This is a genomic window from Sphingomonas eleionomae, from assembly GCF_049889035.1.
Taxonomy (GTDB): domain Bacteria; phylum Pseudomonadota; class Alphaproteobacteria; order Sphingomonadales; family Sphingomonadaceae; genus Sphingomonas.
Genome location: NZ_JBLTWP010000003.1, coordinates 55,198 through 110,550 on the forward strand (window position 1 = coordinate 55,198; position 55,353 = coordinate 110,550).

General features: G+C 66.1%; 56 protein-coding genes and 1 tRNA gene (2 of these 57 cut by a window edge). 25 read left to right on the forward strand and 32 right to left on the reverse strand.

The window, feature by feature from the left end:
- From ACNI3Q_RS08420 to ACNI3Q_RS08460, 9 genes are all read left to right on the forward strand, one after another.
- Positions 1 to 83: the final stretch of an ABC transporter permease gene (locus tag ACNI3Q_RS08420; RefSeq protein ID WP_426275749.1), read on the forward strand. 757 nt of this gene lie to the left of the window's left edge; 83 of the gene's 840 nt are visible here — the last part of the coding sequence; the start codon falls outside the window, past its left edge; the stop codon is at positions 81 to 83.
- 126 nt (positions 84 to 209) lie between these two features.
- Complete coding sequence (locus tag ACNI3Q_RS08425) at positions 210 to 1,406, forward strand: aspartate aminotransferase family protein (RefSeq protein WP_426275751.1); 1,197 nt, start codon at positions 210 to 212, stop codon at positions 1,404 to 1,406.
- 91 nt (positions 1,407 to 1,497) lie between these two features.
- Positions 1,498 to 2,421: an ornithine carbamoyltransferase gene (gene argF / locus ACNI3Q_RS08430; protein ID WP_426275753.1), complete on the forward strand. Its 924-nt coding sequence runs from the start codon at positions 1,498 to 1,500 to the stop codon at positions 2,419 to 2,421.
- Positions 2,422 to 2,503: 82 nt separating this feature from the next.
- Complete coding sequence (gene hslO / locus ACNI3Q_RS08435) at positions 2,504 to 3,412, forward strand: Hsp33 family molecular chaperone HslO (RefSeq protein WP_426275755.1); 909 nt, start codon at positions 2,504 to 2,506, stop codon at positions 3,410 to 3,412.
- A gap of 73 nt (positions 3,413 to 3,485) precedes the next feature.
- On the forward strand, positions 3,486 to 3,917 hold the full coding sequence (locus tag ACNI3Q_RS08440) for a DUF3617 domain-containing protein (protein WP_426275757.1): 432 nt from the start codon (positions 3,486 to 3,488) through the stop codon (positions 3,915 to 3,917).
- Positions 3,918 to 4,065: 148 nt separating this feature from the next.
- Entirely contained in the window at positions 4,066 to 4,758 is a 693-nt protein-coding gene (gene queC, locus ACNI3Q_RS08445) for a 7-cyano-7-deazaguanine synthase QueC (RefSeq protein ID WP_426275759.1), read from the forward strand.
- Between the two features lie 3 nt (positions 4,759 to 4,761).
- A complete protein-coding gene (gene queE, locus ACNI3Q_RS08450; protein ID WP_426275761.1) occupies positions 4,762 to 5,394 on the forward strand; it encodes a 7-carboxy-7-deazaguanine synthase in 633 nt (210 codons plus the stop codon).
- A 24-nt stretch (positions 5,395 to 5,418) separates the two neighbouring features.
- Positions 5,419 to 6,054: an SOS response-associated peptidase family protein gene (locus tag ACNI3Q_RS08455; RefSeq protein WP_426275763.1), complete on the forward strand. Its 636-nt coding sequence runs from the start codon at positions 5,419 to 5,421 to the stop codon at positions 6,052 to 6,054.
- Positions 6,055 to 6,073: 19 nt separating this feature from the next.
- Positions 6,074 to 6,607: a thermonuclease family protein gene (locus ACNI3Q_RS08460; RefSeq protein WP_426275765.1), complete on the forward strand. Its 534-nt coding sequence runs from the start codon at positions 6,074 to 6,076 to the stop codon at positions 6,605 to 6,607.
- 207 nt (positions 6,608 to 6,814) lie between these two features.
- Here the strand turns inward: ACNI3Q_RS08460 and ACNI3Q_RS08465 are convergent, their stop codons facing one another.
- From ACNI3Q_RS08465 to ACNI3Q_RS08495, 7 genes are all read right to left on the reverse strand, one after another.
- Complete coding sequence (locus ACNI3Q_RS08465; RefSeq protein WP_426275767.1) at positions 6,815 to 7,786, reverse strand: 3-keto-disaccharide hydrolase; 972 nt, start codon at positions 7,784 to 7,786, stop codon at positions 6,815 to 6,817.
- A 290-nt stretch (positions 7,787 to 8,076) separates the two neighbouring features.
- The gene (locus ACNI3Q_RS08470; RefSeq protein ID WP_260021747.1) at positions 8,077 to 9,129 is read right to left on the reverse strand and encodes a ribonucleotide-diphosphate reductase subunit beta; all 1,053 of its coding nucleotides are present in this window, start codon (positions 9,127 to 9,129) and stop codon (positions 8,077 to 8,079) included.
- Positions 9,130 to 9,145: 16 nt separating this feature from the next.
- Entirely contained in the window at positions 9,146 to 9,349 is a 204-nt protein-coding gene (locus ACNI3Q_RS08475; RefSeq protein WP_426275769.1) for a hypothetical protein, read from the reverse strand.
- Positions 9,346 to 9,534, reverse strand: coding sequence for a hypothetical protein (locus tag ACNI3Q_RS08480; RefSeq protein WP_260021749.1), 189 nt, complete (start codon positions 9,532 to 9,534; stop codon positions 9,346 to 9,348). The genes ACNI3Q_RS08475 and ACNI3Q_RS08480 overlap by 4 nt, the downstream gene beginning before the upstream one ends.
- Positions 9,531 to 9,866 (reverse strand): hypothetical protein, encoded by a 336-nt coding sequence (locus ACNI3Q_RS08485; RefSeq protein ID WP_260021751.1) that lies wholly within the window; start codon positions 9,864 to 9,866, stop codon positions 9,531 to 9,533. Before ACNI3Q_RS08485 ends, ACNI3Q_RS08480 begins: the two co-directional genes overlap by 4 nt.
- 192 nt (positions 9,867 to 10,058) lie before the next feature.
- A complete protein-coding gene (locus ACNI3Q_RS08490) occupies positions 10,059 to 11,945 on the reverse strand; it encodes a ribonucleoside-diphosphate reductase subunit alpha (protein WP_426275772.1) in 1,887 nt (628 codons plus the stop codon).
- A 652-nt stretch (positions 11,946 to 12,597) separates the two neighbouring features.
- Complete coding sequence (locus ACNI3Q_RS08495; protein WP_426275774.1) at positions 12,598 to 14,937, reverse strand: TonB-dependent receptor; 2,340 nt, start codon at positions 14,935 to 14,937, stop codon at positions 12,598 to 12,600.
- A gap of 162 nt (positions 14,938 to 15,099) precedes the next feature.
- On the opposite strand from ACNI3Q_RS08495, the gene ACNI3Q_RS08500 reads away from it, so the two are divergent.
- Positions 15,100 to 16,713, forward strand: coding sequence for an amidase (locus ACNI3Q_RS08500; protein WP_426275776.1), 1,614 nt, complete (start codon positions 15,100 to 15,102; stop codon positions 16,711 to 16,713).
- 29 nt (positions 16,714 to 16,742) lie between these two features.
- Here the strand turns inward: ACNI3Q_RS08500 and ACNI3Q_RS08505 are convergent, their stop codons facing one another.
- Positions 16,743 to 17,432 carry a hypothetical protein gene (locus ACNI3Q_RS08505; RefSeq protein WP_426275778.1) on the reverse strand — a complete coding sequence of 230 codons (690 nt, stop codon included), beginning with the start codon at positions 17,430 to 17,432 and terminating at the stop codon, positions 16,743 to 16,745.
- A 123-nt stretch (positions 17,433 to 17,555) separates the two neighbouring features.
- Between ACNI3Q_RS08505 and ACNI3Q_RS08510 the strand changes: the two genes are divergently transcribed.
- The gene (locus ACNI3Q_RS08510; RefSeq protein WP_426275780.1) at positions 17,556 to 18,194 is read left to right on the forward strand and encodes a phosphatase PAP2 family protein; all 639 of its coding nucleotides are present in this window, start codon (positions 17,556 to 17,558) and stop codon (positions 18,192 to 18,194) included.
- Here the strand turns inward: ACNI3Q_RS08510 and ACNI3Q_RS08515 are convergent.
- Both ACNI3Q_RS08515 and ACNI3Q_RS08520 read right to left on the reverse strand, forming a co-directional pair.
- The gene (locus ACNI3Q_RS08515; RefSeq protein ID WP_426276646.1) at positions 18,191 to 19,432 is read right to left on the reverse strand and encodes a threonine synthase; all 1,242 of its coding nucleotides are present in this window, start codon (positions 19,430 to 19,432) and stop codon (positions 18,191 to 18,193) included. The genes ACNI3Q_RS08510 and ACNI3Q_RS08515 overlap by 4 nt on opposite strands.
- Positions 19,433 to 19,440: 8 nt before the next feature.
- Entirely contained in the window at positions 19,441 to 19,905 is a 465-nt protein-coding gene (locus tag ACNI3Q_RS08520; protein WP_426276648.1) for a DUF2721 domain-containing protein, read from the reverse strand.
- 84 nt (positions 19,906 to 19,989) lie between these two features.
- On the opposite strand from ACNI3Q_RS08520, the gene ACNI3Q_RS08525 reads away from it, so the two are divergent.
- Entirely contained in the window at positions 19,990 to 21,099 is a 1,110-nt protein-coding gene (locus ACNI3Q_RS08525; RefSeq protein WP_426275782.1) for a GNAT family N-acetyltransferase, read from the forward strand.
- 127 nt (positions 21,100 to 21,226) lie between these two features.
- Here the strand turns inward: ACNI3Q_RS08525 and ACNI3Q_RS08530 are convergent, their stop codons facing one another.
- The 14 genes from ACNI3Q_RS08530 to ACNI3Q_RS08595 all read right to left on the reverse strand — a co-directional run bounded on the left by ACNI3Q_RS08530 (position 21,227) and on the right by ACNI3Q_RS08595 (position 32,863).
- Positions 21,227 to 22,600 carry a PQQ-dependent sugar dehydrogenase gene (locus ACNI3Q_RS08530; protein WP_426275784.1) on the reverse strand — a complete coding sequence of 458 codons (1,374 nt, stop codon included), beginning with the start codon at positions 22,598 to 22,600 and terminating at the stop codon, positions 21,227 to 21,229.
- 61 nt (positions 22,601 to 22,661) lie between these two features.
- A complete protein-coding gene (locus ACNI3Q_RS08535) occupies positions 22,662 to 23,588 on the reverse strand; it encodes a hemolysin family protein (RefSeq protein WP_260021763.1) in 927 nt (308 codons plus the stop codon).
- 8 nt (positions 23,589 to 23,596) lie between these two features.
- Positions 23,597 to 24,106 (reverse strand): rRNA maturation RNase YbeY, encoded by a 510-nt coding sequence (gene ybeY / locus ACNI3Q_RS08540; protein WP_426275786.1) that lies wholly within the window; start codon positions 24,104 to 24,106, stop codon positions 23,597 to 23,599.
- A complete protein-coding gene (locus ACNI3Q_RS08545; protein ID WP_426275788.1) occupies positions 24,096 to 25,097 on the reverse strand; it encodes a PhoH family protein in 1,002 nt (333 codons plus the stop codon). Before ACNI3Q_RS08545 ends, ybeY begins: the two co-directional genes overlap by 11 nt.
- A 207-nt stretch (positions 25,098 to 25,304) precedes the next feature.
- On the reverse strand, positions 25,305 to 26,372 hold the full coding sequence (locus tag ACNI3Q_RS08550; protein WP_426275790.1) for an NAD(P)-dependent alcohol dehydrogenase: 1,068 nt from the start codon (positions 26,370 to 26,372) through the stop codon (positions 25,305 to 25,307).
- 104 nt (positions 26,373 to 26,476) lie between these two features.
- Positions 26,477 to 27,094 carry a retropepsin-like aspartic protease family protein gene (locus tag ACNI3Q_RS08555; RefSeq protein WP_426275792.1) on the reverse strand — a complete coding sequence of 206 codons (618 nt, stop codon included), beginning with the start codon at positions 27,092 to 27,094 and terminating at the stop codon, positions 26,477 to 26,479.
- Between the two features lie 83 nt (positions 27,095 to 27,177).
- Positions 27,178 to 28,506, reverse strand: coding sequence for a tRNA (N6-isopentenyl adenosine(37)-C2)-methylthiotransferase MiaB (gene miaB, locus ACNI3Q_RS08560; protein ID WP_426276650.1), 1,329 nt, complete (start codon positions 28,504 to 28,506; stop codon positions 27,178 to 27,180).
- A 75-nt stretch (positions 28,507 to 28,581) separates the two neighbouring features.
- Positions 28,582 to 29,445 carry a lysophospholipid acyltransferase family protein gene (locus tag ACNI3Q_RS08565; protein ID WP_426276652.1) on the reverse strand — a complete coding sequence of 288 codons (864 nt, stop codon included), beginning with the start codon at positions 29,443 to 29,445 and terminating at the stop codon, positions 28,582 to 28,584.
- An 11-nt stretch (positions 29,446 to 29,456) separates the two neighbouring features.
- Positions 29,457 to 29,879, reverse strand: a complete 423-nt coding sequence (locus ACNI3Q_RS08570) for a Fur family transcriptional regulator (protein WP_260021770.1) — start codon at positions 29,877 to 29,879, stop codon at positions 29,457 to 29,459.
- Between the two features lie 124 nt (positions 29,880 to 30,003).
- Positions 30,004 to 30,420, reverse strand: coding sequence for a Ros/MucR family transcriptional regulator (locus ACNI3Q_RS08575; RefSeq protein ID WP_260021771.1), 417 nt, complete (start codon positions 30,418 to 30,420; stop codon positions 30,004 to 30,006).
- A gap of 67 nt (positions 30,421 to 30,487) precedes the next feature.
- Positions 30,488 to 30,982: a ribosomal protein S18-alanine N-acetyltransferase gene (gene rimI, locus ACNI3Q_RS08580; RefSeq protein ID WP_426275795.1), complete on the reverse strand. Its 495-nt coding sequence runs from the start codon at positions 30,980 to 30,982 to the stop codon at positions 30,488 to 30,490.
- Positions 30,979 to 31,626: a tRNA (adenosine(37)-N6)-threonylcarbamoyltransferase complex dimerization subunit type 1 TsaB gene (tsaB, locus tag ACNI3Q_RS08585; protein WP_426275797.1), complete on the reverse strand. Its 648-nt coding sequence runs from the start codon at positions 31,624 to 31,626 to the stop codon at positions 30,979 to 30,981. Before tsaB ends, rimI begins: the two co-directional genes overlap by 4 nt.
- A gap of 10 nt (positions 31,627 to 31,636) precedes the next feature.
- Positions 31,637 to 32,236 carry a malonic semialdehyde reductase gene (locus tag ACNI3Q_RS08590; RefSeq protein WP_426275799.1) on the reverse strand — a complete coding sequence of 200 codons (600 nt, stop codon included), beginning with the start codon at positions 32,234 to 32,236 and terminating at the stop codon, positions 31,637 to 31,639.
- 51 nt (positions 32,237 to 32,287) lie between these two features.
- Positions 32,288 to 32,863, reverse strand: a complete 576-nt coding sequence (locus ACNI3Q_RS08595) for a NifU family protein (protein WP_426276654.1) — start codon at positions 32,861 to 32,863, stop codon at positions 32,288 to 32,290.
- Between the two features lie 106 nt (positions 32,864 to 32,969).
- Between ACNI3Q_RS08595 and ACNI3Q_RS08600 the strand changes: the two genes are divergently transcribed.
- Positions 32,970 to 35,906: a M16 family metallopeptidase gene (locus ACNI3Q_RS08600; protein ID WP_426275801.1), complete on the forward strand. Its 2,937-nt coding sequence runs from the start codon at positions 32,970 to 32,972 to the stop codon at positions 35,904 to 35,906.
- Positions 35,907 to 36,063: 157 nt separating this feature from the next.
- On the opposite strand, the gene ACNI3Q_RS08605 is transcribed toward ACNI3Q_RS08600, so the two are convergent.
- The gene (locus ACNI3Q_RS08605; RefSeq protein WP_426275803.1) at positions 36,064 to 37,206 is read right to left on the reverse strand and encodes a PQQ-dependent sugar dehydrogenase; all 1,143 of its coding nucleotides are present in this window, start codon (positions 37,204 to 37,206) and stop codon (positions 36,064 to 36,066) included.
- A 130-nt stretch (positions 37,207 to 37,336) separates the two neighbouring features.
- Here ACNI3Q_RS08605 and ACNI3Q_RS08610 point away from each other — a divergent pair, with 130 nt between their 5' ends.
- The 5 genes from ACNI3Q_RS08610 (at position 37,337) to infB (ending at position 45,137) form a co-directional block, all read left to right on the forward strand.
- Positions 37,337 to 39,313, forward strand: coding sequence for an alpha/beta hydrolase family protein (locus ACNI3Q_RS08610; RefSeq protein WP_426275805.1), 1,977 nt, complete (start codon positions 37,337 to 37,339; stop codon positions 39,311 to 39,313).
- A gap of 154 nt (positions 39,314 to 39,467) precedes the next feature.
- Positions 39,468 to 40,016, forward strand: coding sequence for a ribosome maturation protein RimP (gene rimP / locus ACNI3Q_RS08615; protein ID WP_426276656.1), 549 nt, complete (start codon positions 39,468 to 39,470; stop codon positions 40,014 to 40,016).
- 5 nt (positions 40,017 to 40,021) lie between these two features.
- Positions 40,022 to 41,644: a transcription termination factor NusA gene (gene nusA, locus ACNI3Q_RS08620; protein WP_426275807.1), complete on the forward strand. Its 1,623-nt coding sequence runs from the start codon at positions 40,022 to 40,024 to the stop codon at positions 41,642 to 41,644.
- A 102-nt stretch (positions 41,645 to 41,746) separates the two neighbouring features.
- Entirely contained in the window at positions 41,747 to 42,412 is a 666-nt protein-coding gene (locus ACNI3Q_RS08625; RefSeq protein WP_426275809.1) for a DUF448 domain-containing protein, read from the forward strand.
- A gap of 61 nt (positions 42,413 to 42,473) precedes the next feature.
- Positions 42,474 to 45,137 (forward strand): translation initiation factor IF-2, encoded by a 2,664-nt coding sequence (gene infB, locus ACNI3Q_RS08630; RefSeq protein WP_426275811.1) that lies wholly within the window; start codon positions 42,474 to 42,476, stop codon positions 45,135 to 45,137.
- A 360-nt stretch (positions 45,138 to 45,497) separates the two neighbouring features.
- On the opposite strand, the gene ACNI3Q_RS08635 is transcribed toward infB, so the two are convergent.
- From ACNI3Q_RS08635 to ypfJ, 3 genes are all read right to left on the reverse strand, one after another.
- A tRNA-Ala gene (locus tag ACNI3Q_RS08635) sits at positions 45,498 to 45,573 on the reverse strand.
- A gap of 80 nt (positions 45,574 to 45,653) precedes the next feature.
- Complete coding sequence (locus ACNI3Q_RS08640) at positions 45,654 to 46,124, reverse strand: GreA/GreB family elongation factor (protein WP_426275813.1); 471 nt, start codon at positions 46,122 to 46,124, stop codon at positions 45,654 to 45,656.
- Entirely contained in the window at positions 46,121 to 47,029 is a 909-nt protein-coding gene (ypfJ, locus tag ACNI3Q_RS08645) for a KPN_02809 family neutral zinc metallopeptidase (protein WP_426275815.1), read from the reverse strand. The genes ACNI3Q_RS08640 and ypfJ overlap by 4 nt, the downstream gene beginning before the upstream one ends.
- 143 nt (positions 47,030 to 47,172) lie before the next feature.
- On the opposite strand from ypfJ, the gene ACNI3Q_RS08650 reads away from it, so the two are divergent.
- The 4 genes from ACNI3Q_RS08650 (at position 47,173) to ACNI3Q_RS08665 (ending at position 51,217) form a co-directional block, all read left to right on the forward strand.
- Entirely contained in the window at positions 47,173 to 48,312 is a 1,140-nt protein-coding gene (locus tag ACNI3Q_RS08650) for a patatin-like phospholipase family protein (protein WP_426275817.1), read from the forward strand.
- 20 nt (positions 48,313 to 48,332) lie between these two features.
- Complete coding sequence (locus tag ACNI3Q_RS08655; protein WP_426275819.1) at positions 48,333 to 49,118, forward strand: 3-hydroxybutyrate dehydrogenase; 786 nt, start codon at positions 48,333 to 48,335, stop codon at positions 49,116 to 49,118.
- Positions 49,119 to 49,203: 85 nt separating this feature from the next.
- The gene (locus tag ACNI3Q_RS08660; protein ID WP_426275821.1) at positions 49,204 to 49,854 is read left to right on the forward strand and encodes a DUF4893 domain-containing protein; all 651 of its coding nucleotides are present in this window, start codon (positions 49,204 to 49,206) and stop codon (positions 49,852 to 49,854) included.
- A 52-nt stretch (positions 49,855 to 49,906) separates the two neighbouring features.
- Positions 49,907 to 51,217: an amidohydrolase gene (locus ACNI3Q_RS08665; RefSeq protein ID WP_426275823.1), complete on the forward strand. Its 1,311-nt coding sequence runs from the start codon at positions 49,907 to 49,909 to the stop codon at positions 51,215 to 51,217.
- Positions 51,218 to 51,260: 43 nt separating this feature from the next.
- Here ACNI3Q_RS08665 and ACNI3Q_RS08670 read toward each other — a convergent pair whose 3' ends face one another.
- Both ACNI3Q_RS08670 and ACNI3Q_RS08675 read right to left on the reverse strand, forming a co-directional pair.
- The gene (locus ACNI3Q_RS08670) at positions 51,261 to 51,890 is read right to left on the reverse strand and encodes a hypothetical protein (protein WP_426275825.1); all 630 of its coding nucleotides are present in this window, start codon (positions 51,888 to 51,890) and stop codon (positions 51,261 to 51,263) included.
- Positions 51,891 to 51,997: 107 nt separating this feature from the next.
- Positions 51,998 to 52,741, reverse strand: a complete 744-nt coding sequence (locus tag ACNI3Q_RS08675) for a Bax inhibitor-1/YccA family protein (RefSeq protein ID WP_260021796.1) — start codon at positions 52,739 to 52,741, stop codon at positions 51,998 to 52,000.
- A 119-nt stretch (positions 52,742 to 52,860) separates the two neighbouring features.
- On the opposite strand from ACNI3Q_RS08675, the gene thpR reads away from it, so the two are divergent.
- Positions 52,861 to 53,397, forward strand: coding sequence for an RNA 2',3'-cyclic phosphodiesterase (thpR, locus tag ACNI3Q_RS08680; protein ID WP_426275827.1), 537 nt, complete (start codon positions 52,861 to 52,863; stop codon positions 53,395 to 53,397).
- Positions 53,398 to 53,406: 9 nt separating this feature from the next.
- Here the strand turns inward: thpR and ACNI3Q_RS08685 are convergent, their stop codons facing one another.
- Both ACNI3Q_RS08685 and ACNI3Q_RS08690 read right to left on the reverse strand, forming a co-directional pair.
- Positions 53,407 to 53,787, reverse strand: coding sequence for a PaaI family thioesterase (locus ACNI3Q_RS08685; RefSeq protein ID WP_426275829.1), 381 nt, complete (start codon positions 53,785 to 53,787; stop codon positions 53,407 to 53,409).
- A complete protein-coding gene (locus ACNI3Q_RS08690; RefSeq protein ID WP_426275831.1) occupies positions 53,784 to 54,224 on the reverse strand; it encodes a PaaI family thioesterase in 441 nt (146 codons plus the stop codon). The genes ACNI3Q_RS08685 and ACNI3Q_RS08690 overlap by 4 nt, the downstream gene beginning before the upstream one ends.
- Before the next feature lie 121 nt (positions 54,225 to 54,345).
- Between ACNI3Q_RS08690 and ACNI3Q_RS08695 the strand changes: the two genes are divergently transcribed.
- Positions 54,346 to 54,516 carry a hypothetical protein gene (locus ACNI3Q_RS08695; RefSeq protein WP_426275833.1) on the forward strand — a complete coding sequence of 57 codons (171 nt, stop codon included), beginning with the start codon at positions 54,346 to 54,348 and terminating at the stop codon, positions 54,514 to 54,516.
- Between the two features lie 7 nt (positions 54,517 to 54,523).
- Positions 54,524 to 55,353, forward strand: partial view of a hypothetical protein gene (locus ACNI3Q_RS08700; protein ID WP_426275835.1) — the 5' portion only. The gene runs 85 nt beyond the window's last position; 830 of the gene's 915 nt are visible here — the first part of the coding sequence; the start codon lies at positions 54,524 to 54,526; its stop codon lies beyond the right edge, outside the window.

Sequence of the window (55,353 nt, forward strand, 5' to 3'; positions counted from 1 at the left end):
CGGCGCTTCTGCTGGCGATCAATATCGCCATGGCGGTCGCGGCCTATGCCCTGTTGCGCAGCGGGTGGAAGACGAAGAACTGACGCGGTGTTGACGCGCCATGGCCGATCCCTGTAAATCCCCGCTCCGGGCGGCCGGAATGGGCCGCCTTTTTTCGTTCTGACCGGAGTCCCGTTCGACCCGTTTCGTTTGAAGGAGGAGCAGTTCCCATGACTATCACCCCGCTCATGCCCGTTTACCCGCGGTGCGATGTGCGTCCGGTGCGAGGCGAGGGCTGCTACCTGATCGGCGAACGTGGCGAGCGGTATCTGGATTTCGCCAGCGGCATCGCGGTCAACGCGCTGGGCCACAGCCATCCGCACCTGATCAAGGCGATCCAGGAACAGGCGGCCACGCTGATGCACGTCAGCAACCTGTATGGATCGCCGCAGGGCGAGGCGCTGGCCAAGCGGATCGTCGACAACTGCTTTGCCGACACGGTGTTCTTCACCAATTCGGGTGCAGAGGCGGTGGAATGCGCGATCAAGACCGCGCGCCGTTATCACTACGCCAATGGCAATCCGCAGCGGCACACGCTGATCACGTTCAACAACGCCTTTCACGGGCGGACGCTGGGCACGATCAGCGCGACCAATCAGGCCAAGATGCGCGACGGGTTCGAGCCGCTGCTGCCCGGTTTCGCCTATGCCCCGTTCAACGACCTGGATGCCGCGCTGGCGCTGATCGACGATCATACCGCCGGGTTCCTGGTCGAAACGGTGCAGGGCGAAGGCGGCGTTGCCGCCGGCACGGAAGCGTTCATCCAGGGGCTGCGCAAGGCGGCGGACGAGCATGGTCTGCTGCTGGTGCTGGACGAGGTGCAGTGCGGATATGGCCGCACGGGCAAGTTCTGGGCGCATGAGCATTATGGCGTGAAGCCCGACATTCTGGCGTCGGCAAAGGGCATTGGCGGCGGGTTTCCGCTGGGCGCGTGCCTGGCCACGGAGGAAGCGGCCAAGGGCATGGTCGCCGGCACGCATGGTTCCACCTATGGCGGCAATCCGCTGGCCATGGCGGCGGGCAACGCGATCCTCGACGTGATGCTGGAGCCGGGGTTCCTCGAGCATGTCAGCGCGATGAGCGACCGGCTGCGCGCATCGCTGTCGCAGATGATCCCCAACCATGATCACCTGTTCGGCGAACTGCGCGGGCTGGGCCTGATGGCGGGCGTCAAGCTGAAGGAACCGGCGGTTGCGCGCGATTTCGTGGCCCATATGCGCGACCATCACGGCCTGTTGACCGTGGCGGCGGGCGAGAATGTCGTCCGTATCCTGCCCCCGCTGGTGATCGAGGAAAGCCATATCGCCGAGGCGGTGGAAAAGATGAGCGCCGCCGCCCGCAGCTACGCGCTGCCTGTCGCTGCCTGAACCCCATGGCGTTCCTGCCAGCGCAGGGACCCAGAGCCCAGCGGCGCACCCTTGCTACGCTGGGCTCCTGCTTTCGCAGGAGCATTCTTTCATGACCGTTCGTCACTTTACCGACCTGTCCGATGCCGGACCCGATGCCATTGCCGCGATGCTGGCCGACGCGCTGGACCGCAAGCGGGCGCGGGCCGGCTTGCCCAAGAGCGCGCCCGATCCCGATGCGCCGCTGGCCGGGCGCACTTTGGCCATGGTGTTCGAAAAGAATTCGACGCGCACCCGCGTGTCGTTCGACATCGCGATCCGCCAGCTGGGCGGGACGCCGGTGATCCTGGATGCGGGCACCAGCCAGCTTGGCCGCGGCGAGACGGTGGCGGATACCGCCCGGGTCCTGTCCGGTTACTGCGACGCGATCATGGTGCGCACTGACGATCATGCCAAGTTGATGGAGATGGCCGAATACGCCTCGGTCCCGGTCATCAATGGCCTGACCGACCAGTCGCATCCGTGCCAGATCATGGCGGACCTTTTGACCATCATCGAGGCGGGAAAGACGCTGCCCGGCCTGAAGGTCGCGTGGCTGGGCGACGGCAACAACGTCCTTCATTCGATCGTCGAGGCGGGCGGCCTTATGCAGTTCGACGTCGTCGCTGCCTGTCCGGCGGGATATGATCCCGACCCGGCCGTGCTGGCCGCCGCGAATGGCCGCGCCCGCGTGACCTGCGATCCGGCGGAGGCCGCCAGCGGCGCCGACGTCATCGTGACCGACACCTGGATTTCCATGGGACAGGCCCATGCCGAGGCCAAGCTGGCGGCGATGATGCCGTATCAGGTGACCGAGGCGCTGATGGCAAAGGCAAAGGGCGATGCGATCTTTCTGCACTGCCTGCCCGCGCATCGCGGCGAGGAAGTGACCGATGCCGTGATCGACGGGCCGCAATCGCGCATCTGGCCGGAGGCGGAGAACCGCCTGCACGCCCAGAAGTCCGTCCTTCGCTGGTGCTTCGGCCAGTTGGGGTGAGTTGAAGCAATAATCTTGCTTCACTATATCGCGCCCAACAGTCCTTAACCCGTTCGCCCGACGCGAATGGCGGAGAACCCCCGTGACCGACACCCAGTCCCCCGATCTCGATCGCGCGATCGGTTTCACCCTGCCGGATCGCCATGCCCGCGGCCGTATCGCGCGGCTTGGCCCGGTGATGGACGAGATCCTGGCCGCCCATGCCTATCCGCCGGCGATCGAAAAGCTGCTGGCGGAGGCGCTGGTGCTGACCGCGCTGCTTGGCTCCACGCTTAAGGATGCGGGCGGGCAGCTGACCCTGCAGGCGCAGACGGAAAGCGGTATCGTGTCGTTGCTGGTCTGCGATTACCAGGGCGGGGCCGTGCGCGGCTATGTGCAATATGACGCCGACCGGCTGGCCGAGGCGCCGGGCGATCCGACGCTGATGGCGCTATTCGGCACCGGCTATCTGGCGATCACGTTCGACCAGGCGGCGACGGGCGAGCGGTATCAGGGCATCGTGCCGCTGGACGGTGCGACGCTGGCCGATGCGGCGCAAAGCTATTTCCTGCAATCGGAACAGATCCCCAGCCTGATCCGGCTGGCGGTGGCGCGCGGTGCGGATGGCGGCATGATCGGTGGCGGCCTGTTCCTGCAGCATCTGCCGGAGGGCGAGGAAGGGCGCGAGCGCCTGCACGTGCGCGACGATCACCCTGAATGGCAGCATGTCGAGACGCTGGCCGCGACCATGGGCGCGGACGAGCTGACCGACCTGTCGGCATCGTTCGAAACGCTGATCTGGCGCCTGTTCAACGAGGAGCGGGAAGTGCGCACGCTGGCGGCGGTCGACCTGTCCAGGGGGTGCCGCTGCAATGCCGACTATATCGGTCAGGTGATCGCGAAGTTCCCGGTCGAGGATCGTGCACACATGGCCGATGAGCAGGGCGTGATTACCGTCGATTGCGCCTTTTGCGCACGCAAGTTTCCGGTGCCGGCCGATCTGGCGGTGTGACCTCCGGATTTTTGCCGCGCCGGACGGGGCAGTATCGGGTATAGTCGCAACGACTGGCAGGATGGGCAGGAGCATGGCGATGATGCAGCGCCGGCGATGGATGGCGGCTCCGGGCGGCTTCATGCTGGGTGCCACTGGCGTGATGGCGGCCGTTCCCGCCGCTGCGCCGGGGGTTTTGGCATCGCTTGAAGCGGGCCAATGGGAACTGGTCGAGCGGGGAGATACGCCCAGCCGCCGGCTGGTGTGCATCGGCGATCGCACTCAGCTGATCCAGATCCGTCATGCCGGCGTGGCGTGTCGGCAGCAGTTGATGACCGACGACATGCAGGAAACGACGGTGCATTACCTGTGCCCCGGCACCGGAGAGGGGCATACCACCATTCGGGCGGTGACGCCGCGTTCCGCGGTGATCGAGACGCAGGGGTTGGTGAACGGCGTTCCGTTTCAGCTGAACGTGGAGGCGCGGCGGATCGGCGCATGCCCGGCGCCCAAGCGCGGCCGTTAATCCGGCGTTTAGGCGAAGGGCATAGGATGGTCGGCGTGCGAGGGATCGCACGTTCATCCCCTTTGACGTTCCCAAGCAAATGGGCCGCTTCGGCGGCCCTTTTTTGCGTGGTTGCGGTCGGCGCGCCTTGGGCGTAGCGACGGGCGTCATGACCGAACAGCCGATTGCCGTTGCCCTGTTGTCCGGGGGCCTGGATTCCATGGTGTCTGCCGCGCGGGCGCGGGCGGACGGGTATCGCCTGCTGGCGCTGTCCATCGATTACAACCAGCGGCATCAGGTGGAGCTGGCTGCGGCCCGGCGGATCGCGGCGGCACTGGGGGCGGAGCGGCACATCATCCTGCCGCTCGACCTTCGCCAGTTCGGCGGATCCGCGCTGACTAGCGACATCGACGTGCCAAAGGATGGCGTCGGCCCCGGAATCCCGGTGACTTATGTGCCCGCCCGAAACACCATTTTCCTGAGCCTGGCGCTGGGCTGGGCCGAGGCAGCGGGCGCGCGCGACCTGTTCATCGGCGTCAATGCACTGGATTATTCGGGCTATCCCGATTGCCGGCCGGAGTTCATTGCCGGGTTCGAGGGGCTGGCCGAACTGGCGACCAAGGCGGGCGTGGACGGGCATCCGTTCCGCATCCATGCCCCGCTGCAGCATATGACCAAGGCCGATATCGTGCGCGAGGCGGCCGCGCTGGGCGTGGACGCGGGCATGAGCTGGTCGTGTTACGACCCCGCACCGGGCGGCCTGCATTGCGGCCTGTGCGACAGTTGCCGGCTGCGGATGAAGGGGTTCGAGGAGGCGGGCCTGCCCGATCCCACCCGCTATGCGACGCGGCCCGGGGGCTGAACGATGGGATATGCCGTCAAGGAAATGTTCCTGACGCTGCAGGGCGAGGGGGTGCAGGCGGGCAGGCGGGCGGTGTTCGTCCGCTTTGCCGGGTGCAACCTGTGGTCGGGGCGCGAACAGGACCGGGCCAGTGCGGTCTGCCGCTTTTGTGACACCGAGTTTGTCGGCACCGATGGCGATGGCGGCGGCAAGTTTGCCGATGCGGCGGCGCTGGCCGATGCGGTGGCGGCGAAATGGGGCGGCGAGCCGGAGCGCCGGTTCGTCGTGCTGACCGGCGGCGAGCCGATGCTTCAGGTGGATGCGGCGCTGGTTGCGGCATTGCATGACCGGGGGTTCATGATTGCAATCGAAACCAACGGGACGTTGCCGGTCGAGCCAGGCATCGATTGGGTATGCGTCAGCCCCAAGGCGGGCAGCACGGTGGTGCAGCGGTCGGGCAACGAGCTGAAGCTGGTCTGGCCGCAGCCGGGATCCGATGTCGATGCGATGGAGACATGGGCGTTCGACCATTTGCTGGTCCAGCCGATGGACGATGCGCGCGGGGCAGCGAATGTCGAGGCGGCGGTGGCGATGGCGATGGCGCGCCCGCGCTGGCGGCTGACGCTGCAGAACCACAAGGCGCTGGGCCTGCGCTGAACGGCCGGAGGAGGCGGCGCGGCGATGTGCAATCATTACCAGAAGCATCCCGAGGCGATCCAGAGCTGGGCCGAATATATCGGGTGGAGCCTGCCCGACCCCGACGGTCACCGGATCACCGATGATCTGGCCGAGGCGATGGACGCAACCGATGTGTGGCCAAAGGGCACGGGCCTGGTGGCGCGGATCGAGGACGGCGTGCGCCGGATCGATGCGATGCGATGGGGCGTACCGTTGACCCTGCCCGGCAAGCGGCCCGGCACCACTGTCACCAAGCATGTGACCAATGTCCGCAACCTGGCCAGTCCGTTCTGGCGCGGGATGATCGCCGCGCCGGAGCGTCGGTGCCTGGTGCCGTTCAGCCGCTTTGCCGAGCCGCGCCCCGGCAAGGATGCGGCGACGGGCCGTCCGGCGGAATGGTGGTTTACCGTCACCGGCCGCCCCGCTGCAGCCTTTGCCGGGGTGTGGCGACCCAGCGAGGCGGGGCGGGTGTTCGCGTTCCTGACGTGCGAACCCAATCCGCTGGTTGCGCCGCTGCACCCCAAGGCGATGCCCGTGATCCTGGCCGAAGATGCCTATGACATGTGGCTGACCGGCGATGCGGCCGCCGCCATCGCGCTGGCTGTGCCATTCCCCAGCCAGTGGATGGCGGTGGCGTGAGCAAGGCGGCAGGGCGTTGATGAAGCGGCGGAGCCGGTACGATGCGCGTTTTCCCGATATCGGTCAGCACCGGGCGGGGCGGCGGCGGCGGGCGACGCTGTGGGCGCGGCTGGGCGTGCTGGCGGTGCTGCTGCTGATCCTGATCGCGCTGCGCTTTCCCCTGGGCTGGTATGCCGAGAACTGGCGCGAGGTGGCGAGCGGGCAGCGCGCCTATTTCGCGCTGTGCACCGATGGCGGTGGCACCAATTGCGTTGTCGATGGCGATACGATCTGGATGGGGGGCATGAAGATCCGGCTGGCGGATATCGACGCGCCGGAGACGCATCCGCCACGATGCGCGCGGGAGGCGGCGCTGGGCGAGCGGGCGACGTTGCGGTTGCAGGCGCTGCTCAACGCAGGGCCGGTGACGGTGCAGGCGGGCAAGCGCGATGCGGACCGCAATGGGCGCAAGCTGCGGCGGCTGGTGGTCGGCGGCCAGTCGGTGGGCGACGTGCTGGTCCGCGAGGGGCTGGCCCGGCCGAACAATGGCGAGGCGCGGCGCCCCTGGTGCTGAGCGGAAGTTGTCAGGTCGTTTGACAGTTTTGACACAAATGGGGTGGTTTGTGCGGGGGGTGACAGGTGTCAACCCGGCCAGCCGCCATAGCTGACAGCCCGCAGGACGGGGTCGTTCGGACGATGAGCGTGGACGAAGCGCCATGCGCCCGTCCTGCCATTGTCCGGCCGCTGTAGGACAGCGCGGATCGAGGGCGTCTGCCCGCTCCTAAGGCGCGGAGACGATGCGCGGCAGTGATCGGATCGGGGTCACCGTGATGTTGCGCAGATACGTTTCGGCACCTTCGGACTGGAACTGGATGCGGCCCCGGTTGAGCGGTCGGCGATTGCCGTCCGCATCCACCGTCGCCAGATCGCGCACCGCCATCACCGGCACCCCGTTCACGACATGGACGGCACGGTCGCCCAGCACATAGAGGTCGAGCACATTCCACTGGCCGACCGGCCTTTCCCGGTCGCTATGCCCCTCGACATTCCAGGCGGCGGTGTTGCCGATCACGTCGATGTCGCGGCCGCCCGGCATGAAGCGCCGGTGCGGGTAGAGGATCGAAGGATCGTAACCGACGGTGGTGCGCGCCTTTACGCCAGCGCCGACCGGCACGATCATGCCGGTCGAGCCCTTCATGATCTCGAATTCCGCCGATCGTGCCCATGTGCCCCATACGGCACCCTGCGGACCGTAGCTGTGATAGAGCAGGCCGTTATTCTGCGGCTCGGTGAGGCGCGGGGCATAGGTCTTGTCGCCCCATTTGAACTCCATCCGCAAATGATAGTCGGCGAAATCGGCCGAATGAAGCAGGCTTCCCCATGTTTCGCCCTTGATCCAGATCGCTGGCGCGCCATCGACCATGCGGACGCCGAAATGCTGCCCGGCATTCTGCGGCGCGCCGATCGGCCTGTCCTGCGCACCCGGGTTGTAGGTGACGGACGGATCGGGATAGCCGAGCCATGGCGACCAGCCGGACAGATCGCGGCCGTTGAACAGGTTGATCGCCGCGCCGGCGGGGGCGGGGATGTCGGCAAGGGTCAGCTTCGCCGCCCGGAAGGCAGGATCGCCGGCAATCGCTGCGCGCTGATCGGCGGTCATGGCGGGCGGCGCATCCGTCGATGTGCAGGCGGGCAGGGCGAGCGGCAGAACCGCCGCGATGACGCCGCGCATCGCGGCCTGATTGAACGGCATCCTGTCCCCCTTCATCCTATCGGATGCTCTCATTGGCCGGAATTGACAGCGTTGACAAGGCGGGGGTCGGGCGGGTTGCGCATGGTCTGGCGAGTGGTGCGTTGGAGATAGCCAGTCTGTTCCGGGCAGCCGACAGGATATTGCACAGTGGCACCGGGCCGGATCGATGCAGCCCCGACCTCGTCTGGCGAGAAATGACAGATTGCGAGCCGGCCGGGCAGCAGTCCGAATGCTCAGGCTTTGCAGGGTGCCGATGGGCGGGGTGGTGCCCCGCCCAAGCGGCGTTCAGCTTACTCCGCCGCGACGCCCGCTGCTGCGAACATGTCGCCGCTTTCGCCCGGATCTTCGTTGGCGACGGGCGGCTTGACCTTCTGGCGCTTGTCGAAGCTGGACCAGACGTCGTTCCAGTTGCCGCGGGTCGCGCCCTTGGAATATTCGGTCGCGCGCTGTTCGAAGAAATTGGCGTGCTCGACGCCGTTCAAGAGCGGGGCGAGCCAGGGCAGGGGATGCTCGTCGATCAGGTAAATCGGCTTCATGCCCAGCTGGCCCAGGCGCCAGTCGGCGATGTAGCGGATATACTTCTTGATCTCCTTTGGCGTCATGCCGTTGACCGGGCCCTGTTCAAAGGCGAGGTCGATGAACGCATCCTCCAGCCGCACCGTCGTCTGGCACATGTCCATGATGTCGTCCTTGACCGACTTGGTCAGGCAGTCGCGCTCCTTCACGAAAGCGTGGAAGAGGTGGACGATCCCCTCGCAATGCAGGCTTTCGTCGCGGACCGACCAGCTGACGATCTGGCCCATGCCCTTCATCTTGTTGAAGCGCGGGAAGTTCATCAGCATGGCGAAGGAGGCGAAAAGCTGAAGCCCCTCGGTAAAGCCGCCGAACATGGCCAGCGTCTTGGCAATATCCTCGTCATTGTCGACGCCGAACTTCTGCAGATAGTCGTGCTTGTCCTTCATTTCGGCATATTCGAGGAACATGCCATATTCGCTTTCGGGCATCCCGATCGTGTCAAGCAGGTGCGAATAGGCGGCGATGTGCACCGTTTCCATGTTGGAAAAGGCGGCGAGCATCATCTTGATCTCGGTCGGCTTGAACACGCGGCCATACTTGTCGTGGTAGCAATCCTGCACCTCGACATCGGCCTGTGTGAAGAAGCGGAAGATCTGCGTCAGCAGGTTGCGCTCATGATCGGTCAGCTTTTGCGCCCAGTCGCGGCAATCCTCGCCCAGCGGCACTTCCTCCGGCATCCAGTGGATCTGCTGCTGACGCTTCCAGAACTCATAGGCCCAGGGATATTCGAACGGCTTGTAGGTCTTGCGGGCTTCGAGAAGGGACATGGAATTGCTCCGGAACTTATGAATTCAGATAACCAACGGCGACCAGGATAAGGCCCACCACGATTTCGGTCACGCCGATCGCCCTGAAGAAGGCGATCGGCAGAGGTTGTCGGCCGGCCACCGCCGGGCGGGCGGCAAGCTTTGGCCCAAGCAGAAAGGCAAATACTGCGCCGAAGACAGCCAGAACCGCGCCGACCAGAATGAGCGGATGGATGGTCATGCGACGGCCACCATCACGGCAAAGCCGGTGAGCGCGATGCCGAGCATCAACGCCATGGTGCCGGCGATGAACTGACCATAGCGCGCGGGTGCGCCGGCGGCACGGCGGGCGCGGACCAGCAGGGCGATACCGGCGATCCCCGACAGCCCGGCCACACCGGCCTGAATGGCGAGCGCGCGGGTCATCGCGGATCATTCTCGATCACGGTGCCGCGCCGGGCAGGGACGGTGCGGGTGCGATAGATCACCTTGGTCCCGCCGCGCGCACCGACGCCGAACACGCAGATGCCCAGGAAATAGCCGAAATCATACCAGCCGCCATTGTTCGGCACGGCATAAATGGCGACATCGGGCAGGAACAGCGAGGCGACCCAGGCGACCGGGAAGATGAAGCCGTGCCACACGCCGAGCAGGATGCCGGGGGCATCCGGCTGAACCGCCGTATCCACCTGCCGCGCGCAGGCGGCGAGGGTGAGGAGCAGCGCAAGGGTGGCAAGGTTGCGGGCGTTACGCTTCACATCCCCTCTCCCACCGAAAGAGGGGCAAGCCGCGCAGCGGCGCGGGGTGAGGGGGAGGGCCGCGATAGAGAGGGCGCGGGCGTCGATAGCGCCCACCCCTCATCCTTCCCACGCGGCTGCGCCGCGCGGGCCCCTTCTTCTCCCACAAGGGGAGAGGAGGAAGAAGGATCGAGGCGCGCCGTTTGGATCACCTTACTGACACGCCAGGCATTCGTCGTAGTCGGTGGTTTCGCCCAAGTCGAAGGTCGGCTTTTCGATCGTGTTGTCCGCCTCTACGCCGCCGGCGAAACCGGCGCGCTGCACCGATTTGGAGCGGAGATAGTAGAGCGACTTGATGCCCAGTTCCCACGCGCGGAAGTGGAGCATGAGCAGATCCCATTTTTCCACGTCCGCCGGGATGAACAGGTTCAGCGACTGTGCCTGATCGATGAACGGCGCGCGGTCGCCCGCCAGTTCGAGGATCCAGCGCTGGTCGATCTCGAAGCTGGTCTTGAACACGTCCTTTTCCTCTGGCGAGAGGAAGTCGAGATGCTGGACCGAGCCGCCGCGCTCCAGGATCGAGGACCAGACGCCTTCGCTGTTCTTCGATTTCTCGATCAGCAGCTTTTCCAGATAGGGATTGCGGACCGAAAAGCTGCCCGACAGCGTCTTGTGCGTGTAGATATTGGCCGGAATGGGTTCGATACAGGCCGAGGTGCCGCCGCAGATGATGCTGATCGACGCGGTGGGCGCAATCGCCATCTTGCAGGAAAACCGCTCCATCACGCCCATGTCGGCCGCGTCGGGGCAGGGGCCGCGCTCGACCGCCAGGTTCATCGATGCTTCGTTCACCTGAGCATTGACGTGCTTGAAGATGCGCAGGTTCCACATCTTGGCCATCGCCCCTTCCATCGGCAGGCCGCGGGCCTGAAGGAAGGAGTGGAAACCCATGACGCCAAGGCCGACCGAGCGTTCGCGGCTGGCCGAATAGCGGGCGCGGGCCATTTCGTCGGGCGCGCGCTCGATATAGTCGGTCAGGACGTTGTCGAGGAAGCGCATCACGTCCTCGATGAACCGCTTGTCGCCTTCCCACTCGTCCCAGGTTTCGAGGTTGAGCGAGGAGAGGCAGCAGACGGCCGTGCGGTCGTTGCCAAGGTGATCGCGGCCCGTGGGCAGCGTGATTTCGGCGCACAGGTTCGAGGTCGTGACCTTCAGACCCAGATCGCGGTGATGCTTGGGCATCGTGCGGTTCACATGGTCGCTGAACACGATGTACGGCTCACCCGTGGCGAGGCGGGTTTCGACGAGCTTCTGGAACAGGCCGCGCGCATCGACCTTGCCGCGCACGCTGCCGTCCTTGGGCGACTTCAGTTCCCATTCGGCGCCATCACGCACCGCTTCCATGAAGGCGTCGGGGATCAGCACGCCATGGTGCAGGTTCAGCGCCTTGCGGTTGAAATCGCCCGAGGGTTTGCGGATTTCGAGGAACTCCTCGATCTCCGGATGGCTGATGTCGAGATAGCAGGCGGCCGAGCCGCGGCGCAGCGACCCCTGGCTGATGGCGAGCGTCAGGCTGTCCATCACGCGGACGAACGGGATGATGCCGCTGGTCTTGCCATTGAGGCCGACGGGTTCGCCGATGCCGCGCACCGTGCCCCAATAGGTGCCGATGCCGCCGCCGCGCGAGGCGAGCCACACATTCTCGTTCCAGGTGGCGACGATCCCTTCCAGGCTGTCGGGCACGGAATTGAGATAGCAGCTGATCGGCAGGCCGCGGCCGGTGCCGCCATTGGACAGCACGGGGGTGGCGGGCATGAACCACAGGCGCGAGATATAGTCGTAGAGCCGCTGGGCGTGCGCGGCATCGTCGGCATAGGCGGAGGCGACGCGGACGAACAGGTCCTGATAGCTTTCGCCCGGCAGCAGATAGCGGTCCTTCAGCGTTTCCTTGCCGAAATCGGTCAGCAGCGCATCGCGCGAATGATCGACCTCCAGCGCATAGGGGCGCGGGTCGACGCGCGTCGATTCAGTGGCGGCCGCAGCCGGTTCCAGGGTGGCGGTTTCTGTCATTTCGGTTTCCTGAGTATCCCTGAAATCCATTGCCTGCCCCATCATAATCCAGCGGTTCGTCCGACTCGGGCAGCGAAGGCCGATGCTATCACCGATCGCCGCGCGCGAGAACAAAAAGTGATCAACCTGACCCGTCACTGCGCGAGCATGGCCGGTCCGCAAGATAACCCTGCGGTTCCGAAAATACCAGTGCTTGGGCTTGCCCCCACAAGCGACCACAACAGATTGTGGCTAATCGCGCTTCGAAGCAAGTCGGTAAATGACCTTTTAGGGACTCAATTCGTCGCTAAAAAGACTCGGGTCGTGGACCGGCCCGACAACGCGTGTGCCGCGACGCGCGGACCTTCCTTGGCTTTTGGACGGGGCAAGGGAACGGGCAGGGAACGAAAAATATTTTGATGTGGACGGGGCAGTGGAGGGATCGGGGCGGAGCGCGCCCACACCGCAGGCTCGTCCCCCAACTCGCTCGTCCTGAGCCTGTCGAAGAACGTATCCCACTGGTCAAGGCGTAGGGCAGCATCCTTCGACGGGCTCAGGACGAACGAGGGGGGTAAGGAGCGGAGCGATCCTGCACCCGGATGCCGTTGGATTGACCCGTGCCGTCATGGCGCGCCCTTTGACTGCCTTGCCTGTGGCAGTCGGAGGGCGCGCAATGACGGTTCAGACTGAAATCATGCGATCCTTAGAACCGGCCGGTCAGCTGCACGCCGTAGAAGCGGGGCTCGGCGGGGATGAAGGTGGGGATGCCGAACGCGCCGCCGGTATTGCCGGCATCGAGCAGATAATCCTCGTCGCTGAGGTTGCGGCCGAACACCGCGACCTCGTACCGGTCGTCGGCAAAGCTGATCCCGGCGCGGGCGTTGAACAGGGTGACGCCCGGCTGGCTGATCAGCGGGTTGTTCGGCACTTCGAAAAAGATCTGCGAGCGATAGGTGACGGTGGGCGTGGCAAAGACGCGGACATCGCCGATGCGCGCGTCGATGGTGAACCCGCCCGCCGCCTGAACCTCTGGCTGAAGGCGGAAGCGCGCGCCCGAAAAGGCGGGGGTCAGCGCCGAGCTTTCCTCGATCTTGGCATCGATATAGGCGCCGTTGCCGAACACCGTCAGCCAGTCGGTGGCGCGCAGCTGCACCTCTGCCTCCACCCCGAAATTGCTGGCATTGCCCGCGCTGCGGGTGCGGGTGATGCCGTCGGGATCGACGACGCTGACCTGAAAGCCCTTATACTGCTGATAATAGACGCCAAGGGTGCCGGACAACGGGCCGAACGCGCCCTTGATCCCGCCTTCGTAATTCCAGACGGTTTCCTCATCGATGATCGACAGGGCGCGTTCCGGGCCGAGGGCGCCGTTGCGGGCGCCGACCTGAACCACCGGGGACCGGCGGCCCTGCGAGATGGTGGCGTACAGGTTCACATCGTCGCTGGCGCGCAGCAGCACGTTGAAGCGCGGCAGCACGGCGGCGAAATTGCCCTCTGCCTCGAATGTCTGGCCGCGGGTATCGACCTGTCCGGGGACGAGCGAGACGCGGAAGCTGGGCACGGCGGCGAGCAGCGGCGGGATCTGCGTCAGCAGTTGCGGGCGCGGGGCCGATGCGAAGAAGCCGGACTGCCGTTCCTCGATCAGGAAGCGGACCCCGGCGGTCAGCTCGATCCAGGAAGCGGGGATCAGCGTGCCATCGAAGAACATCGAATAGCTGGCATTGCGGCCCTGATTTTCAAAGACCGAACGATAGGGCACGGCGGTCAGCGCGCCGCCGGTGACGAGCGCGGTAACGCCCGTCGATACCGGATTGCCGGCCGCATCGACACAGCCAAGGCCCGGCACCAGCGCGCGCGTCAGACACTGGGCAAACACCCCTTCCTCGCCCGAAAAGGGCACGTTCTGAATGCTGTCCTCAAGGAAATAGTTGAAGCCGAACGAGCCGCGGAACAGATCGCTTTGATAGGCGAAGCGGGTTTCCTGATTGACCTGCCACCCCTTGGCCAGTTCCGCAAACTCCAGGAACGGCGCGGCGGAACCGTCGGCATCGAAGATTTCGAGGCTGTCGAACTTGCGATAGCCATTGACCAGGGTCAGCGTCCAGTCGTCGGCGATGTCCCAGGCAAGCGTCAGGTTCGCGTCATAGACTTCGCGGTTGAGGCCGAGCTTTTCCGCACCCAGATCCGCGAGCGAGCGGGGCGATCCGCCCAGCCAGGCCGCGCCGAACGGATTGCCGGGCGCCAGCGCGCGCGAGATGAAGGGCGTGCCGGAATTGCGCTGCTGATCATAGGTGAGGATCAGATCGGCGGTGAAGGCATCGGTCGGCGTGAAGCGCAGCGAGCCGCGCACGCCAAGCTGATCCTGCGCGTACAGATCATCCTGGTTCGGGGCGAGATTTTCGACATAGCCGTCCCGCTGCTTCACCTCGAACGCGACGCGGCCGGCGATCACGTCATTGCCGGCATTGACGAAGCCGGCCACGCGCCAGGCGTTGAAATTGCCGTAGCTGCCCGACAGTTCGCCGGAAAAGCCGGGACGCGGCCGGGCGGAAATCATGCTGATCGCGCCGATGGTGGACGCGGTGCCGAACAGGGTCGCCTGCGGTCCCTTCACCACCTCGATCCGCTCAAGGTCATAGACTGCCTGATAGGAACCGCGCGAGCGGGAGATGTCGACGCCATTGTAATAGAGCGAGACGCGCGGCCCCTGTTGCGCGGAGCCGCTGTCCGAGGTGATGCCCCGGATGACGATGCCGGGATTGTTCGCGCTCTGCTCCTGCACATTGAGGCCGGGGACATAGTTGGACAGCTCGTCCAGATCCTGCACGCCAAGCTCGCGCATCCGCTCGCCCGAATTGGCCGAAATGGTGATCGGCACATCGACCAGCCGCTGATCGGTCTTTTGCGCCGACACGATGATATCGGTGTCGTTCGTTGCGGTGTCATCGGCCGGTTGCGGATCGACCATCGGCTGGGCGAGCGCGGCGGAGGCAGTGGTGACGAGCAGCGTCGCAAGCGCGACGCGGGCAAGGCGATGACCCATTGATTGATTCCCCGTTTATTGTGTTGGCTTGTTGTCGGTCGCCCCTGCGCGACCAACATTGCGCCGCAGCGAAGGGGCGATGACGAAATCATTGCAGCAGGGCGATTGCGGGGGGCGTCCAGCGACCCTAGCCTGTCACAAATCATCGATTCGGGGGTTTTCATGCGTGTTTCAATCGTCGCTGCCGCCTTGTCCCTTGCCGCCATGCCGATCGCTGCACATGCGCAATCGGCGGACATCGTGCTGAAGGAACTGCCCCCGACCGCGCTGAAAGTGGGCGAGAAGAGCATCGATGAATTGCAGGCGATGCTGGCCAGGGGCGAGCTGACCAGCGAACAGCTGGTTCAGGGGTATCTGGAGCGCATCCGCATGATGGACCGCGCCGGGCCAAGCCTGCGCAGCGTGATCGCCATCAATCCGAAGGCGCTGGAACAGGCGAAAAAGGCAGATCGCGACCGGCGGCTGCGCATCGCGCGCGGGCCGTTGTTCGGCATCCCCGTGCTGATCAAGGACAATATCGAGACGGCGGAGAATGCGACGACGGCGGGCAGCCTGGCGCTGAAGGACAATGTCACCGGGCGCGACGCGCCGCTGGTCGCCCGGCTGCGCGCGGCGGGCGCGATCATCCTGGGCAAGACCAACCTGTCCGAATGGGCGAACATCCGCGACAATGATTCGATGAGCGGGTGGAGCGCGGTCGGCGGGCTGGTGCGCAATCCATACGCGCTGGACCGCACCGCCTGTGGTTCGTCGAGCGGCACCGGATCGGCCATCGCCGCCAGCCTGGGCGCGGTGGGCGTGGGCACCGAAACCGACGGGTCGGTGGTATGCCCCAGCAGCATCAACGGCCTGGTCGGCCTGAAACCCACGCTGGGCGCGATCAGCCGCACCCATGTCGTGCCGATCAGCCATAGCCAGGATACGCCCGGGCCGATGGCGCGCAGCGTCAAGGATGCCGCCGCGCTGTTTTCCGGCATGATCGGCACCGATCCGGCCGATGCCGCGACGAAAGAGGCGGATGCGAAGCGCGACGCGCTGACCCCCGACTGGACCAAGGCCAGCCTGAAGGGCGTGAAGCTGGCCGTGCTGCGCCCGCAAATGGGCGCGGCGCTGGCGGCGCAGTTCGACGCGCAACTCGCGATCCTGAAGGCGCAGGGCGCGGAGCTGATCCCCGTCGAGCGGCCGGCGACCGAGGGACTGGGCGAGGCGGAGTTCAACGTCCTGTTGATGGAGCTGAAAAGCGACCTTGCCGCCTATCTGGCAACGACGCCGGACAGCGTGAAGATCCGCACGCTGGCGGACGCGATTGCGTTCAACAAGGCCAATGCCGACACCGAACTGCGCTATTTCGCGCAATCCACGTTCGAGGCGGCGGAAGCGACCGGCGGGACAGCCGACCCCAAATATGCCGAGGCACGGGCCAAGTCGCTGAAACTGGCCAGCGAGGCGATCGACACCATGCTGGCCAAGGCGGGCGCGGCGGCGATCGTGACGCCAAGCTATGGCATGGCCTGGCTGTCCGACCCGGTTTACGGCGACCAGTTCAACGGCCCCAGCGCCAGCCAGCTGCCCGCCGTGTCGGGCTATCCCCATCTGACCGTGCCGATGGGGCTGGTAAAGGGCCTGCCCGCCGGCCTGTCGTTCATCGGCGCAAAGTGGACCGACGGCCGGCTGCTGGAACTGGGCCATGCCTATGAACAGGCGTCGAAGGCGCGGGTTGCGCCGACCTATCCGGCGACGGTGACGCAGGGCGGCGGGCTGGACGGGGTGCGCTGACGCCCGCCCGCCCGGTCAGCGTGCCGCCGTCAGCGGCTCCATTGCAGGGTTGCCCCCTCTGGCGTCAGCGCGTGCAGACGCCGGAGGATGGTGTAATTGGCAACCGCGACGCCGATCATTTCCCCCACTTCCTCGACAAACAGAACCAGCTGGCCGGTCGCGGTGTAGAAGATGCCGACGCCGTACAGGTGCAGGATCGCCATTTCGACGATTTCCATGCCGATCGCGCTGGCGACGAAGATGCCGCCGGCCAGCGCCAGGCCGGATTTGATGCCGGGCGGCAGGCTGAGCCAGAAGTGAAAGAAATAGAGGCCCACGATCAGGGTGAAGGCCGCATAGGCCGCGACCCAGTTGTAGCTGTGTTCGTTTCCCTCCATCGAGCCGAGGGAGATCAGCGAAAACATCTCGTGCACCTGTGCCGCTTCATCAATGGCCATGAAGGCGAGGGCGATCGCGACCCCGAGCCAGCCGCGCCGCCAGACCGCTCTGGTTTCAAGGCGGCTGACGATGCCGGCAAGGATGGCGGCCATGATCAGCGCCAGCGCGGCGATGGTGGTGGGGATATTGCTTTCCTGCACCAGGCTGAACTGACGATGCAGGCCGAGCAGCCGCATATGCCCCATGCTGGCCGCGGCGATCACCGCCACATGGGCCGATGCAAGAGCCGCGATCACCACCAGGTGCCAGCGCAGGATACGGTCCGGTTTGGCCAAGGTCATGCAGTGTCTCCCCCCCCTCCCGGCACCATCAAGTCACAGTTTCGGTGGAGCGGCAAGCGGCGGGCCAGCGGACATGCGGGCGAAATGTCCCATGCAAGCACGCACGGCACCCGAAGCGTGGCCGTGCGTTCTGAGCACATGGGACATCCACACAAGCGCAAAAAGACCGAGGACGGCCGGACGTTGCACGCCATCGAGCGGGCCGATCTGGCCATCGCCCATGCCGTTGCCGTGGATGGCGAGACACGCGCGGGACAGGCGATCCGATGGTTCGCCGAGGCGGGGGATCAGCCGCCGCTGACCGCGATCGCGCTGTTCACGCTGACGGCCGGCATGATCGGCCGGGATGCGCGGATGACCCGGGCGGGGATCCATATGCTGGCGGCGCACGGGCTGGCGACGGGGATCAAGACGCTGGCCAAGAACCGGATCGACCGGACACGGCCGAACGACGCGCTGGACGGCAAGGGATATCGGCTGAAGCCAGGACGCAGCAAGCAGGGGCCGAAACGGTCGATGCCGTCAGGGCATAGCGCGGGGCTGGCCGCGGTGGCGGTTGCATCGGCCAGCCATTATCCGGCGGCAGCGCCCGCCATTGCTGCGGCGGCGGGCACGGTGATGGCGGCGCAGCTGCCCAGCCGCAACCATTATGCCAGCGACGTGATCGTCGGCGGCATGATCGGCATCATCAGTGCGGTCGCCACCGGCGCGCTGATCGACTGGGCCGAGCGGCGGGCGAAGCGGGTGGCGGGTAGCGATTAGAGCGATGCGAAATCGATGGCGGCGTGCCGATCCAGCGTCCGGGATGCGTCCGGCATGGGGTATTTCAGGCCGGTGGCGCAGTTGAAGAGGAGGGCGGTTTCGCCGTCCTTTACCCATCCTTCGGCCCGCGCCTGTCGCCATGCGGCGAGCGTTGCGCCCCCTTCCGGACAGAGCAGCAGTCCGTCGGTGCGGGCGGTATCGTCCACCGCCTGAGCCAGCGCGGCGTCGCTGACCGCCATGGCGCGGCCGCCGCTTTCGCGCACGGCGTCGAGGATCAGGAAATCGCCAACCGCCTGCGGCACGCGGATGCCCGCCGCGATGGTGTGCGCATTCTCCCATCGGGTCGCGTGGCGTTCGCCCTGTTCCCAGGCGCGGACCATGGGGGCGCAGCCCTCTGCCTGCACGGCGACCATGCGGGGCAGCTTGTCGCCCACCCAGCCCAGCGACTGAAGCTCGCGGAACGCCTTCCACATCCCGATCAGGCCCGTGCCGCCGCCGGTGGGATAAAAGATGACATCGGGCAGGTTCCAGCCGAACTGTTCGGCCAGTTCGAGGCCCATCGTCTTCTTGCCCTCGATCCGGTAGGGTTCCTTGAGCGTGGACAGATCGAACCAGCCCTGCGCCGCCGCTCCCTCGCGCACCAGTTTGCCGCAATCGTCAATGAGGCCGTTGACGCGATAGACGCGCGCGCCCTGTGCCGCGATTTCGCGCACGTTGATTTCCGGCGTGTCGTCGGGACAGAAGATGATCGCTTCCATCCCCGCCTGAGCCGCATAGGCGGCGGCGGCCGCGCCAGCATTGCCGTTGGTCGGCATGGCGATGGCCGTGACGCCAAGTTCGCGCGCCATGCTGATCGCCATGACCAGGCCGCGCGCCTTGAACGATCCGGTGGGCAGCCGCCCCTCATCCTTGACGAGCAGCGTGCCGGGCGCGGCGCCGGCGGCGGCCCCGACCTGATCCAGCGGGATGATCGGCGTGTCGATTTCGCCCAGGCTGACGATGCTATCCGCCCGGCGGACGGGCAGCAGTTCGCGCCAGCGCCACAGGTCGCGGGGGCGCGCGGCCAGCGCCGACTGGCTGAGCGCTGCGCCAACCCCGGCGAGGTCGTAGCGGACCAGAAGCGGCCGTCCGGCGGCGGACAGGCCGTGCAGCCGGTCCGCCTCGTACCGCTCTCCGGTCAGGCCGCATTCGAGATGCGTGACAAAGGTCGGCCGGTCGGCCGTCAGATTTTCATTCACGGGCAGGGTCACTGCTTTTCGCGCTCCAGCAATTCTTTGCGGACATGGATTGACCGGAGCGACAGGCGCACCTCGATCAGGAACAGGATCAGCCCGGCGGTAAGCATGATCATCGCCAGGATGAAGGCAATCGCGATGGCGGAACCGATATGCAGATCGCCAAGCTGTGCCGCGAACAGCATGGCCACGACCATCGAGATCAGGACGGCACAGGCGACGCACAGGCCAAGGGCGGAATTGATCACCGAGATCCGCTTGTCCAGAATGCGCAGTTCCCAGACATGGCGATCATGTTCCGGCCCGGTGGAACGCGGGTGCAGTTCCTCAAGCTTTCGCACGCGGTCGACAATCCGCGCCAACCGCCCGGCCAGGACGTTGAGGATGGCACCCAGCCCGGCCAGCAGAAAGACCGGCGCTATCGCAGCCTGAATGGTCTGGGCGATCGTCGCGATCATCGGGCCTTGGAACATCATGGCCATCGTTATTTCAGGGGCGGCACGGTTGAAGCAACCGGTTTCTACGGGTTGGTAAGAAAGATGCGCTATCGACCGGCTGGCATGAACCAGCCGATGCGCCCTGCCGATTTCCAGCCGATTGGCCCGACGCACGATGTGCGGGTTGAACCGGGCGTATCCGCGGCGCTGGACACGGTGGCGGCGGCCACGCGGCACAGCCACCGGTTCCTGCGCCGGGCATGGTTTCAGGCGGCGCTTGATGCCTATGGCGGAACCGCGCTGACGCTGGTGGTCGAAGAGGCTGGCCGTCCGGTGCTGGCGATGCCGCTGGTCCCCGTCGGCAATCCGATGGCGGCGCGGGCGGGCATGGTGCAGGTGCCCGGATGCTATTGGCCGTTTCGCAGCGTGCCGGTGGATGCGGCGTGCGATGCGGCCGGGGCGGCATCGGCGCTGTTGAACGCGGCTCGCGCAGAGGCGCGGGCAATCCGGCTGGGGCCGGTTTATGACGGGGATCCGGCGCTGGAGGGATTGCGTCAGGGCGCGGCGGCAAGCGGATGGGCAGCGATATCGCGGCCGGTGGCGACCAGTTTCGTGCTGGATATCGCCGCGCGCCAGACAGAGGGGGCGTGGCCGCGCACATCGACGCTGAAGAAAAACCGGTTCCACGAAAAGCATCTGGGCGCGCATGGCGCGCTGGAATGGTCGTTCGTCAGCGGCGGCGACTGGACGACGGCGCGGTTCGACGCACTGGCTGAGGTGGAGCGGGCGAGCTGGATCGCATCGCGCACCGACGGATCGGATGCCAAGTTCACCGAGGACGGGCATGGCGCATTCTGGCGGGCGGCGGCGGCCGATCCGGTGATTGCGGGCATGATGTGGGCCGCGATGCTGCACATCGACGGCAAGCCGATGGCCTTTTCCTTCGACCTGAATGCCGGCGCGCTGAAATATGCAATCGCCAACAGTTACGATCCCGTGGTTGCGAAACATTCGCCGGGCAAGCTGCTGTATTACCGCAATCTGGTGCGCGCGATCGAGGACGGGATCACGCTGGTCGACTGGGGCGCAGGCGACAGCGGGTACAAGGGCGTGATCGGGGCGGAGGCCGGACCGGCGATCCGCGACTGGCTGTTCGTGCGGCCCGGCGTCAGCGCGGCGGCCGCGCGCGCGCTGGCCGGGCTGTGGCGGCGGAGCGGCAACCGCGACCGATAGCGACGGGCGATTTCAGCATGATCCGCCCGGTCATTGCGACCGAAGCGAAACCATCCAGCGCGGGACTGGATTGCTTCGCTGCGCTCGCAATGACGACGTGTTGTTGACGTGATCTCTACCGCAAGGATCAGCGGGCAGCGACCTTTGGCGGTGCGCCAGCGGCGCTGACCCGCCAGATGACGTTGCCGACATCGTCCGCGACCAAGAGCGCGCCCGTGGCATCGGCGATCACGCCGACGGGCCGGCCCATCGCCTGACCATCCGCATCGAGAAAGCCCGACAGCACATCGACCGGCTTGGCACCCTTGACCGGATAGCCGTTGCTGCCGAACGGCACGAACACGACTTTGTACCCCGACACGGGCACGCGGTTCCACGATCCGTGCTGGCCGACAAATGCGCCATTGGCGAACCGCTGGCCAAGCCGGGTGTCGGCGGCGAAGCTGAGGCCGAGCGAGGCGGTGTGCGGGCCGAGGGCGTAATCGGGCCGGGCGCTGTATTCCAGCATGTCGCGGCGGCGCGGTTCGACGCGGCGATCCTCATATCCGCCCCAATAGGACCAGGGCCAGCCATAGAATTTGCCGAAGCCGACGCGCGCCATGTAATCGGGCGGCAGATCGGAGCCGAGCATGTCGCGTTCGTTCACCACGGTCCACACCGCGTTGCTGGCCGGTTCGATAGCGAGGCCGACGGGATTGCGCAGGCCGCCGGCATAGATGCGGAACGTCTTTCGATCCGGGAACACCTCAAGGATCGCGGCGCGGTTCCGCTCGATCTCCAGCCCCTTTTCCGCGATGTTCGAAGTGGAGCCGACCGCGACCAGCAGCGAGCCCGACCCATCGGGATTGGCGATCACATTGCGCGTCCAGTGATTGCCACCCGCGGGCAGATCGACGACCTTTTCAGCAGGGCCGTCGATCCGGGTCGCGCCCGGCGTGTAGCGAAAGCGGACCAGCGCGTCGTTGTTGGCGACATAGAACCAGTCGCCGACCAGCTGCATCCCGAACGGGCTGTTGAGGCCGGTGATGAACGGCGTCTTCAGGTCCACGCGGCCATCGCCGTCGCTGTCCCGCAACAGGGTGATGCGGTTGGCCGAGGGGACGGCCGCGCCCGCGCGCTTCATCAGCACGCCCATCACCATGTTTTCGATGGAAAAGCCCTTGGATTCCTCAGCCGCCGGGGGCGCGGCGGTTTCGGCGACCAGCATGTCGCCATTGGGCAGGCGATAGAGCCAGCGCGGATGATCCAGCCCCGCGGCATAGCGTTCGACCTTCAGCCCCGGCGCGGCGACCGGCATTGCGCCCTCCGGCCAGCCAATTGCCTTTGCCACGCGAACCGTGGGGATCGTCTGGCTGCGCGGCGGGGTGATCCGGGGCTGGGCGCCCATCACATCGGCCAGCGCAAGCCGCGCCGTGTCGGGCCACAGGGCCCAGGTGGCGGCGCCGATGCCGGCAACGGCAATCAGCCCCAGGGGAAGAAGCGCTTTTCTGAACTTGGCCATGGCGTTGCAGATAGGACAGCGACCCGCCATGGCCAAGGCCCGGCGGGCGATGATCGGGCGGTTATTCGTCCGCCAGCGCCTCGACCGTTTCCAGCGGGGGATGAAGGCGCAGGCGCGTCACCCGCCGCTGATCGGCCTCCACCACCTCAAGACACCATCCGCTGTCGTGGATCACCCGTTCGCCCGGATGGGGCACATGGCCGGCCAGGACGATGGCAAGCCCACCCAGCGTTTCCACATCCTCGTCCACCTCGGCCAGGCGCGCATCGACGCGCTCGCCCACATCCTCCAGCTCGGCACGGCCATCGGCCTCCCACGCGCCGTCGTCGATGGGGATCAGCAGCTCGGTCGGCGCCTCGTCATGCTCGTCCTCGATCTCGCCGACGATTTCCTCGACCAGGTCCTCGATCGTCACCAGCCCCTCGGTCCCGGTATATTCGTCGAGCACGATGGCCAGGTGCGTGTGGCTGGACTGCATCCGGGCGAGCAGGTCGAGCACGCCCATGGATTGCGGCACGTAAAGCGGCTGGCGGATCAGGCCCTTGATCGTGTCGGGCCGGGGCGCGGTGCCCGCCAGGATGCCGAACACATCCTTCATGTGCACCATGCCGATCACCGCATCCAGATTGTCGCGATAAACGGGCAGGCGGCTGTGCCGCGCCTCGGCAAACAGGGCCACGACCTGATCGAAGGGGGTGTTTTCCTCAACCGCCGTCATGTCCGCGCGCGGCACGCCGACATCGCCGGCATCGCGCTCGCCGAAATGGAGCAGGTTGCGCAGCATCTGCCGTTCGATGGGGGCCAGATCGCCGGCCAGCGGGGCTTCGTCCTCCGCCTCATGCTCGACAATCGCCGCCTCGATCCGGGTGCGCAGCGTTTCGGAATGTTCGTTGCCGAACAGCAGGGCGCGCAGGCCCCGCCAGATACTTCCGCCGTCGCCGGTGTCGCCTTGCTGGCTGGACGTGCTGCTACTGGGGCCCTCTGGCATGGTGGTCGTCAATCCTCGCGAACGGGGTAGGGATCGTGCAGGCCGAGCGCGGCAAGCGCATCGCGCTCGATCGCTTCCATGGCCTCCGCTTCCGCGTCCCCCAGATGATCATAGCCCAATAAATGCAGGCAACCGTGAACGATCAAGTGGCTTGCGTGATCCTGAAGCGAAATTTCCCGCTCCGCCGCCTCTGCCGCGCAGACGCCGTGCGCCAGGACGATGTCGCCCAGCAGCACTTCGCCATCGTCGCTGTTCTGCGTGACGGCGTCGAGCAGATCAGGCTGGATCATCGGAAAGGACAGGACGTTGGTCGGCTTGTCCTTTTGCCGATAGTCGCGGTTGAGCGCGTGCACCTCGTCATCGCTGGTCAGGCGGATGGCCAGTTCGACCAACTGCGGCGCGCCCCGCCAATCGGCATAGGGCGTGCGCGTGATGGCCGCATCGACCGCGCGGACGGCCAGCGTTTCCCAATCGCCCTGAGGCCAGGGTTCCTCGACAATGACGGCGCTATCCAGCATCCTGGCCCTCATACTTCTCGACGATGCGGCCGACAATCGGGTGGCGGACGACATCGCCGATGCCGAAGCGGACCATGGACAGGCCCTCCACGCCCTCAAGCCGGTCGACCGCGTCGTTGAGGCCGGAGGCGCGGGTGCCGCCGGGAAGGTCGGTCTGATTGGGGTCGCCGCACACGACCATGCGGCTGTTCTGGCCGAACCGCGTCAGGAACATCTTCATCTGCATCGGCGTCGTGTTCTGCGCCTCGTCCAGGATGACGAAGGCATCGGCAAGGGTGCGGCCGCGCATGAAGGCGATGGGCGCAATCTCGATCTCGCCGCTCGCGATGCGCCGTTCGACCTGTTCGGCGGGCAGGCAGTCATTCAGCGCGTCGTACAGCGGACGCAGATAGGGATCGACCTTGTCCTTCATGTCGCCGGGCAGGAAGCCGAGCTTTTCCCCCGCCTCCACCGCCGGGCGGGACAGGATCAGGCGCTGCACGCTGCCGGTGATCAGCTGACTGACCGCCTGTGCCACCGCGATATAGGTCTTGCCCGTGCCCGCCGGGCCAAGCGCGAAGATGATGTCGTTGCGGGTCAGTTCGCGCATGTAGTGCGCCTGGGTCAGGCTGCGCGGGACAATGGTTTTCTTGCGCGTGCGGATCATGATCGGCGGTGCGCCGTCCATATCCTGACGGATGATGCCGTTCAGCGTCGGCTGATTCGACATGGCGATCACCGCTTCGATCAGGCCGGTGTCGACCGCCTCGCCCCGGATGACCCGGGCCTGAAGCTCAAGCAGCACCTCGCGCGCCTGAGCCACCGAATCGGCCGTCCCCTCGATCCCCACCCGGTCGCCGCGCGCGGTGATATAGACGCCAAGCCGCTCCTCCAGCGCCAGAAGGTTGGCATCGAATTCGCCGAACAGGCGGGGCAGCAACTGGGGCCGGTCGAACACGACCTCCACACGGCTGCGATCTCCGGGCTGGGCTGGGACGGGCTTTCTGCTCATGCGGTCCTTTCAACGGATGAAGGGGCGGAATGGATGCGAGCGGAGACAGCGCGGCAGCGGACGGGCGCGCGATCACCGGGATGGCGGGGGAGGGGACCGCAGGGGAGCGGGACTGCTTCATGCGCCGACGAATGTGGCAGAAGGCGCGCCCGCTGGACAGGGTTTTATTGCCCGCCCCGGCGCAACCGGCCGGGGCGGGGCAGGGCGTCAGGCCGCCTGTTTCATCGAGGCGATGTCGATGACGAAGCGGTATTTGACGTCGCTTTTCACCATGCGGTCATAGGCGGTGTTGATTTCCGCCATGTCGATCATCTCGATATCCGAGGTGAGGCCATGCTGATGACAGAAATCCAGCATCTCCTGCGTCTCTGCAATGCCGCCGATCAGCGACCCCGCCAGCGCGCGGCGGGCAAAGACCAGCGTGCCGATGTTGAGCGCCGGGTGCGGATGTTCCGGCACGCCGACCAGCACCATCGTGCCGTCCCGCTTCAGACAGGAAAGCAGCGGATCAAGGTCGTGGCTGGCCGCGACGGTATTGAGGATGAGGTCGAAGGTGCCGGCCTGCGCCGCCATCTGGTCCGCGTCCTTCGACACGATCAGGTCGGTCGCGCCAAGCCGCAGTGCATCGTCGCGCTTGCCGGGCGAGGTCGAAAAGACGTGCACTTCTGCGCCCATCCCAGCAGCGATCTTGACGCCCATATGGCCAAGGCCGCCAAGGCCGACGATGCCGACCTTTTTCCCCGGACCGGCACCCCAGTGCTTGAGCGGCGAATAGGTGGTGATCCCCGCGCACAGCAGCGGCGCGACGGCGGCCAGATCGGCGGCATCGTGACGGACGGTCAGCACGAAATCCTGATCGACGACGATATGGTCGGCATAGCCGCCAAAGGTGTGGCCGCCCAGATGCTTGTCCGGGCCGTTATAGGTGCCGACAAAGCCGGTGCCGGTGCAATATTGCTCTTCCCCCGCATCACAGGACGGGCAGGTGCGGCAGCTGTCGACCATGCAGCCGACACCCACGGTGTCGCCCACGGCGAATTTGGTCACTTCGGCGCCCACGGCGGTCACCGTGCCGACGATTTCGTGGCCCGGCACGCACGGATAGAGCGTGCCCGCCCATTCGCCGCGCGCGGTGTGCAGATCGGAATGGCAGACGCCGCAATAGGCGATGTCGATGGCCACATCGCGCGGGCCGGGATCGCGCCGGTCAAAGGTGAAGGGGGCAAGCGGCGTCGTTGGCGCCTGTGCGGCATAGGCAAGGGTTTCGCGGGTCATAGGGGCTCCCTTTTATCATGGATGGTGGCGGCCGCCACGCGATGCGGCCTGCGACGCGGATATGGGGTGGCCGGTCGAGGGAAAAAGGGCGACAGGCCGGAAAATCAGGCCGGTTCGGCTGGCCGCGGCACGAGGATCAGGGTGCGCCGTTCGACCCGCCAGGATTGCAGATCCGACAGGAAGTTCATCCCGATCACGTCGACGCGGCCCATTGCGGGCGAAATGACGACGGGCAGGCGCGTTGCAGTGATGCCGCCCAGGGTCAGCCGGTCGATGCGGCCCGTCGCGGCCTCGACCGATCCGTTCGCGGTCTGAAGGATCACGGGCACCGGATTTTCCTCAGGCGCGATCCCGGCGGCAGCGGCGGTTTCGGCGGAGATTGCGGTGATCGTCGCGCCGCTGTCGATCAGCATCCGCCGTTCCGTACCGTTGAGGCTGACCCTGGCCCAGAAATGCCCGTCGCGCGCCATGGGGATGCGCACTTCGCGCCCCACGACCGACTGTTGTTCGATCCCCAGCCAGCGGGTGATCCCGGACAGCGTGGGATCGAACGGCGCGTGGCGGATCACCAGGAACAGGCACAGCGCCATCAGGCCAAGTGTGAACAGCGCCCGGATCGCCCGCCCGATATAGGGCAGGTTGAACAGCAGGATCAGCAGCAATGCGCCGCCCAGCGCATAGAGGGCAAGCGGTTGCCATTCAGGCGTGGGCGACAGGACCATCAGGGGCGACAACCGCAAGCAAAGCGTTTCAGTCCCACCAATGTAGGGCGCGAATCGCCGCTGCCAATCAGTACCGTACCGGGTCAGGCGGCGGCGGGGGTTTCCCGTTCCACAACGCCCGTCAGGCTGTTCGGCCCGGCCTCTGCGATGCGGACAGTGACGATATCGCCGATGGCATGATCGCCGGTGACGATGACCGATTGCAGCCAGGGCGATTTGCCCAGCATCTGGCCCGGATATTTGCCGGTCCGTTCGATCAGCACGTCGCAGGTCCGGCCGACCGTGGCGCGGTTGAACGCGATCTGATCGCGGTTGAGCGCCGCCTGAAGCCGTTGCAGGCGATCGTCCATCACCTCGGCCGGGACCGCATCGTCCATGGTCGCGGCGGGTGTGCCGGGACGCGGCGAATATTTGAAGCTGAAACACTGGGCATAGCCGACGGCATCGACCAGGCTGAGCGTATCGGCGAACTCCGCCTCGGCCTCGCCGGGAAAGCCGACGATGAAATCGCCGGACAGGGCGATGTCGGGCCGCACCGCGCGCACGCGGTCCAGGATGCGCAGATAGCTGTCGCGGCTGTGGCTGCGGTTCATCGCGCGCAGCACCCGGTCATTGCCCGACTGTACCGGCAGATGCAGGAACGGCATCAGTTGCGGCAGATCGCGGTGCGCGGCGATCAGGCCGTCGGTCATGTCGTTGGGATGGCTGGTGGTATAGCGGATGCGGGCAAGGCCGGGGATGTCGGCCAGCGTTTCCGCCAGCTTTTCAAGGCCGCGCCCGTCCGCATCGCGCCAGGCATTGACGTTCTGACCCAGCAGCGTGATTTCGCGCGCGCCGGCACCGACCAGCGACCGAGCCTCTTCGACGATCGCGGCGAACGGCCGGCTGACCTCTGCGCCGCGGGTATAGGGGACGACGCAATAGGTGCAGAATTTGTCGCACCCCTCCTGCACCGTCAGGAACGCCGACGGGCCGACCTTTCGCCGGGCGGGCAGCGATGCGAATTTCAGTTCGGGCGGCATGTCCGTGTCGAGCGCCAGCCCCTTTTCCGCCGCGGTGCTGACCAGTTCGGGCAGGTTGTGATACGCCTGTGGGCCGACGACCACGTCCACCTTTGCCCGGCGCGCGATTTCCTCGCCCTCTGCCTGAGCGACGCAGCCAGCGACCGCGATCATCGGCTTTCGCCCATCCTTTCGCAGGCGGCCGATTTCCGAATAGACCTTTTCCGTCGCCTTTTCGCGGATGTGGCAGGTGTTCAGAATGACCAGATCGGCCGATGCCGCATCGGTCGCGGCCAGGCCCTGTTCGGCCATCAGTTCGGCCATGCGCTCGCCGTCATACACGTTCATCTGGCAGCCGAACGACTTGACGGCATAGGTTTTGGGCGCGGGTTTCATGATGGCCGCGCCTATAGGCGAGCCGGAGCGGGGGCGCAAATGGCAGCAGGCGGGCGGCACGCAGGCGGGCATCGGTGCGATGCGCCGCGATCAGGCATCCGGCGACGATGGCTCCGCTTTGTACCGCACCGCCTCGACCATATGGGCGAAGGGGCGGGGGGGATGGCCGAGCAGCGTGGTCAGCCGCTCCTCGATCCGGCGGCGGCTTTCGGCGGCGATCGCCTTTCGCCCCGGCACGTCGTTGGGATCGAACGGATCGAGATAATGGACCTCGACCGGAAAGCTGCCGCGGCGGGACAGGACGCGGCGGGCATTGTTGAGGCCCCCTTCCTCCCCGATCCAGCCAATTTCCTCACCGACAGCGCCGTAGAACAGCACCACCGGCTGAACCAGCACGCCGGGCGGCGGGGGCTCAAGGACGCGCAGCATCGGCGTCTTGAACGGCAGCAAAGAGGCGTTGTCGGTCGTCGTCCCTTCCGGAAACACGGTGATTGACCAGTTGTCGGCCAGGGCATTGCGCAGCGTATTGATCTGATCCGCAACGCCCATCCGGTTTTCGCGCTTGACATAAACCGTGCGGTTGAGGCCCGCGAGCCAGCCGACCATGGGGGCGGTGGCCAGTTCCGCCTTGGCCACGAACGCCGTGCCGCTCGCCCCGCCAAGCGCGAGAATGTCGATCCACGAGACATGGTTGGCGACGAAGAACACATCGCGGCGCAGCGGCGTGCCGATGGTCCGCACCCGCGCCCCGCAGACGCGCGCCGCACTGCCCAGAAACAATTTCGGCCAGGGCGAGCCAAGCCGGACCAGCCGGAACAGATAATGCAGCGGCACGCACAGGATCAGCAGGGCGAGCAGCCCGGCAGCGCGCAGAAAGATGCGAAGGCGGCCGGCGGTATCGACGGGCGTCGCCTCGCCGGCAAGGGCGCGGGCGCGCAGTTCGTCCGGGGCCATGGTCAGCTGGCTCACCCCTTGCGGTCGAGCGCGACGCCGTAAAGCTCCATCCGGTGATCGACGAGGCGGAAGCCCAGCCGTTCCGCAATCTGTTTCTGCAGCAATTCGATTTCCGGATCGACAAATTCGATCACCCGGCCGGTTTCGACGTCGATCAGGTGATCGTGATGCGTTTCGGGGGCCGGTTCATACCGCGCCCGGCCGTCGCCGAATTCGTGCCGGTCGAGGATCCCGGCCTCTTCGAACAGGCGGACGGTGCGATAGACGGTGGCAATCGAAATGCCGCTGTCGATGGCGGAGGCGCGCTCATACACCTTTTCGACATCGGGATGGTCGTCCGCTTCCGACAGCACCTTGGCGATCACGCGGCGCTGATCAGTGATGCGAAGCCCCTTTTCATGGCACAGTGTTTCCAGGTCGATCTTACGGGGCATGGCGGGAATCCTTGTCTGTTACCCCAGGGGTGTAATGCGTTGTGCCGCATGAAAAAAGGGGGGCGTACGGCACAGATCATGCCGCACGCCCCCCGGTTTATTCCGCTGCGCGATCGTGGATGGATCAGCGCGCCTTGCGACGCGCGGTGCCCAGGCCGATCTTCTTGGCCAGGCTGCGGCGCTGTTCGGCATAGTTCGGCGCGACCATGGGATAGTCGGCGGGCAGGTTCCACTTGGCCCGATACTGTTCTGGGGTCATCTGATAATGCGTCATCAGGTGACGCTTCAGCATCTTCAGCTTCTTTCCGTCCTCAAGGCACACGATGTAATCGGGCTTGATCGAGGCGCGGACCGAAACGGCGGGCTCCTGCTTCACTTCAGGTTCCGGCGCGACGGTGCCCAGACCGGCCAGCGCGTTGTGAACATTCTGAATGATCAGCGGCAGATCCGATACAGCGACGCTGTTGTTGCTCACATGGGCAGCAACGATATCTGCCGTGAGTGTGACAAGCGTTTCGTTGATTTCGATAGACTGCGACATTGATGTTCCTTTCGACCCGATTGTCTGTTCTTACGCTCGGTACATGGTCCTATCGGTCCGAATCGGATCAAACGCAACTGGAAATTGGGCTGTTCATCCCACTCTGGTGCAAATCGATGCTATAGCTGAACGCATCATGTAGTTGATTGTCGGCACCGCGATAATAGCCGGGCCGAACTCCGACGCGTTCAAAGCCAAATCCTTGATATAACTTAATTGCCGGGTTGTTTGCCCGTACTTCCAGATGGAGCCGTTTCAACTGGCGATCCTGGGCGCGCAGGAACACCGATCGCAGCAGCGTGGCGCCGATGCCGCGTTTCTGGCTGGCCGGATCGACGGCAAGCAGCAGCAGTTCCGCCTCGTCCACGATCATGCGGGTCAGCGCAAAGCCGGCGGCTCCGCGATCGGTGAGCGCCAGGCACAACCAGACGCCGGGCAGGCTCAGCATCCCGCTGACCTGCGCTGCGGTCCATGCCTCGCCATAGCGCGGGTCGAAGGCGGCGGCCATGATCCGGCCAACCTCGTCCAGCCGCGCGCTGTCGCCGTCGATCAGCTGAATCATGCCGCGTCGGTTCCGGCCGGAATGGCGGGGGTGGCGGCGGCACCCTTTACCTTCGCATCGGGTGCGCGGCCATAGATGGGGCGGGCGGGCAGGGCGCGAAGCGCCGGGGGCAGCAGCATGGCCCGTGCCGCATCCGGCAGCGCGTCGTGCGCATCGATGCCGGGGGCCAGCGCCTTCAGCTGTTCGGCGGCGCTGCCAAAGACAGGGCGGCCGGCGACCGCTTCGATCGCGGCGGCGGGGATGAGCGAGCGGAGCGCATCGGCCGGGGCGAGCGGGTGGCGGCCGAATGCCTGCACGAACAATTCGCCATGGCCGCCGATGATCGCCACCGACAACGGGCCATCCCCCGGTGCGGACGCAGCGATCAGCGCCATGGAGGAATAGCCCGAGACCGGAACGCCCCAGCCGATGCCAAGGCCGATGGCGGCGGCCAGGCCGACGCGAACGCCGGTAAAGCTGCCCGGTCCGCAATCGACCAGCACCTGGTCGGCGCGGCCGCCGCCGGGCAGGTCGGCGATCATCGGGACCAGCCGTTCGGCATGGCCGCGCCCAACGGTTTCGTGGCCCGACCCGACCAGCCTGTCCCCATCGAACAAAGCGACGGAACAGGCGGCGGTGGCCGTATCAATGACGAGCGTCTTCACGCCCCGGTCGTCAGTCGATCCGGTTGAATTTGTCAAATGCCGGACGGGGGCTGCGATCGAAGATTGTCGACGGATCGCCAACACCAAGCGTCGAGATGAAGTTGACGCGGACGTCCGGCTGGTCGGCAAAGAAGGTCTGGTTCAACCGATCCTCGTCGAACCCCGACATCGGGCCGGTGTCCAGCCCGACGGCGCGGGCGGCCAGGATGAAATACGCGCCCTGAAGCGAGCTGTTGCGAAACGCGCTGATGCGGCGCGCCTCTGCCTTGTCATCGCCGGCGAACCAGCTGCGCGCATCGGTATGCGGGAACAGCCAGGGCAGCTGCTCATGGAAATTCAGGTCCATGCCGATGATCACGCTGGCCGGAGCGGCGCGGATCTTGTCGGGGTTGGATCCGGATGCACATTCGGCCAGCCGTTCCTTTGCCGCATCGCTGAGGCACCAGATGAACCGGGCCGGCTGCTGGTTCGCGCTGGTCGGCCCCATCTTGAGCAGGTCATAGATGGCGTGGATGTGTTCCGCCGTCACCGGCGCGTCGGTAAAGCCGTTATAGGTGCGTGCGGTACGGAACAGCGTATCCAGCGCGGCATCGTCGATCGGCGTGCCCATTCAGATATTCTCCCGGTCAGCTAAGGGGGCGGCGCGGAACGCGCCATCGGATCAAACGGCCCGGACTTCCGTTACTTCGGGCACATAGTATTTCAGCAGCTGTTCGATGCCCTGTTTCAGCGTCGCGGTGGACGACGGGCAGCCGGAGCACGCGCCCTGCATCTGCAGGAACACCTTGCCCTCACGGAACCCGCGATAGACGATATCGCCGCCGTCATTGGCGACGGCCGGGCGGACGCGGGTGTCGATCAGTTCGCGGATCTGCGCGACGATTTCGGCATCCGCCTGATCGTCGTCGGTCGCCGCGTCATCGGCCGGCACGCTGATCCCCGCCGCGCTGCCCGGGGCGAACAGCGGCATTCCGGCCGAAAAATGATCGAGCAGGATGGCCAGTACATCCGGCTTTACATCCGACCATTGCGCGCCCGGCGCGATGGACACCGACACGAAATCGCGGCCGAAAAACACGCCGACGACATCGCCCAGGCCAAAGATCGCGGCGGCAAGCTGCGACGCCTCCGCCTCTTCCGGCGAGGCGAAGTCGCGGGTTCCCGCATCCATGACGACCCGGCCGGGCAGGAATTTCAGCGTGGCCGGGTTGGGCGTTGCTTCGGTTTCGATCAACATGGCATCCATGTGGGCGAGCCGGTGCAAAGGATCAACCGGCCACAGGGGCAAAATCGGCCCGGCAACTTCACTGGCCGTTCATCTTAAACCTCGCTAGGCTGACCCCATGCTGTCCATCAAGCGTCTGTCGCCCGTCACGGCCCTTGTCGCCGCCACCCTGTTCCTGCCCGCCATTGGCGATGCCCAGACCGTCCAGTCGCCGCCCGCGACGCCGGCCATCCCAGCCGCGCCAGCGACGCCGACCGCAGCGCAGGCGGACGATGTGCCGTGGCTGTTCAAGGGCAGCGACATTCCGCCGGATCGCGCCTGGACGTTCGGCGTGCTGCCCAATGGCCTGCGCTATGCGGTGCGCAACAATGGCGTGCCGCCGCAACAGGTGTCGGTGCGCGTCGCCATCGATGCCGGGTCGCTGATGGAACAGGACCATGAGCGCGGCTTTGCCCATCTGCTGGAGCATCTGACCGTGCGCGGGTCCGAACATGTGCCGGACGGCGAATCGAAACGGGTGTGGCAACGGCTGGGCGTGACGTTCGGCGCGGACAGCAACGCATCGACCAGCTTTACCCAGACCGTGTACAAGCTGGACCTCCCCGCCGCGACGCCGGAGGGGCTGGACGAAAGCCTGCGCATCCTGTCGGGCATGATGACCGGCCCTGTCCTGACGCAGCAGGCGCTGGATGCCGAACGCCCGGTGGTGCTGGCCGAACTGCGCGAGCGGCCGGGGGCACAGGTGCGGATGTCCGATGCCAGCCGCGAACATGTGTTCCAAGGCCAGCCGATTGCGGAACGATCGCCCATCGGCACGATCCCGACGTTGCAGGGCGCGACGGCCGCGACGGTCAATGCGTTTCACAAACGCTGGTATCGCCCCGACCGGGCCGTGGTGATCATTGTCGGCGATGCTGATCCCGCGGCGCTGGAAGCGGCGGTAAAGAAGCATTTTTCGGACTGGAAGGCCGAAGGTCCTGCTCCTGCCGAGCCGGATTTCGGAAAGCCGGTTGCGACGGGCAAGGAAGTGCGGGTGGTGACCGAACCGGCGCTGCCGCCCATGCTGTCCTATGCCTATGTCCGGCCATGGGCGATCGAGGCGGACACGATCCTGTTCAATCAGGAACGCATGATCGACTGGCTGGCGGTCCAGGTGCTGAACCGCCGCCTGGAATCGCGCGCCCGCGCCGGGGGCAGTTTCATCAGCGCGCAGGCGTCGCTGGACGATGTGTCGCGGTCGGCCAATGTCACCAGTCTGCAGATCCTGCCGCTGGGCGATGACTGGCAGGCGGCGCTGCGCGATGTGCGCACGGCGGTTGCCGAACTGATCGCGGTGCCGCCTGCCCAGGCGGAGATCGATCAGGAAGTTGCCGTGTTCCGGTCCGGGCTGGAAACCGCCGTGGCAACCGCGCGGGTCGAGGCAGGCGCGCTGATCGCCGACAATCTGGCCGAAGCGGTCAGCATCCGGGAAACCGTGGCCGGGCCGGTGATGTCTCTGGAAATCTTCAAGGGCGCTGTCGACAAGGGCTTTTTCGTGCCCGCGCGGATCAAGGCGTCGCTGGAAAAGCTGATGCAGGGCACGGCCCGCCGCGCGCTCATCAACACGCCCAAGGGCGGCGACGGCGTGGAGGCAAAGCTGGCCGCCGCCCTGGATGCGCCGGTGACGGTGCCGACCACGCAAAGCGAGCAGCGTGCCGTCAGTTTCGACCAGCTGCCCAAGCTGGGCCAGCCGGGCAAGGTCGTCGCGCGCAAGTCGGCGCTGACCGACCCGGCGGTCGAGCAGGTGGATTATTCCAACGGATCGAAGCTGCTGCTGTTTTCCAACGATGCCGAAACCGGCAAGGTGTATGTGAAGGTCCGTTTTGGCCGTGGCCGGCAGGCATTGCCGCGCGGACGCGAAAGTGCGGCATGGGCGGCGGGGCTGGCCCTGTTGCCCGGCGGCATCGGCGATCTGTCGCAGGACGAAATCGACCGGATGACGGCGGGGCGGCAGATCGGCATGCAGTTCGCCATCGAGGATGACAGTTTCGTCCTGGCCGCGCAGACGACGCCGGCGGACCTCAAGGACCAGTTGCGCCTGATCGCGGCCAAGCTGGCCAAGCCCGCATGGGACCCGCGCGTCGTCGAACGGGCGCGGGCGGTGGCGCTGGCCGGATATGATACCCGGGACCTGTCGCCCGACAGCGTCCTGTCGGCCGAGCTGGACCGGTTGATGATGAACGGCGATCCGCGCTGGGGCCAGCCGGACCGTGCCGCGATCGAGGCAACGACCCCGGCGGCGTTCCGCAAGCTGTGGGAGCCGCTGCTGGCAACCGGGCCGGTCGAGGTTCAGGTGTTTGGCGACGTCCCAGCGGAAACCGCCGTTGCGGCGGTGGCCGAGACGATCGGCGCGCTGGCCAAGCGGCGCGATGCGCCCGCCAGCACCGCGGGCATCGCCTTTGCCAAGCCGGTCGAACAGCCGGTGACCCGCACCCATCGCGGGCAGGAAGATCAGGCGGCGGCCGTCATTGCATGGCCCACCGGCGGGGGCAGCGCGGGCATCGCGGAAAGCCGCAAGCTGGAATTGCTGGCTGCGATCTTTCGCGACCGGCTGTTCGATCAGCTGCGTTCGCAAGCCGGGGTCAGCTATACGCCCAATGTCGCCAATCAGTGGCCGGTCGGCCTGCCCGCAGGCGGATCGATCATGGCGATCGGCCAGGTGCCGCCGGACAAGACCGATTTCTTCTTCAAGCTGGCCGGAGAGATTGCCGCCGATCTGGCCGCCAATCCGGTCAGCCCGGACGAATATCGCCGGGCCGTGGTGCCGACGCTGCAGCTGATTTCCCGCTATGCCAGCGGCAACATGTTCTGGATGCAGCAGACCGAGGGCGGGACGCGGGACCCGACCCGGCTGGCCGCCGTCGATACGCTGATCGAGGATTTCACCCGGTCGAGCCCGGAGGAAATCCAGGCACTGGCCGCCAAATATCTGGTGCCGGGCAAGGCGTGGAAACTGGCGGTGGTGCCCGATGCCAAGCCGGCGGGCACGGCCGCTGCCGCATCGGCTGGCCGCTGATCGGCGGGCTGCCCCGCTGCCTCAGGCCGCGGGGAGCAGGCGGCAAAGGCGGGCCGGTAGCACCTTCCGCCAGCACCCGGAGCGCGCCATCCGGTGCCTCGCGAACCCTGAAAGGGTCAGCGCGAGTGCAACCGGTGCGCGCGCCCGCCGGATTCGATCACCCCTTTGGCGTCAGCTTGAGCAGCCGGCCCTGCGACCCGCGCCCGCCGTCCTCAAGCACGAACAATTCGCCCTTTGGCCCCTGTTCCACCTCGCGGATGCGGGCGCCCATGTCCCATTGATCCGCCTTTGCCGCGTCCGTGCCCGTCACCCTTACATGGACCAGCGACTGGGACGACAGGCCGCCGATGAAGATGTCGCCGCGATAATCGGGGAACATCGTGCCGGAATAGACGATCAGGCCGCCGGGCGAGATCACCGGGTTCCACGAAACCTTGGGCTTTTCGAACTCGGGCCGGGTGCTGTGATCAGGAATATCCTTGCCATCATAATGATCGCCGTCGGACACGATGGGGTAGCCATAGTTGCGGCCGGGCAGCACCAGGTTCACCTCATCCCCGCCCTTTGGCCCCATTTCCTGCTCCCACAGATTGCCCGCGCCATCGAACGCGATGCCCAGCAGGTTGCGGTGGCCATAGCTCCACACGGCGGGATGGAACCCCTTTGCCATCAGGCCGGGATCGCCCGCGGGTGTGCCATCGTCCTTGAGCCGCAGCACCTTGCCCAGCGTCGCCTTGGGATCCTGTGCCGGATCGAACTTCTGCCGCTCGCCATTGGTGAAGAACAGATGCCCGTCGGGGGCAAAGGCGATGCGGCCCGAATAATGGCCCGCGCCCTCCACGAACGGGGCGGCGGTAAAGATCGTGGTCAGCCCGTCGAGCCGGGGGGCGGGGCCGTCCACCATCCTGCCGCGGGCAAGCACCACGCCCTTGCCGCCATTTCCGGCGGTGGAATAGCTGAGATAGACCATGCCGTTGGACGCGAATTGCGGATGAAGGACGACATCCATCAAGCCGCCCTGGCCCTCTGCATCCACGCCGGGGATCGTTGCCACCACGGTCTTCGTCTTGCCATCGGCGGACAGCAGGACAAGCTGCCCGGCCTTTTCCGTCACCAGCGCCCGGCCGTCGGGCAGGAACGTCATCGCCCAGGGCGCGGTGAAATCGGCAACTTCGGCAATGGTGAAGGCATCGGCCGCCTTGCCGGTCGTCGGGCTGTTCTGCGCCGCCGCGTCGCCCGCCTGTCCACAGGCCGCCGCCGCGAACGCAAGGGCGATGATCGATGCCTGAACTTTCATCATGAACGCATCCTCTATTCTTAGGTTCGGATTGTGGAACCATTCCGGATCGGAATTGATCCGGCCTTAACTGGCAATAGTTGCAACCGCCACAGTCGATCGGCAAGATCAGCCCCGATAAAGGGGAGTGTGTATGCGTTTCAGGGGGCTGTTGAGTGCGTTGTTGCTGATCGGCACGGTCGCCCATGGCAAGTCGGTTCAGGACAGGCCGGTTGAGGATAAGCCGGCAGGGGACAAGCCGGCTGAGGACAGGGGCGCAGCGGGGCCGGCCGTATCCGCCGCCGATATGGGTGCCAGCGCCGCGATCCTGTCGCCGCAGCTCTCGCCCGACGGAACCCACATAGCCGGAATCGGCAAGCTGTCGATTGGCACGAGATTGCTGATTGCGAAGGTGGATACGCCGACCGAGGGGATGCGGCGCATCGCGGTGCCCGAGGGGCTGACCGTTGAATGGATGCGCTGGGCGGGCAATGACCGTTTGCTCGTCAGCTTTTCCCTGATCAGCAGATGGGAGGGCGAGGATCGGCGCGCGACGCGCCTGGCCGCGCTCGATCTGAAGTCGGGTCGTTCCATCTTCATCGGATTGAAGGAACAGAGCTTTGACGGCGACGACATCGTCCATGTCGACAAGGATGGCGGGTATGTGATCCTGTCGACCCAGGCCACGCCCTATGAATATCCGTCCGTCTTTCGGTTCGATCTGGCGACGGGCAAGGCCAAGCTGTTGCTGCCGCCTAGAGGCCAGGTCTGGAACTATGTCGCCGATTCGACGGGCGTGGTCCGCGTCGGCATTCGTCATGCGGATACGGGCTGGTCGCTGCTGTATCGATCCAGCGAGAAAGAGGCGTTCAGCGTCGCCGTTCAACAGGCAAAGCGCGGCACAGCAAGTCGGCCGATCGACGGGTTCACCATCCTGCCCGGCAGCGACCAGGGTTATGTGACGACGACGGATGAGAGCGGCCGCTTCGCGGTCCACCGCTTTGATTTTGCGAAGAACGAACTTGGCGAAAAGCTCTATGGCGCCAGCGGGCACGACATCAGCGATTATGAAGTGAGCAACGCGGGCGCCATCGAGGCGGTCTGGTATGTCGATGATCGACCGCGTACGCTGTGGGTGGACGAGGCGATGAAGCAGCTTCAGGCGAAGATCGACCGCGCTTTGCCGGGCATGACCAACATGATCGTGTCGCGCAGCAAGGACGATGCGCGCATCCTGGTGTTCAGCGGTTCCGATACGGATCGCGGTGCCTATTACCTGTATGATTCTGCGGCGCGCACGCTGTCGCTGCTGATCGATCCCTATCCGCCGATCGACCGGGCGCGGCTGAGCCCGATGGAGGCGGTCAGCTATGCGGCGCGCGACGGCCTGACCATTCCCGCCTATCTGACCCTGCCCAAGGGCCGCGAGGCAAAGGCGATGCCGCTGATCGTCATGCCGCATGGCGGGCCGTTTGCGCGGGACGAATGGGGATTCCATTCCTGGGTGCAGTTCCTGGCGGCGCGCGGTTATGTGGTGTTGCAGCCCAATTTCCGCGGATCGACCGGCTATGGTCGCGAGTTTGTGGTGAAAGGCACCGGCGAATGGGGCCGTGGGATGCAGGACGATGTGGATGACGGCGTCCGCTGGCTGGTCGAGCGCGGCATCGTCGATCCCAAGCGCGTCTGCATCATGGGCGGATCCTATGGCGGCTATGCCGCAATGTGGGCAGCCGTGCGAAACCCGGACATCTATCGCTGTGCGATCAGCTGGGCCGGCATTTCCGACGTGGCGTCGATGCTGCGGTATGACGCGCGCGAGATGGCGGCGACGCGGTACTTCATGGACTGGCGGGATCGGGTGCGGGGCGATGATGATTTCAAGCTGGCGCAGATATCGCCGATCAAGGCGGCCGAACGCATCAACATTCCCCTGTTGATCGGTCACGGTGCCAAGGATGACAATGTACCGCTCTATCAGTCGCGGCGGCTGCACGAGGCGCTGGAAAAGCTGGGCAAGCCGCACGACTATGTCGTGTATCCGGGGGAAGGGCACAGTTTCAGCGATCCGGCGGTGGCGACCGATTTCCTGCAGCGGGTCGAGGCGTTTCTGAGACAGCATAACCCCGCCTGATCCGCCGCGGATTTCCCGCCGCTCCATCCGGGCTTGTGGCGCGCGGCGCTTCGGCGTATAGAGGCCGTGCTTTCTCGACATCGTCAAACGTGCCGAGGTCGGGCCCCACCGGGTCCGGCACCGAAAGCGCATGGATGCATCAACCGGAGTGCCGATGGCCAATCTCGCCGCCCTGACCCAGATTATCGAGCCGGAGGCGCGTGCGCTCGGTTTCGATCTGGTGCGCGTCAAGATGTATGGCGGCACGTCGGACCCGACGCTGCAGGTGATGGCCGAACGGCCCGAGACGCGCCAGTTGACCATCGATGATTGCGCCGCGCTGTCGCGCCGCATTTCCGATGCGATGGACGCGCTGGAGGCCGCAGGGCGCGACCCGATCGACCATGCGTACCGGCTGGAAGTATCCTCGCCCGGCATCGACCGGCCGCTGACGCGCCTGAAGGATTTTGCCGACTGGGCGGGACATGAGGCGCGGATCACGCTGGCCGAAAAGCTGGATGGCCGGAAGCAGTTCAAGGGCGACCTGGCCGGTGTCGAGCCGAACGGCGAGGTGATCCAGATCGTCGATGCGCAGGGCGTCCAGCACCATGTGCCGTTCGCACTGGTCGAGGATGCAAAGCTCGTGATGACCGACCGGCTGATTGCCGCAACCCAACCCCTCTCGGCCGATGGCGCCGACGAGATCATCGAAGTGGAAGGATAAGAGGAATGGCCACCGCCGTTTCCGCCAACAAGGCCGAACTGATCGCAATCGCCGATTCGGTCGCGCGCGAAAAGCTGATCGACCGCGCCATCGTGATCGAGGCGCTGGAAGAAGCGATCCAGCGCGCCGCCAAGACCCGCTATGGCGTCGAAAACGACATCCGTGCCAAGCTGGACCCGCAGTCCGGCGACCTGCGCCTGTGGCGCGTCGTCGAGGTGGTCGAGGCCGTCGACGATTTCTTCAAGCAGGTCGATGTCGCGCAGGCGCAGAAGCTGCAAAAGGGTGCCGTGGTCGGCGATTATATCGTCGATCCGCTGCCCCCCATCGAATTCGGCCGCATCCAGGCCCAGGCGTCGAAGCAGATCATCTTTCAGAAGGTCCGCGATGCCGAGCGCGAGCGGCAGTTCGAGGAGTTCAAGGACCGCCAGGGCGAGATCATCACCGGCGTCGTCAAGCGCGTCGAGTTCGGCCATGTGGTCGTCGATCTGGGCCGGGCAGAGGGCGTCATCCGCCGCGACCAGCAGATCCCGCGCGAAGTCGTCCGCGTGAACGATCGCGTCCGGTCGATCATCCTGAATGTACGCCGTGAAAACCGGGGGCCGCAGATCTTCCTGAGCCGCGCGCATCCCGAATTCATGAAGAAGCTGTTCGCGCAGGAAGTGCCGGAAATCTATGACGGCATCATCGAGATCAAGGCCGCGGCCCGCGATCCGGGCAGCCGCGCCAAGATCGGCGTGATCAGCCATGATTCGAGCATCGACCCCGTCGGCGCGTGCGTCGGCATGAAGGGCAGCCGCGTGCAGGCCGTCGTGCAGGAAATGCAGGGCGAAAAGATCGACATCATCCCCTGGTCGCCCGACACGGCAACCTTTGTCGTCAACGCGTTGCAGCCGGCCAATGTCGCCCGCGTCGTGATCGACGAGGAAGAGGACCGGATCGAAGTCGTGGTGCCCGACGACCAGCTGTCGCTGGCGATCGGCCGTCGCGGCCAGAATGTCCGCCTGGCCAGCCAGCTGACCGGCAAGGGCATCGACATCCTGACCGAGACGGATGCCAGCGAAAAGCGCCAGCAGGAGTTTGTCGAGCGCACCGCCCTGTTCGAAAAGGAACTGGACGTCGACGAGACGCTGGCCCAGCTGCTGGTTGCCGAAGGCTTCACCGAGCTGGAAGAAGTCGCCTATGTCGAGCTGGACGAACTGGCCAGCATCGAAGGGTTCGACGAGGAGCTGGCGCAGGAGCTGCAAAGCCGTGCCCAGGAAGCACTCGACCGCCGGGAAGAGGCGAATCGCGAGGCGCGCCGGGCACTGGGCGTCGAGGACGCGCTGGCCGACATCCCCTATATGACCGAAGCGATGCTGGTCACGCTGGGCAAGGCGGGGATCAAGACGCTGGACGATCTGGCCGACCTGGCCACCGACGAGCTGGTCGCCAAGAAGCGGGCCGAACCGCGTCGCCGCGGCAACGACACGGCGCCGCAGCGTGCCGAGGACAAGGGCGGCATCCTGGCCCAGTATGGGCTGAGCGAGGAACAGGGCAACGAGATCATCATGGCCGCGCGCGCGCATTGGTTCGCCGATGACGATGTGGCCGAAGCTCAGGAGGACGCAGTTGCGGATTCCGAGCAATGATCGGCCACGGCTAAGCCCTGAAGCGGGTAACGCTGGTCCATTCATTCCCCCGGCCGGTGGTCGGGGGAAGGGATGCGCCATGTCCGGACCGGAGGCGCGCGCATGAGCGATCCTGTCCGCACCTGTATCCTGTCGCGCGAGGAAGCGCCGCGCGACGGCCTGATCCGGCTGGCGCTGGCGCCTGACGGACAGGTGCTGCCCGATATCCGTGCCAAGGCGCCGGGGCGGGGGGCGTGGATCGGCGCGGATCAGGCGGAACTGACCGACGCCATGGCGCGCGGCAAGCTGCGCGGTGCGCTGTCGCGGGCATTCAAGACCAATACGCTGACCATCCCCGACGATCTGGCCAGCCGCATCGCAGGCCAGCTGCGTCAGGCGGCGCTTGACCGGCTGGGGCTGGAAGCGCGGGCGGGAACGGTGCTGACCGGATCGGAAAAGATCGCCGCAGAGGCGCGGGCGGGCAAGCTGGCCCTGCTGATCCATGCCGCCGATGCCGGGGCCGATGGTGCCGGCAAGCTGGCCCAGGCATGGCGCGTGGGCATGGGCGAGGAGGGCGGTGGCCGCAGGGGGCTGACATTGCCGCTGGAACGCCCCATATTGTCGATGGCGCTGGGCCGGGAAAATGTCGTCCATATCGGCGTCATCGATTCCGGCGCCGCGCGGCGCATAACGGACGCCATCGAGCGCTGGCTGCGATTTATCGGTCCCGCACCCAATGCCCAACCTTGCGAAACTGCTTCGCAAGGGGCATCGGCTGTCGGCGGCTGACGAGACGAATGAAATCAGGGACGGGCCGATCCCGTCCGACATGGGAAATCAGAGTAACCGGATGAGCGATACCGACAACGACAAGCCGAAACTGGGCGCACGCGCGCCGCTGGGCCTGAAGCGCACGGTGGAGACGGGCAAGGTGAAGCAGAGCTTCAGCCATGGCCGTTCCAACACCGTTGTGGTGGAGGTGAAGCGGCGGCGGGTGATCGGTCGTCCGGGCGAGGAAACCGTGGCTCCGGCCGAACCGCAGGTCGCGGCTCCTCCGCCGCCGCCCCCGCCGCCCCCGCCCGCACCTTCGCGTGCCCCCGCCGGCGAGACGGCGCAGGAGCGTCAGGCCCGCCTGCTGCGTGAGGCAGAGGAACAGCGCATGATCGCGCTGGAGGAAGCGCGTCGTCGCGAGGAGCGCGAGCGGCAGGAAGCGGCCGAGGAAGAGCGGCGTCGTGCCGAAGCCAAGGCGCGTGCCGAGGCAGAGGCGGCTGCACCCGCCCCGGCCCCCGAGCCGGAACCGGTCGCCGAAGTGCCCGCCAAGCCGCAGCCTGCGCCCGTCGCTGCCCCGGCCAAGCCCGCCGCGCCCGCAGCGCCCCAGCCGATCACGGAATTGCGGCTGGACCCCAGCCTGCCTGCGCCCCGCCGCTTTACCCCGGTGCAGCGCCCCGAAATCCCGAAGCGCGAAGAGCAGCGGCCCGCAGCCGAGGCGGCTGCGCCTGCTGCCACCGCTGCTGCGCCGTCGGCCCCCGTCAATCGCGGCGGCCCGGCCCCTGCGCCCAAGCGGGCCGAACCGCCGGCCAAGCAGCCGTCGCGCGGCCGTCAGGCCGATGACCGGCGCCAGTCGGGCAAGCTGACCGTCAACCGTGCGCTTGGCGGCGACGAAGGTGCGCGTGCGCGCAGCCTGGCCGCGCTGAAGCGGGCGCGTGAAAAGGAAAAGCGGTCGCACATGGGCGGCATGGGCCAGCCCCGCGAAAAGCAGGTCCGCGACGTCGTGGTGCCAGAGGCGATCACGGTTCAGGAACTGGCCAATCGCATGGCCGAGCGCGGTGCCGACCTGGTCAAGGCGCTGTTCAAGATGGGCATGATGGTCACCGTCAACCAGACGATCGACCAGGATACCGCCGAACTGCTGGTGACCGAATTCGGCCACAACATCCAGCGCGTGTCGGACAGCGACATCGACCTGCAGAGCGACATGACCAGCGATCCGGACGAGCTGCTGCAGCCGCGTCCGCCGGTCGTCACGATCATGGGCCATGTCGATCATGGCAAGACGTCGTTGCTCGACGCACTGCGCGGAACCGATGTGGTCAAGGGCGAGGCCGGTGGCATCACCCAGCATATCGGCGCGTATCAGGTGACGCTGAAGGACAAGTCGAAGATCACCTTCCTCGACACGCCGGGCCATGAAGCGTTTACCGAAATGCGGGCGCGCGGTGCCAATGTCACTGACATCGTCGTGCTGGTGGTGGCAGCCAATGATGGCCTGATGCCGCAGACGATCGAGGCGATCAACCACACCAAGGCGGCCGGCGTGCCAATGATCGTGGCGATCAACAAGGTCGATCTGGACAGTGCCAATCCCCAGAAGGTGCGCGAGCGCCTGCTGGAGCATGAGGTGATTGTCGAGGGCATGGGCGGCGAGACGCAGGACGTCGAGGTGTCCGCGCTGAAGAAGACGGGCCTGGATGAACTGATCGAAAAGATCCAGTTGCAGGCCGAACTGCTCGAACTGCGCGCCAACCCCGACCGTTCGGCCGAAGGCACGGTGGTCGAGGCGAAGCTGGACAAGGGTCGTGGCCCCGTGGCCACCATCCTGGTCAATCGCGGCACGCTGAAGGTCGGCGACGTGTTCGTTGTCGGCGCGGAAAGCGGCAAGGTGCGGGCGCTGGTCGATGACAAGGGCCGTCAGGTCAAGGAAGCCGGCCCGTCCGTTCCGGTCGAGGTGCTGGGCCTGTCCGGCGTGCCGATGGCCGGCGACCTGTTGCAGGTGGTGGAGAGCGAGGCACGTGCCCGCGAAGTCGCCGCCTATCGCGCCAGCGTCATCCAGCAGAAGCGGACCACCCAGACCCCGGCCAGCCTTGAGAGCATGTTCAGTGCGCTGAAGGACAAGCAGGCGATGGAATATCCGCTGGTCGTCAAGGCGGATACGCAAGGGACGGTCGAGGCGATCGTTGCTGCGATCAACAAGATCAGCACCGACGACATCAAGGCGCGCGTCCTGCATTCGGGCGTGGGCGGCATCACCGAAAGCGATGTGACGCTGGCCGGGGCATCCGGTGCGCCAATCATCGGGTTCAACGTCCGTCCCAATGCCAAGGCGCGCGAAATCGCCGAACGGCAGAAGGTGGCGTTCAAATATTATGACGTCATCTATGACCTGACCGACGAAATCCGGGCGGGCATGGCGGGCCAGCTGGGTCCGGAAGCGTTCGAAACGGTGGTCGGCCGTGCGGAAATCCGCGAGGTCTTCTCTGCGGGCAAGCATGGCAAGGCGGCCGGTCTGCTGGTCGTCGAAGGCGCGATCCGCAAGGCGCTGAAGGCCCGCATCACGCGTGCCGATGTCATCATCTATCAGGGCGAAATCGCGTCGCTGCGCCGGTTCAAGGACGATGTGCCGGAAGTGCGCGCGGGCCTGGAATGCGGCGTGACGTTCACCCAGAATTTCACCGACATCAAGCCGGGCGATTTCCTGGAAACGTTCGAAGTGGAGCTGCGCGACCGCACGCTGTAAGGCTGCCCTATTGCGCAAAGTTTAACTACGCTACGCTTCTTTCCGGTCGCTGCTGCGGCCGGAAAGGAGTGAGTAGATGGAAACTGAAACCGTAGTAGTTCTGGTTTTGGGCGTGGCGATGTTGATCGTCGCCATGTTCAACCTGACAGTTAAGCTTATTGAGCTGACCAGGAAGTAAACCGGTGAGGGATCCGGTGTTCCAGCGCCGGATCCCAAAAAGTTTGAGCCCGGGTGTTCCAGCACCCGGGCTCAGGAAATGAGGAATGGATACCTCAACCGTCGTAGTTTGGATGACTTAGCAAAAATGCTAAAAAATGCAATGGGGCTGGCGAACGCAATGCTTCCGGCGGCGGGCGGGGTTGGTGGAGCTGAGGGGAATCGAACCCCTGACCTCTGCAGTGCGATTGCAGCGCTCTCCCATCTGAGCTACAGCCCCGCACCCGCCCGGCATCGCCGGAAGGCGCTCCCCTTAGCCACCTCTATTGCCCGATGCAATGGCCGATTGCGCGCATGCGGTCAGTCGGGGATCGGTCCGGTCGCCAGCACCTCGATCGCGTCGGCGCGTCCCTGCCAGTCGGCCGTCTCACCGGGCGCAAGACCCATCAGCGCCTGAGCCAGCGGCGCGGTGAAGGGGATTCGCCCGGCGGCGGCGTCCGCCTCGTCGCTGCCGACCAGATCGACCGTCCGGCCCGCGCCGTTCAGCCGGAAATGCACCCGCGATCCGAACGCGACCTCTTCATCGTCCGGGACAGGCTGAATTTCGGCAGTGGAAAAGCGGGTTTGCCAGTAATGCAGGTCGCGGCGCGCGGATTTCAGCGCGTCGGCATCGCCCGCCGCTGCCTCCACGGCCGCAGTCCATTCGGCAAGACGCCGTTCGATCAGCGCCAGACCCGCCGTCGTCACCCAGTTGGGACCGGGTGGCAGCGGCAGGGCAAAGCTCGGTTCGAGATGTTCCTCGTCCGATTCACGGCGAAAGGCGACGCTCATATCGCCTGACTGAACGTGTCGCAGGCGGCGGGGTTGCCGCTGTCCAGGCCGATTCGCAGCCATTTCTGCCGCTGAGCCGACGAACCGTGCGTGAAACTGTCCGGCACGACGCGGCCCTGCGCCTGACGCTGCAGCGTATCGTCGCCGATCGCCTCGGCCGCGCGCAGCCCTTCCTCGATATCGCCGGCCTCCAGATACTGCTTGTTCCGGTTGGCCCAGACGCCGGCGTAACAATCCGCCTGCAACTCCATGCGGACGGACAGCTGGTTGCCCTCCCGCTCGCTGAGGCGGGATTGTTCGCGGCGGACGCGTTCCGATGTGCCGGTCACCGTCTGAATGTGATGGCCGACCTCATGCGCGATCACATAGGCCTGGGCGAAATCGCCCGCAGCGCCGAAGCGGTTGGCCAGTTCGTCGAAAAAGCTGGTGTCGAGGAACACGCCCTGATCCGCGGGGCAGTAATAGGGGCCGACCGCTGAGGAGGCAAAGCCGCAGCCGGACGTCGCTCCGCCCTTGTAGAAATTCAGCGTCGGCGCGGGATAACGCTGGCCGCTTTCGGCGAAGATGCGCTCCCATGTCTGTTCGGTGCTGGCCAGCACCTGACAGGAAAAGCGACGTTCGGGGGTGTTGCAGGCCGCAGCGCCGGTTGCGCCGCCGCCGCTGCCCGCAGGGGCCTGAACCCCCGATTGCGGGGCGATCAGTTCGCCGCCGCCCATGGAGAAGAACAGTACCGCGCCGATTGCCAGGATCGCCAGGGTGCCGCAGCCCATCTTTCGCCCCAGCAGCAGCGGCAACAGGCCGAGCAGGATATTGCCCCCGCCACCGCCGCCAAACCCGCCGCCCGGCCCGGACGAACTGCCAAGATCGCGCACATTGTCGCTGGGGTCGAAATCATCGAGCCGCATCGGCTCCCCTCCCGCTGGTCATCAACCCGATGACAATGCCCGAAAGCGGGGGTCGTTGCATCCCCGGAAAAAACATCGGTCATCGCGATCGGGTTGTGTCGCGGGGTGTTGATGCACCGCACAATGCGCCCCATGTTCGGCACATGGCCGACGCAAACCCAGCCCCCGCCCGCCGCCGCAGCCGCACCATGCCGCTGCCCGACTGTGTCGCTCTGGTCCTGCAGGGCGGAGGCGCGCTTGGCAGCTATCAGGCCGGGGTGTTTCAGGCACTGGACGAGGCAGGGGTGCCGATCGACTGGGTCGCCGGCATTTCCATCGGCGCGGTGAATGCCGCGATCATCGCGGGCAACCAGCCGGAGCGGCGGCTGGAACAACTGCACGCCTTCTGGTCGCTGGTCACCAGCGGCCTGCCCAGCATGCCGATCTATCCCGACGACCGGGTGCGGGAGGCGGTGCATGAAGGATCGGCCGCCTGGGTCGCGACCTTTGGCGTACCCGGTTTTTTCCGGCCGCGCTGGATGCACCCCATGCTGTCGCTGCCCGGCAGTTGCGAGGCGCTGAGCCTGTACGACACCGCGCCGCTGGCCGAAACGCTGAACCAGTTTGTCGATTGGGACCGGCTGAATTCCGGCGAGGTGCGATTGTCGGTCGGGGCGGTAAATGTCGAAACCGGTAATTTCCGGTTTTTCGACACGACGACCGACCGGATCGATGCGCGGCACATCATGGCGTCGGGTGCGCTGCCCCCCGGACTGCCGCCGGTCGAGATCGACGGGTGCTGGTGGTGGGACGGCGGCCTGGTGTCCAACACGCCGCTGACCCATGTGCTGGACCATCAGACCGAACCGACTTTGGTGTTTCAGGTCGATCTGTTCCCGTCACGGGGCAAGCGGCCCCAGACGATCAGCGACGTGACGGCACGCGAAAAGGAAATCCGCTATTCCAGCCGCACCCGTCAGATCACCGACGACCGGCTGAAGCTGCGCCGCGAGCGAGAGGCGATCCGCCGCGTCATCGCCAAGCTGCCCGCGGAACTGCGCGGCGACCGCGACGTTCGGGTGCTGGAGGAAATGGCACAGGATATTCCCGTCAGCATCGTTCACCTGATCCACCGCCGGGCCGATTGGCAGGGCGGCAATCTGGATTTCGAATTTTCGGCCGCGACGATGCGCGATCACTGGCAGGCGGGGTTGACCGACGTCGCGCGCACCATGGCCAATGCGACCATCCTGGCCGCCAGTATCGAAGACGGCAAAACCGCCGCCTATGACCTGACACGATAGTCCGTACGGGAGATTCTGCCATGTTTCTGAAGGGCAAGACCGCCATCATCACCGGTTCCACCTCTGGCATCGGGCTTGCCTATGCCAAGGCGCTGGCGGCCGAGGGGGCGGCGGTGGTCATCAACGGATTTGGCGATGCCGATGCGATCGAAACCGAGCGGGTGGCGCTGGCCGGCCTGTCCGGTGCAGGCGCGCATTACGATCCGGCCGACATGACCAAGCCCGATCAGATCGCGGCGATGATCGAGCGGTGCCATGCCGAACTGGGCGGGCCGGACATCGTTATCAACAATGCCGGTATCCAGCATGTCGCCCCGATCGAGGATTTTCCGCCGGAAAAGTGGGACGCGATCATCGCAATCAACCTGTCGTCCGCATGGCACATGATGCGCGCCGCCGTGCCACACATGAAAAAGGCGGGCTGGGGCCGGATCATCAGCACCGCGTCGGCCCATTCGCTGGTCGCCAGCCCCAACAAGTCCGCCTATGTCGCCGCCAAGCACGGCATCAACGGCCTGACCAAGACGATCGCGCTGGAAGTGGCGCAGCACGGTGTGACGGTGAACTGCATCTCGCCGGGCTATGTCTGGACCCCGCTGGTCGAAAAGCAGATCCCGGACACGATGGCCACGCGCGGCCTGACCCGGGAACAGGTGATCAACGACGTGCTGCTGGATGCGCAGCCCACCAAGGAATTCGTCACGTCCGAACAGGTGGCGGCGCTTGCGCTGTTCCTGTGCCGGGACGAGGCGGCGTCCATCACCGGCGCCAACCTCAGCATGGATGGCGGCTGGACGGCGGCCTGATCCCGGGGCCGATCCGTGCCGACGCGCTGCAGCCGCCGCTGCCGCAAAGGCTGGCATCTGGCGGCCGTGCGGTTAGAAGCAGCGCATGCGCATCGCTCCCCTGATCCCGATCGCCCTGCTGGCGACCTGTTCCACCGGACCCGAATTGCGGGTGCCGGCAGCCGTTGCCGATGTGGTGCCGCCCGCCGCGGCCGAGGGGATGGAGTGGCGGGCGGTGGCGCTGCCCGCCGATCGCACGCGGCTGCGCAACTGGCGCAAGACCTGGGTCGCGACGCTGGACGCCGTGCGCCCAGTCGCATCGGCCGGGATCGCGGCGGAGGGCAAGCTGTTCGACCCCGACCTGGCGGTGGAAGGGCCGATCCCGCCCGCCGGCGCCTATCGCTGTCGCTGGTTCAAGCTGGGCACGATTGGGCGGGCGACCGATCCGTTCGTTGCCGTGCCGGCGCAGCAATGCACGGTCTGGGCCGAGGGCGCGACGGGCGGCATTCGTTTCGAGGACGGGGTGCAGCGGCCGATTGCCATGCTGTTGCCCGACACCAGCGGCCGGGCCGTAGCGCTGGGCAGCCTGATGCTGGATCAGGAACAGGTGCCCCATGCCTATGGCCGCGATCCGTTCCGCGACATTGCCGGGTATGTCGATCGCATCGACACCCGGCGCTGGCGCATGGTCATTCCCGGCCCGCGGTTCGAATCGCAGCTGGACGTGATCGAGATCGTGCCGGTCGCCGCCGATTGACACGCACGGCCCCGGCCCCAATGCTGGGGGCCAATCAACAAGGGGCCATGCCATGATCCGCACCATCGCCATCGCCAGCCTGTTCGTGGCCACACCCGCGTTGGCCGATCCGGTCAGCGATGCCACCGCGCGCGAGATGCCGTCGCTGATGACGCTGTACCGCGACCTGCACGCCGCCCCGGAACTGAGCCTGCAGGAAGTGAAGACCGCCGCCCGCATGGCAGCGGAGGTGCGCAAGCTGGGGTTCGAGGTGACGGAAAAGGTCGGCGGCACCGGCGTCGTCGCGGTGATGCGCAACGGCCCCGGCCCGGTGGTCCTGATCCGCGCCGACATGGACGGTCTGCCCGTGACCGAGGCGACCGGCCTGCCCTTTGCGTCAAAGGTGCGGGTGACGACGAAGGACGGGGTGGAAACCGGGGTCATGCATGCGTGCGGCCATGATACGCACATGGCCAGCTGGGTCGGCACGGCGCGCAACCTGGCGGCGATGAAGGGGCAATGGTCCGGCACCGTCGTGATGGTGGCCCAGCCCGCCGAGGAAGTGGGCAAGGGCGCGCGGATGATGCTTGAGGACGGGCTGTACACCCGGTTCCCCAAGCCCGCCCATGTCATCGGCTTTCACGACAGCGCCGGGCTGCCCGCGGGCGTGATCGGGATGAAGGACGATTATATCTTTGCCAATGTCGATTCGGTCGATGTGCTGGTGCGCGGCAAGGGCGGGCACGGCGCCTATCCCCACACGACGCAGGACCCGATCGTCCTGGCCGCGCGAATCGTCGGCGCGTTGCAGACGCTGGTGTCGCGGGAACTGGATGTGCAGAGCGAGCCGGGCGTGGTGACGGTGGGCAGCATCCATGCCGGTGCCAAGCACAACATCATTCCCGATGAGGCAAAGCTGCAGATCACCGTGCGCAGCTATTCAGATGCCGTGCGCAAGAAGCTGCTCGACGGGATTGCCCGGATCGCGAAGGGAGAGGCGATTGCCGCCGGGATCCCGGACGATCGCCTGCCGGTCGTGACGGTGCAGGATGAATTCACACCCGCCACGTTCAACACCGCCCCGCAGACCGACCGGCTGCGCACGCTGTTCACCGGGCGCTTTGGCGAGGCGCGGGTAAAGGACGTGCCCGCGACGATGGGCGGAGAGGATTTCAGCCGGTTCTGGCTGGCCGACAAGGGCGTGCAATCCACCCTGTTCTGGGTCGGCGGCGTGCCGCAGGACCGGTGGGCCGCGGCAGAGGCGGGCAAGGCGGCGCTGCCGTCGCTGCACAATGCCGGCTGGGCACCCGATGCGGAAAAGGTGATCGCAACCGCGACTGAGGCGATGACGGCGGCCACGCTCGACCTGCTGAAGCGGGGCTAGGGACCGACTCCGGCCCGGCCCGGCTTGCACCTCGCGCCGGGGTTCAGGGGGTTGCGGTGACGGTGGCCGCGTGGCCTGATGCGGCCGGCTGCGGCGCTTCGAGCCATGCGGCATATTGCGCGGCGGGCAGGTTCAGCTGCGTGATCCGGTCGGTGTTGAGCAGGGCGATCGATTGAGTGAAGCTGCGCGGTTTTTTCATCAGCTTCTTTTCCTCCACCACGGTCAGCCCGACCCGGCGCATCGCCTCCGCCGCGAAATGCACGCAGTTTCGGCTGTTCAGGCGATAGGTGGGGTCTCCCGCCTCGCTCCATTCTGCAGCCAGCTGGCGCAGTGCCGCGTGCTGGGCATCGGTGATGGTCAGCGCGAAATGGGCGTTGGATTTTAGGATGTAGTTCTCGTCCGTGCCGTCCACCCGTCCCTTGACCGGCCCGAACAGCACGGCGGGCGAGATGGTGCGGGGCGAAAACCCGAAATTTTCCCGCACGATCGTGCCGTCGTCGCTGGTCCCGTGAATGGTGAAGAAGGCGTGGGGAAAATTCGATCCGAAATCCTGCGACCAGAAGGTCACGATCAGCCTGGCCTGCGCAGTGCCAGCGGCCAGGAACAATAGCGACAGGGCAAGCAGGGCGTGGACAGCGCGCATCAGCGGCGCGGGGCGCAGGGCGATCGACATGGCTCGCCTTGTATCAAATCCGCCGGCCGTTCCCAGAGGGGACCGGGCAAGAAAAAAGGCCCGGCGGGGATGCCGCCGGGCCGATTGTCTTGACGATTCCGTCGTCGTTAGTCGCGACTGCCGAACAGGCGCAGGATGAACAGGAACATGTTGATGAAATCGAGGTACAGGTTCAGCGCGCCCATGATGACGACCTTGCCCTGCATCTCCGTTCCGGCAACGTGGAAATAGATGCTCTTGATCTTCTGCGTGTCATAGGCGGTCAGGCCCGCAAAGATCAGCACGCCGGCGATCGAGACGATCAGGCTGAGCGCGCTCGACTGCACGAACAGGTTGATCAGGCTGGCGACGATGATGCCAACCAGGCCGACGATCAGGAACGTGCCGAACGCCGACAGATCCTTTTTCGTGGTGTAGCCCCACAGGCTGAGCGCCGCGAAGCCCGCCGCGGTGGCGAAGAACGCGCCCGCGATCGACGTGCCCGTATAGGTCAGGAAGATCGTCGACAGCGACAGACCCATCAGGACCGCAAAGCCCCAGTACAGCGCCTGCAGCGTGCCGGTGCTCATCCGGTTCTGGCCAAAGCTCATCGCGAACACGATCGCCAGCGGCGACAGCGCGATGATCCACGCCAGCGGGCCGCCGCCAGCCATGATGGCATAGGCGGGCGAGCTTTCGCCGCCCCAGGAAAAGAGCAGCGCGACGATGCCCGTCAGCAGTACGCCAGACGTCATGTAGTTGTAGACGGACAGCATGTAGGACCGCAGGCCAGCATCGAATGCGGCCGAGCGCGTGTCCACGCCCGACCCATAGGGCGCCGCAGTCGTGCGGGGGTCAGACCAGTTTGCCATAATCCTCAAAACTCCTTGCCCGGCATAATGCCGGTTGTTCACAATATCGGACGTTGCGCCCGCGACTTCAAGCAAAACCGCTCAACCATTGACCCTGTTCCTGATAGTCTTGTCCTATAATGCACCGGCTGTTCGTTGCGATCCGTCCGCCGCGCGCCATGCGCGAGCAATTGATGCTGCTGATGCACGGCATTCATGCCGCGCGCTGGCAGTCGGATGACCAGTTGCACCTGACGCTGCGCTATATCGGCGAGGTGCCGGGCGATGTGGCGGAGGATGTCGCGCTGGCCCTGGGCCGGGTCACCGGGTCACCGGTAACCATGGCACTGGACGGCGTTGGCCGGTTCGAACGGCGGGGCCGGACGGACGCAGTCTGGGCAGGCGTGACGCCGCACGCGCCGCTGGCCGCGCTGCATCGCAAGATCGATCAGGCGCTGATCCGCATCGGCCTTTCGCCCGAAGGCCGCGCCTATCTGCCGCACATCACGCTGGCCCGGCTGAATGCGGGCAGCGGGCCGGTGGACGGCTTTCTGGCGGCGAATGCGGGGTTGAGCGGCGCCGCGGAGGCGATCGGCGATTTCCGCCTGTTTGAAAGCCATCTGGGCGGCGAGGGGGCGGTGTATGAAACCGTGGCGCGCTATCCGCTGTCGGGATGATGTGCGGCGTCAGTCGCCCAGGCGATAGTTCATCCGGGCCGCGGCAATCGGCTGATCCCGGTCATCCTGCCAGGCGACAGCCTCCACATTCGCGATCCGGCTGCCCAGGCGGGTGACGATCCCGACCGCGCGAGTCGGTTTGGCCCGGCCGCCGCGCATGAAATCGATGGTCACGTTGATCTGCTTGGCACGGGTGTCAGCATCGCCAAGCGCATGGCGCAGCGCGACGATTGCGGCGATCTCCAGCAGGCCGCCGATCGCCCCGCCATGCAGGAAACCGGGCCGGCCAAGCACATGGTCGGCAAAGGGCAGGACAAGGTGCGGCGGACCCGATCCGGCGTCGGTGTCCAGCGTCACGCCCAGCATGGCGGCATAGGGGGGCAGCGTCATGCCGGCATGTCCAGCAGCATGAACGTGCCGGCGACATGAGCGATCGGATCGGCGGCATCGCCGTCATGCGCCTGGCCCCGGACAAAGGCGACGGACCGGCTGACCCGATAACATTCGCCGCGCCCGACCACGGTGGCGCCGGGCCGGGCGCCGCGCAGATAATCGATGCGCAGGTCCAGCGTCGCCTGGGGCGCGAAAATGCCGCGTTTCAACCAGACGGAAATGGCGGTCGCCATGTCCATCAGCGTGACGATCGCCCCGGATGCGATGACGCCGCTGGCCGGATCGCCGACCAGATCGTCGCGCCACGGCAGGACCAGTTCGCACCAGTCCGCGCCATGGCTGCCATAATCGACGCCCAGATGGCTGCCATGCCCCCCGACGCGCGCTTCAAAGAAGCGGGCGGGATCAAACACGAATTGGGGCGGCGCATCCATGATCGCCGTCCCCTAGCCAGCATGGCGGGACAGCGCAATCGGCCGGGTTACAGCGTTGTAACTCGCCGCATCCCGCCTGTCGCAGATATCCCGCCCGGCAAGCGAAACCGGGAGCAATGCCATGCCGATCAACCTGCCAGCCATTGTGCCGTTCCAGATCGATGATCTTGCCGAACTGGCAACGGAGATTGCCTGTTTCGGTGCGATTGCCGCGGCCGATGTGATGAACGATCAGATTTTCGAATCGACCGTATCGATCACCGCGCTGATTTACGAGATGTATCCGGGCTGATCCCAGGATGCGCGGGGCCATCCTGTCCGCCCGGACGAGCAGCGCGGCCTTTGCCCGCGGCTGGACGGCGCGGCCGGAGGTTCAGGGCGTCATCCACTGCCTGAACCGGATGAGCGATTGCCCGCGCCGCAATGTGGCGATTGCCCGGCAGGTGCTGGTGCAGGACGATCTGGTCCAGCGGATGATCGCCGGGCCGCTGGCCATGCTGGCCCGCGAACCATTCTTTGATCCGCCATTCCGGGTCAGCCGTGATGCGGCGCGAACCACTATGGTCCTGATCGATCACCCTGCCGCCCGGCTGGCCGTGACGCTCACCGATGGCGCGGCGGTGAGGGCGCGGGGCTTTCCGGAACGGTTCGTTATCCCCGGCCGCATCGCGGTCAGCCGCGTGTTGCGCAGCGACGGGGCGGTGCTTCATCGCTGGCGCGCGGCACCGGCCGGGCCGGGCGTGGCCGGGCAGGATGAAGCGCCATGCCGCCGGATGATGCCGCGACCGATCGGCACGGGGGCCATGCTGCTGGAGGATGGGCGGCGGACGGGCCAGATCCTGTGGCCGGGCGCCGGCGATTTATTGACGGTAACGCTGATCCTGTCCGCCGGCGCATTGCCCGTGATGCGGGAGGGGCGGGTGGCCGATGGCCGGATTACCCGGACGGCTTCAATCGATCCCGCGCCGACGCATGCGGCGCTGCAGTTGCGGCTGCTGCGCGCACTGCGCCGATCCGATGCCGCGCCGGTCTTTGCCGCCGCCACCCGCGATGCCGCGCATCAGCTTCGCTGGCAAGCGATGGGGGAATGGCTGCTGACGGGCGACCCGGCCGCAGCAGCGCGGCTGGC

Bases quoted from the DNA above. Each gene is read 5' to 3' on its own strand.
- ACNI3Q_RS08425 (WP_426275751.1), top strand. From the start codon at position 210: ATGACTATCACCCCGCTCATGCCCGTTTACCCGCGGTGCGATGTGCGT.
- argF (WP_426275753.1), top strand. From the start codon at position 1,498: ATGACCGTTCGTCACTTTACCGACCTGTCCGATGCCGGACCCGATGCC.
- ACNI3Q_RS08440 (WP_426275757.1), top strand. From the start codon at position 3,486: ATGGCGATGATGCAGCGCCGGCGATGGATGGCGGCTCCGGGCGGCTTC.
- queC (WP_426275759.1), top strand. From the start codon at position 4,066: ATGACCGAACAGCCGATTGCCGTTGCCCTGTTGTCCGGGGGCCTGGAT.
- queE (WP_426275761.1), top strand. From the start codon at position 4,762: ATGGGATATGCCGTCAAGGAAATGTTCCTGACGCTGCAGGGCGAGGGG.
- ACNI3Q_RS08455 (WP_426275763.1), top strand. From the start codon at position 5,419: ATGTGCAATCATTACCAGAAGCATCCCGAGGCGATCCAGAGCTGGGCC.
- ACNI3Q_RS08460 (WP_426275765.1), top strand. From the start codon at position 6,074: ATGAAGCGGCGGAGCCGGTACGATGCGCGTTTTCCCGATATCGGTCAG.
- ACNI3Q_RS08465 (WP_426275767.1), bottom strand. From the start codon at position 7,786: ATGCCGTTCAATCAGGCCGCGATGCGCGGCGTCATCGCGGCGGTTCTG.
- ACNI3Q_RS08470 (WP_260021747.1), bottom strand. From the start codon at position 9,129: ATGTCCCTTCTCGAAGCCCGCAAGACCTACAAGCCGTTCGAATATCCC.
- ACNI3Q_RS08475 (WP_426275769.1), bottom strand. From the start codon at position 9,349: ATGACCATCCATCCGCTCATTCTGGTCGGCGCGGTTCTGGCTGTCTTC.
- ACNI3Q_RS08480 (WP_260021749.1), bottom strand. From the start codon at position 9,534: ATGACCCGCGCGCTCGCCATTCAGGCCGGTGTGGCCGGGCTGTCGGGG.
- ACNI3Q_RS08490 (WP_426275772.1), bottom strand. From the start codon at position 11,945: ATGGATTTCAGGGATACTCAGGAAACCGAAATGACAGAAACCGCCACC.
- ACNI3Q_RS08495 (WP_426275774.1), bottom strand. From the start codon at position 14,937: ATGGGTCATCGCCTTGCCCGCGTCGCGCTTGCGACGCTGCTCGTCACC.
- ACNI3Q_RS08500 (WP_426275776.1), top strand. From the start codon at position 15,100: ATGCGTGTTTCAATCGTCGCTGCCGCCTTGTCCCTTGCCGCCATGCCG.
- ACNI3Q_RS08505 (WP_426275778.1), bottom strand. From the start codon at position 17,432: ATGACCTTGGCCAAACCGGACCGTATCCTGCGCTGGCACCTGGTGGTG.
- ACNI3Q_RS08520 (WP_426276648.1), bottom strand. From the start codon at position 19,905: ATGATGTTCCAAGGCCCGATGATCGCGACGATCGCCCAGACCATTCAG.
- ACNI3Q_RS08525 (WP_426275782.1), top strand. From the start codon at position 19,990: ATGAACCAGCCGATGCGCCCTGCCGATTTCCAGCCGATTGGCCCGACG.
- ACNI3Q_RS08530 (WP_426275784.1), bottom strand. From the start codon at position 22,600: ATGGCCAAGTTCAGAAAAGCGCTTCTTCCCCTGGGGCTGATTGCCGTT.
- ACNI3Q_RS08535 (WP_260021763.1), bottom strand. From the start codon at position 23,588: ATGCCAGAGGGCCCCAGTAGCAGCACGTCCAGCCAGCAAGGCGACACC.
- ybeY (WP_426275786.1), bottom strand. From the start codon at position 24,106: ATGCTGGATAGCGCCGTCATTGTCGAGGAACCCTGGCCTCAGGGCGAT.
- ACNI3Q_RS08545 (WP_426275788.1), bottom strand. From the start codon at position 25,097: ATGAGCAGAAAGCCCGTCCCAGCCCAGCCCGGAGATCGCAGCCGTGTG.
- ACNI3Q_RS08550 (WP_426275790.1), bottom strand. From the start codon at position 26,372: ATGACCCGCGAAACCCTTGCCTATGCCGCACAGGCGCCAACGACGCCG.
- ACNI3Q_RS08555 (WP_426275792.1), bottom strand. From the start codon at position 27,094: ATGGTCCTGTCGCCCACGCCTGAATGGCAACCGCTTGCCCTCTATGCG.
- ACNI3Q_RS08565 (WP_426276652.1), bottom strand. From the start codon at position 29,445: ATGGCCCCGGACGAACTGCGCGCCCGCGCCCTTGCCGGCGAGGCGACG.
- ACNI3Q_RS08570 (WP_260021770.1), bottom strand. From the start codon at position 29,879: ATGCCCCGTAAGATCGACCTGGAAACACTGTGCCATGAAAAGGGGCTT.
- ACNI3Q_RS08575 (WP_260021771.1), bottom strand. From the start codon at position 30,420: ATGTCGCAGTCTATCGAAATCAACGAAACGCTTGTCACACTCACGGCA.
- rimI (WP_426275795.1), bottom strand. From the start codon at position 30,982: ATGATTCAGCTGATCGACGGCGACAGCGCGCGGCTGGACGAGGTTGGC.
- ACNI3Q_RS08590 (WP_426275799.1), bottom strand. From the start codon at position 32,236: ATGGGCACGCCGATCGACGATGCCGCGCTGGATACGCTGTTCCGTACC.
- ACNI3Q_RS08595 (WP_426276654.1), bottom strand. From the start codon at position 32,863: ATGTTGATCGAAACCGAAGCAACGCCCAACCCGGCCACGCTGAAATTC.
- ACNI3Q_RS08600 (WP_426275801.1), top strand. From the start codon at position 32,970: ATGCTGTCCATCAAGCGTCTGTCGCCCGTCACGGCCCTTGTCGCCGCC.
- ACNI3Q_RS08605 (WP_426275803.1), bottom strand. From the start codon at position 37,206: ATGATGAAAGTTCAGGCATCGATCATCGCCCTTGCGTTCGCGGCGGCG.
- ACNI3Q_RS08610 (WP_426275805.1), top strand. From the start codon at position 37,337: ATGCGTTTCAGGGGGCTGTTGAGTGCGTTGTTGCTGATCGGCACGGTC.
- rimP (WP_426276656.1), top strand. From the start codon at position 39,468: ATGGCCAATCTCGCCGCCCTGACCCAGATTATCGAGCCGGAGGCGCGT.
- nusA (WP_426275807.1), top strand. From the start codon at position 40,022: ATGGCCACCGCCGTTTCCGCCAACAAGGCCGAACTGATCGCAATCGCC.
- ACNI3Q_RS08625 (WP_426275809.1), top strand. From the start codon at position 41,747: ATGAGCGATCCTGTCCGCACCTGTATCCTGTCGCGCGAGGAAGCGCCG.
- infB (WP_426275811.1), top strand. From the start codon at position 42,474: ATGAGCGATACCGACAACGACAAGCCGAAACTGGGCGCACGCGCGCCG.
- ACNI3Q_RS08640 (WP_426275813.1), bottom strand. From the start codon at position 46,124: ATGAGCGTCGCCTTTCGCCGTGAATCGGACGAGGAACATCTCGAACCG.
- ypfJ (WP_426275815.1), bottom strand. From the start codon at position 47,029: ATGCGGCTCGATGATTTCGACCCCAGCGACAATGTGCGCGATCTTGGC.
- ACNI3Q_RS08650 (WP_426275817.1), top strand. From the start codon at position 47,173: ATGGCCGACGCAAACCCAGCCCCCGCCCGCCGCCGCAGCCGCACCATG.
- ACNI3Q_RS08655 (WP_426275819.1), top strand. From the start codon at position 48,333: ATGTTTCTGAAGGGCAAGACCGCCATCATCACCGGTTCCACCTCTGGC.
- ACNI3Q_RS08660 (WP_426275821.1), top strand. From the start codon at position 49,204: ATGCGCATCGCTCCCCTGATCCCGATCGCCCTGCTGGCGACCTGTTCC.
- ACNI3Q_RS08665 (WP_426275823.1), top strand. From the start codon at position 49,907: ATGATCCGCACCATCGCCATCGCCAGCCTGTTCGTGGCCACACCCGCG.
- ACNI3Q_RS08670 (WP_426275825.1), bottom strand. From the start codon at position 51,890: ATGTCGATCGCCCTGCGCCCCGCGCCGCTGATGCGCGCTGTCCACGCC.
- ACNI3Q_RS08675 (WP_260021796.1), bottom strand. From the start codon at position 52,741: ATGGCAAACTGGTCTGACCCCCGCACGACTGCGGCGCCCTATGGGTCG.
- thpR (WP_426275827.1), top strand. From the start codon at position 52,861: ATGCACCGGCTGTTCGTTGCGATCCGTCCGCCGCGCGCCATGCGCGAG.
- ACNI3Q_RS08685 (WP_426275829.1), bottom strand. From the start codon at position 53,787: ATGACGCTGCCCCCCTATGCCGCCATGCTGGGCGTGACGCTGGACACC.
- ACNI3Q_RS08690 (WP_426275831.1), bottom strand. From the start codon at position 54,224: ATGGATGCGCCGCCCCAATTCGTGTTTGATCCCGCCCGCTTCTTTGAA.
- ACNI3Q_RS08695 (WP_426275833.1), top strand. From the start codon at position 54,346: ATGCCGATCAACCTGCCAGCCATTGTGCCGTTCCAGATCGATGATCTT.